The sequence below is a fragment of the Bacillus songklensis genome, from assembly GCF_042649685.1.
GTDB classification, from domain to species: Bacteria; Bacillota; Bacilli; order Bacillales; family Bacillaceae_H; genus Bacillus_BA; species Bacillus_BA songklensis.
On the sequence record NZ_JBHRZT010000059.1, the window covers coordinates 2,539 to 49,988 of the forward strand.

Here is a 47,450-nt window from a genome sequence, read left to right on the forward strand (position 1 = left end):
ACAAAGTAAGGCAAAGAAACTGTTCAATCTTCAGAGATGTTGGAACTTCTGGCGGAAGCGACGACAATCTAAACAGAAGAAGTGAAACAGCAGTACGGTTTGTTTTTTACAGATAGATAAATAACGGCTCGGTAGCTCAGTTGGTAGAGCAAAGGACTGAAAATCCTTGTGTCGGCGGTTCGATTCCGTCCCGAGCCACCATTTTAAACCTAATTTATCTTTTGGAAACAGGTCACATTCAATGGCGGCTGTGGCGAAGTGGTTAACGCACCAGATTGTGGCTCTGGCATTCGTGGGTTCGATTCCCATCAGTCGCCCCATTTAGATATTCTATTAACGCGGGTGTAGTTTAATGGTAAAACCTCAGCCTTCCAAGCTGATGTCGTGGGTTCGATTCCCATCACCCGCTCCATAAATAAAAAAGGGCCTATAGCTCAGCTGGTTAGAGCGCACGCCTGATAAGCGTGAGGTCGATGGTTCAAGTCCATTTAGGCCCACCATATTCCACAGTAGCTCAGTGGTAGAGCAATCGGCTGTTAACCGATTGGTCGCAGGTTCGAATCCTGCCTGTGGAGCCAATACAGAGAAGTACCCAAGTGGCTCAAGGGGCTCCCCTGCTAAGGGAGTAGGTCGCTAACGCGGCGCGAGGGTTCGAATCCCTTCTTCTCTGCCAGGTACTTTGGCCCGTTGGTCAAGTGGTTAAGACACCGCCCTTTCACGGCGGTAACACGGGTTCGAATCCCGTACGGGTCATTCATAAAAAGCAGTTTGCTAAAAAGCAAACTGCTTTTTATTTTTTCTGCTGCTATTTTTTCATTATTTAATCTCTGTTTGCTTTCTCGAAAGCACATTTCCCCTCTATTTATTCTTCGTACTTTGACTCTGTTTTCCGCTTTTATGTAAAAAACGACATTTTTCGATTTTCTGTTGCTTTTCGTTGTCAAAAAACCATGTTTTTTTTTAGAAGGTAAATTTTTGAGAAGAACGAATAATGTAAAGGATAAACCTATTTTTACATGGTTGAGAGGGAGGCAAAATGATATCAACAATTCAACCTACAGAATATGAACTTCATTTGTTTCATGAAGGAAATTTATTTAAAGCCTATAAGCTGTTTGGAGCTCACCTTATTAAAGATGAATATGGGGTGGAGGGAACTAGATTTTGTGTATGGGCTCCATACGCATTAGAAGTCAGAGTAGTCGGAGATTTTAACAATTGGAATGGTACAACACATCAAATGCATAAAATCAATGAACGAGGGGTATGGATGTTATTCGTTCCTTCAGTACGAGAAGGAATGCTATATAAATATGAAATCCACACAAAACAAGGAAATCAATTATTAAAAGCCGATCCTTATGCTTTTTATAGTGAAAAGCGGCCTAATAACGCTTCCATCGTGTATCCACTTGAAGAATATGATTGGAACGACAAAGGATGGAGACGCAAGAAAAAGCTTTCTACTCCTTATGAAAAGCCGTTATTCATTTATGAACTGCATGCTGGATCATGGAAGAAACATGAAAATGGCTCTTTTTATAGCTATAAGGAATTAGCAGATGAACTTATTCCATACGTAATAGAGCATGGGTTTACTCACATTGAGTTACTTCCATTGATCGAACATCCTTTTGACCAGTCGTGGGGATATCAAGGAACTGGATATTACGCGCCAACAAGCCGATACGGAAGCCCAGGAGAGTTAAAGGCGTTTATTGACAAATGTCATCAGCATCATATAGGAGTAATTTTGGATTGGGTGCCAGGTCACTTTTGTAAAGATGACCATGGTTTATATAAATTTGATGGAACATTTGTCTACGAATATGAAAATACATGCGATCGAGAAAATTATGTGTGGGGAACATCCAATTTTGATTTATCCAAACCAGAGGTCCAAAGTTTCCTCATTTCAAATGCCCTTTTTTGGATAGAGTATTTTCATATTGATGGTTTTCGAGTAGATGCGGTAGCTAATCTCCTTTATTGGCCAAACTCTCATGGCATGAGAGTAAACGATTACGCAGTTGAATTCTTGAAAAAATTAAATGAAGTAGTGTTTTCCTGTGATTCAACAATTTTAATGATCGCAGAGGATTCTACTGATTGGCCTTTAGTGACAGCTCCTACATTTGAAGGAGGTCTGGGATTCAACTATAAATGGAATATGGGCTGGATGAATGATGTTCTTACTTATATGAAAGCACCGGTACAGGAACGACGATATCTTCACGAAAAAATCACATTTTCCCTTCTTTATGCATTCAATGAAAATTTCATCTTACCTTTTTCACATGATGAGGTGGTTCACGGGAAAAAGTCATTGTTAAACAAAATGCCAGGGGATTATTCACAAAAATTTGATCAACTTCGATTGCTGTATGGTTTTTTTATTGCCCATCCAGGTAAAAAATTATTATTTATGGGCGGCGAATTTGGTCAATTTGATGAATGGAAAGACTCGGAGGAGCTTGATTGGATTTTATTCGATTTCGACATGCACCGTAAGCTAAATCTTTACGTGAAAGAGTTATTAACAGTTTACCGAAGAAGTAAGCCGCTATTTGAGTTAGACCATACACCTGAAGGATTCGAATGGATTGATGTACATAATTATGAGCAGCAAATCTTTTCATTCATTCGTAAGGGGAAACTTCAAGATGATGTCTATATCATTGTTTGCAATTTCTCAGACAAAACATATGACCATTATAAAGTAGGAGTCCCATTGGCGACGTCTTATATAGAAATGGTCAATAGCGATGATGCGGCCTTTGGCGGATCGGGTATTATAAATAAAAAACCATTAAAAGCAATTGATGGAGAATATCACGGGAAATCGTATCATATTGAAATGAGTATTCCGGCATTTGGAATAAGTATTTTGCGTGCTAGAAAATCAAGAGGGGAGAAGAAGCAAGATGGTCAAAAAAAAGTGCGTAGCAATGTTACTGGCAGGAGGAAAGGGAAGCAGACTTAGTTCACTGACGAAAAATTTGGCTAAGCCCGCTGTTCCATTTGGAGGAAAATATCGTATTATCGACTTTACGCTAAGCAATTGCGCAAACTCCGGCATTGAAACGGTAGGAGTGTTAACCCAATATCAGCCCCTTGTTTTACACTCTTATATCGGTATCGGAAGTGCCTGGGATCTCGATCGTCGAGATGGAGGGGTAACGGTCTTGCCTCCATACTCTGAATCTTCGGGAGTAAGATGGTATAAAGGGACGGCAAGTGCCATCTATGAAAATTTAAATTATTTAAGGCAGTATGAGCCGGAATACGTACTGATTTTATCAGGAGACCACATTTATAAAATGGATTACGGCAGCATGCTGGATTATCATGTTGAAAAAAATGCAGATGTAAGCATTTCAGTTATTGAGGTTCCATGGGAAGAGGCCAGCCGATTTGGTATTATGAATACTAATGAAAATTTAGAAGTTATAGAATTTGATGAGAAACCATCTCATCCTAAGAATAATTTGGCTTCTATGGGCATCTACATTTTTAAATGGTCTATATTGAAGGAGTACTTGGAAATGGATGCCCGCAATCCGGATTCCAGCCATGATTTTGGAAAAGATGTCATTCCTTTGTTATTAGAGGAAAAGAAGAAGTTGTTTGCTTATCCGTTTAAAGGATACTGGAAAGACGTAGGGACGGTTAAAAGCTTGTGGGAAGCCAATATGGATCTGCTTTTGGCAGACTCCCAGTTAAACCTTTTTGAACATTCGTGGCGTGTTTATTCCGTTAATCCGAATCAACCTCCGCAATACATTTCTCCTGATGCAAAAGTGGTTGAATCTCTCATCAATGAGGGCTGTGTGGTGGAAGGAAATATTGATCATTCTGTCTTATTTCAAGGTGTGCAGGTTGGAAAACACTCTACCATTAAACGCTCGGTTATAATGCCCGATGCAAAAATTGGTTCTAATGTATATATTGAAAATGCGATTATTCCTTCGGAGATGTCTATTCCCGATGGAACCATTATTCGTTCCGACAACAATGAAGAAGAAGTCATTTTAGTAACAGACGAATTACTTCCAACTTCAAATGGTCAGACTATTCAATAAAATGGAGGAGCTTTAATGAATAAACAAATGCTAGGAGTTATTGATGCATCACCATATACAATGGATTTAAGGCCTTTGACGAAGTATAGAACGGTTGCTGCCATTCCATTTGCCGGAAGATACCGCTTGATTGATTTTATGCTGTCTAATTTAGTGCATTCAGGGATCCATAGCGTTGCCCTTTTTCCTAGAATCAACGACCGTTCTTTAGTGGACCATCTTGGTTCAGGAAAAGAATGGGATTTGGATCGAAAACGGGATGGACTATTTGTGTTCCCGCCAATGTCAAATAACCAACAAGATCTTACTTCTATCGTTCCTCAATTACGTTATCATATCGATTATTTTTTAAGAAGCACACAAAAATATACAGTTATTACAAACAGTTATACGATCGGTCATATTAATTTCAAGGATGTCCTGCGCCATCATATACGTTCAAACGCTCATATTACTGAGGTCTATCACCATGGGCGGCCGCTGCAAATTTATGTATTAGAAACAGCACTGTTGATTGACTTAATTTATCAAGAGAATATACCGGTACCCACCTTAAGTGAGTTTATCAGGGCTTGTGCTTCCAAATATATTTTGTCACGTTATGAGCATGACGGTTATGCAGCCGTGATTTTTGATATTGAGTCTTATTTTAATAACAGCTTAGAAATGTTAAGTCCGCTGGCCTGGAAGCAAGTCTTCATCAAAGATCGTCCAATTTATACAAAGGTAAAAGACGAGCCGCCAACTCGCTATATGAAGACAGCAAATGTGAAAAACTCCATGGTTGCCAATGGTTGTGTCATTGAAGGGTATGTCGAAAACAGTATTGTTTTCCGCGGAGTTAAAATTGAAAAAGGTGCAATCGTGAAAAACAGCATTGTTATGCAAAAGAGTATGGTAAAAGAAAACAGTTTATTAAATTATGTAATTTTAGATAAAGATGTGAAGGTAGAAAGAAATACGGAATTAGTAGGGGAACCGGAGCATCCATATGTAATCGAAAAAGGTACTGTACAAGGAGCGTTGATGAATTCGTGAAAGTATTATTTGTCGTCTCTGAATGTGTACCGTTTGTTAAAACAGGGGGGTTAGCAGACGTGGCAGGAGCATTGCCAAAGGAATTAGCCAGCCTGGGGACTGATGTATGTGTGGTAATGCCCAAATATAGTCATATTCCCGAAACATATAGAGAAAAGATGACCTTAAGGAAAGTAATATATGTGCAAGTTGGATGGAGACGTCAATATTGCGGAATTGAACTATTAGAGCAAGACGGCATTCAGTATGTATTTCTTGATAACGAATATTACTTCAAAAGAGATACGTTATACGGTCACTATGATGATGGTGAAAGATTTTCTTTCTTTTGCCGCGCCGTGATTGAAAGTATTCCGCATTTGGACTTTCAACCTGATATTATCCATTGTCATGATTGGCATACAGGGATGATTCCTTTTTTATTAAGGGCAGAATACGATATTTATGCTTCCGTTCAAACCGTTTTTACCATTCACAATTTACAATTTCAGGGAATCTTTCCTCAGGATATTCTTTACGATTTGCTTAATTTAAATGACTATTATTTTACAACAAGCCAACTTGAATTTTTTGGGAATGTAAATTTTATGAAGGCCGCCCTCGTATCGACAGACAAAATCACCACAGTAAGCCCGACTTATCGAAACGAAATTCAGATGCCTTATTATGGTGAAAAGCTTGATGGATTACTCCGAAAGCGTCAGGAAGACTTAATAGGCATTGTTAACGGAATTGATGACCATCTTTATAATCCAGCTTCAGATTCTCTCATTCCTTATAATTATTCTTCTGAAAACATGGGTCCAAAGAAAAGAAACAAATTGGCGCTTCAGAAAAAATTAGGTCTTCCGCAAGAGGAGACCATTCCTATGATTGCGATGGTTACCCGCCTGACAAAACAAAAGGGACTTGAACTTGTGGAGCATGTGTTTCATGAGATTCTTCAAGAAAACATACAATTTATTGTGCTGGGCAGCGGTGACAGAGAGTTTGAAGATTTCTTTGAGACCATGAATGGTACGTATAGTAATAAAGTGAGAGGAATTATTGAATTCGATGAAGAGCTCGCTCACTTTATTTATGCAAGCGCAGATTTATTTCTAATGCCATCTAAGTTTGAGCCGTGCGGTCTCGGGCAGCTTATCGCTTTAAAATATGGAGCTGTGCCAATTGTTCGAGAGACGGGAGGTCTTAACGATACGGTCCAGCCGTACAATGAAAATACAGGCGAAGGAAACGGATTTACTTTCACAAACTTTAATGCTCACGACATGCTTCATACAATTCAACGGGCACTTCGATTTTATGAAGATCAAACAGTATGGGAGAAACTGGTGAAGGAAGGGATGAACCGTGATTACAGTTGGGCCCGGTCTGCGTTTAAGTATAATCAGCTTTATTCAAGCCTGATGGTCAAGTGAAGGAGTGAAAAAAGCATGTTCTCTAACAAACAATGCTTTCAACAATCATTTTTGAAAAAACTTGAGATGACCTATGGTAAGAGCTTTAAAGAATCAACCATTTATGATCAATATCATACGTTAGGGAATATGGTAAGAGAGTATATCAGCTCTGATTGGATTGCAACAAATGAAAAGCAGCGTTCTTCTCATACGAAACAAGTTTACTATTTATCAATCGAGTTTTTATTAGGGAAATTGCTCGTTCAGAACTTACTTAATTTAGGAATTCGTGAAGTAGTAGACGAAGGGTTACAAGAGTTAGGGATTGATTTAAGGGAAATAGAAGAAATTGAAGCAGATGCCGGATTAGGGAACGGAGGGCTCGGACGGCTGGCGGCATGTTTTCTCGATTCTCTTGCATCGTTGAATCTCCCGGGCCATGGATGTGGTATACGTTACAAACATGGATTATTTGATCAAAAAATTGTAGACGGCTTCCAAGTAGAGCTTCCTGAACAATGGCTTCGCCATGGAAATGCATGGGAGGTCAGGAAAGCGGACGAAGCGATAGAAATCAACTTTTGGGGCGAAGTGGAAACGTTGAACGAAAAAGGACGCTTATCGTTTCGACATGTCCACACCGAGACGATTATGGCCGTGCCTTATGATATTCCGATTATCGGTTATGAAACGAATATTGTGAATACATTACGTCTATGGAATGCAGAGCCTTCACGCTTTCCTATCCATAAAGATGTGATGGAATACAAACGAGAAACGGAATCTGTTTCCGAATTTTTATATCCTGATGATACACACGAAGATGGGAAAATTCTAAGGTTGAAACAACAGTATTTCCTTGTATCAGCCAGCTTGCAAAGTATTGTAGCTTCTCATCGAAAAACATATAGTACGCTTCAGAATTTCCATGAGAAGGTGGCTATACATATTAATGATACTCATCCTGTTTTGGCTATACCGGAGCTAATGAGAATTTTAGTAGATGAAGAGCAAATGGATTGGGAGGAAGCATGGTTCATTACCACGAACACCGTTTCTTATACGAACCATACCACGTTATCGGAGGCTTTGGAAAAATGGTCCATTCATCTCTTTAAACCTTTGCTGCCAAGGATCTACATGATCATAGAGGAAATTAATGAACGGTTTTGCAGGCAGCTATGGAATCGTTATCCGGGTGATTGGAGAAAGATTGAGCAAATGGCCATCATTGCTCATGGGATCGTGAAAATGGCTCATTTAGCGCTTGTAGGCAGTTATCGGGTGAATGGTGTAGCTAAAATTCATACAGAGATATTAAAAAATCGAGAGATGAAGGATTTCTATGAGGTATATCCTGAAAAATTCACCAATAAAACAAATGGCATTACTCATAGAAGATGGCTGTTAAAAGCCAATCCCCAGTTATCCCGTACCATTACAGATGTAATTGGTGCATCATGGGTTCATCATCCTTCTGAGCTTATGAAACTAAAGCCGTATGCATTTGATGCGGGTTTTAAAGAGGCCGTCCAAAAAGTCAAACAGGAGAGAAAGAAGAGTCTTGCCCAAATTATCCAGCGTCAAACAGGCATTCCCATTGATGATCATTCCATATTCGATGTTCAGGTCAAAAGGTTGCATGCCTACAAACGTCAATTGTTGAATGTGCTGCACATCATGTATCTTTATAATCGAATAAAAGAAGAAAAGTCTTTTGAAATCCATCCCCGCACGTTTATTTTTGGGGCAAAAGCTTCACCTGGCTATTATTATGCAAAGAAAATTATTAAGCTGATCAATTCACTTGCAGAGAAAGTAAACAATGATCCACAAGTTTCTCCGTTTCTAAAAGTTATTTTTCTTGAAAACTATCGTGTTTCTCTGGCGGAATATGTCTTTCCCGCAGCGGATGTGAGTGAACAAATATCCACTGCAAGTAAGGAAGCGTCTGGAACGGGAAATATGAAGTTTATGATGAATGGGGCACTGATCATTGGAACATTAGACGGGGCGAATATTGAAATTTTCGAAAAAGTTGGTGCCGATAATATATTCACATTCGGCTTAAGTGCAGAAGAAGTACTGAATTATGAGCAAAACGGGGGATATCGTTCATACGACTATTATTACTATGATAAGCGGATCAAAAAAGTGCTCGAGCAGCTGATAAATGGATTTTTCCCTAATTCTTTCGATCTCTTTGAACCAATTTATGATTCCTTATTAATGCAAAATGATCAGTATTATGTATTGAGAGATTTCGCTTCCTATGCAGGAGCCCAGGAAAAGGTAAATGAAGCTTATCTGAATCAGGCTGGATGGCTGGAGAGGAGTATTATCAACATTGCTCATTCAGGTTATTTCTCAAGTGACCGAACGATTCGAGAGTATGCCGATGATATATGGGGAATCCATCCCCTGGAAAGAGGAACGGTTGTTTAGAAAAAGGAAAAAGAACGCCTGGGTGATTTGAAATCACGCAGGCTTTGTTAATTTACGCGAACAATCGCTTATTAGCCAAGAAATTTATATATGTTTGAATGCTGTGATTTGCCTCGATGGACTGTTGATTAGAGTAAAACGTGATGTTGTTAGGAATATGACGATAAATTGAATAAGATTTTTTGATTGGAGAATAGATTTTTCGGGGAGGGAGGAATGGAATGAGGTCAACGAAGTTTACATATCTAAGGCTGTAAGGGATATATTGTTTATATTGATAGACAAAAGTTGGATCACCGACCCGCGGGCTGGCGAAATTAACCATTATTATTATGCGGTCATCCAAATTGATAGAGGCATCAAATGCATGTAAGGTAGCAAGCGCCGCTCCAAGACTGTGACCTGTCATGAATATGGGCTTTAAGGGAGAGAGTCCTTTTAATGTACCAATTAGCTCATCTCTACAGGACTCATAGACCCCCATAAACCCTGAGTGAACATTCCCTGCATTTTTGACATACTGATAAGGTACCTGACTGTAGCGTAAGTCGCTAATCCAATCAACGTCCGATTTTGTTCCGCGAAAAGCCACCACGATGGCAAGGGAGGATTCAAGAATAAAACCGAACCATTCTTCCATACCGAATGAATGTGCTTTAAACGGTTTTACAAGTTGAAATGGCCATGGAATGGAAAAGGAACGATTTTGTTCCTGCTGTTCATATGTCAACTGGCAGCACTGGGCCAAAAAAAGGGCAGTTTCTTCGGGAATAATAGATTGACGCACCATTTTTTGCACCTTCTTTTTTAAAGATAAGTAAGTATAAAGAAAATTTTGATTTATGACAGTGTCTAGCTTTAGTGCCTAGCCCCCCGAGTCGTTTCGGTCCAGCCGATGAAGTCAAACAACGACTTCACCGTCAGGCCTCCGACGTACAGGATGTACTAGTGCCGACGTTGCCGCAGGACGCGGCGCTTTTAGTCGGCCAGCGCTTGTCGGGGCTGACCAAGGCGCTTGCGCTTTTCTTCAATAGCAACATAGCTTATGAAAAGATGGGCAAAATGGTGCGTGCCCAGAAAATAATCCCAACATTGACTGTTGGGATTATAGTTAGGGCTATTAATCATCACCGTTTAATAAATCACCTAAAGCTCCAAGCATACTGCCTTCTCCCGTTGACTTCCCGCCCCCTGGAGCATTAGCGAAAATGCGGTCAGCAAGGCGGCTGAATGGCAAGGATTGGATCCATACCGTTCCGGGACCTCTTAAAGTAGCATAGAAAAGGCCTTCTCCGCCAAATAAAGCGGTTTTTACTTTTCCGATGTACTCAATGTTATAGTCAATGTCTTTCGTCATGGCAACAAGACAGCCTGTATCGATGCGTAATCTTTCTCCCGGCTGCAGTTCCCGCTTATAGATGGCTCCTCCTGCGTGCAAGAAGGCAAGACCATCCCCTTCAAGTTTTTGCATAATAAAGCCTTCTCCGCCAAAAAAGCCTGTTCCCAGGCGGCGTTGAAAGTCAATTCCGACTGAAACACCTTTAGCGGCACATAAAAAAGAATCTTTCTGACAGATTACCTTTCCGCCTAGCTCACTTAAATCCATAGGGATAATCTTACCTGGATAAGGAGCCGCAAAGGATACACGGCGCTTCCCGATTTCCTGGTTTGTGAATACGGTCATGAACAAGCTTTCACCCGTTAATACACGCTTTCCTGCACCGACCAGTTTACCAAAGAGACCTCTTGCACCTGAATGTGCCCCGTCACCAAAAATGGTTTCCATTTCAATTCCGTCTTCCATCATCATCATTCCGCCTGCTTCAGCGATAACACTTTCCCGGGGATCCAATTCAATTTCCACAAACTGCATGTCATCCCCATGCAGGATATAATCGATCTCATGTGCATTCATTATCTTCACCTCAAAAAAATAAGTTCCTTATAGGTATTCGTTACAATTTTTAAAATTCCTATTAAATATTCATAGAATATAAAATGCTTTTGTCGCATTAATGAAATCTTTTTTGCGTAGATGATGGTGACAGATAAGAAGATAAGTGCATAAAGGATACCCAAAAAAGTGCCGATAAATGATCAGGGGATGTCCAACCAGATTTTTACAGGGCGTCTTCCCATTTATTGTCTATAAGAAATAGAAAGTCACTGATGGTAATAAGGCATATGTCACAATAATGATGAGTATCATTTTTTGTTCATTGTTTTACTTCCTTCGAATAAAACACATGATAAAGAAGGAGAAACCCTTCTTTATCATGTGTGGTTATGTTATTAATGCAATACCCATTCCGTATTTGTTTAGACAGCTCACTCTTTTTCTTCTTCTTCTACATAAGGGTCTTGTTCGAATGGATGCAGATCTCCAAATACAGTCATGACGCCTTCTTCATCTAATGCTTGCTCATATACATCATGTCCTTTTGTAGGATAAACGGAAATGTGATTCCCATATAGGTCAACAGCGACAAAGTTTTCATAGTCTTCCACATAGCCAACCCGGTCTTCTGCTTCAATAAATGTTTCGCCGTAGTTTTCGATTTCCCTTTTTTCCAAAAAATCTGAAGGACTTTCGGAAGTGCCGTACCGTGCTACCTCCTGCCAGGAATCCTCAGCATCATAGAATGTACCGGAATGTTCGTCATATTCATGTTGTCCCCATGGATTGTCTAATGTTGCTTCTTCAACTGGACGATCGTTTGAAATATGCTGCTCTGGTGAATGTTCTTTGCAAAACATGGTTGTCGGAATGGCTTCAAGCCTTTCAAACGGAATATCCTTGCCGCATGTTTTGCACTTACCATATGAACCGTTTTCAATGGCTTGTAATGCATGCTGCACTTCGTGTAATTCCTGTTCCGCATGCTCATTAAGCGCTAAGTCCTTTTCTCTTTCATATTGTTCTGTGGCTATATCTGCTGGATGGTTATCATAGCTCGATAATTCTCCAAAGGAATCATACGGAAAATCACTTCGTCTCACTCCAAAATGGTCATTGATCTTAAATTGTTGCTCGATTTCTTTCTGGCGATCTTGGAGTTGGCTGCGCAGCGATTGCATTTGATTGGTTGATAACAAGTGAATCCCCCCTTCGCAAAATGAGTTTGTCTTTGAGTATTATTTACGAAAAAGGATAAAAAAACTCAAAAAAAAGAGGTTGACTTTAGGAAGCATAAAGCACATCCTCCTAAGTCAACCTCTTAAAAGCAGCAAAAAAATCACAGTAAAGGTCTAGGTTACATGAAATAACTAATAAACAATCCAACCGACAACAAAAAGCCGTAAATGGTATTGGTTTGTGCTGTCGCTTTCATTGCAGGCATCATTTGCATAGGCATGGTTTTTCCGATGAATCCTTTCACAGCTTTTGCAGCCTTTGGAATACTAATGAAAACGAGTAAAATCCATGGACTTGCCAGGTTTGTAAAGACAAGTCCCATGGCCCAAAGGTAAGCTGTAATGAACATGGAGGCCAACAGGAGAATGGCTCCTTTTTTGCCAAGTAAAATCGCGAGTGTTTTACGGCCGAATTCCTTATCGCCATCAAAATCACGGATATTATTGGATAGCAAAATAGCACCAACAAGAATGCCGATTGGGATAGAAACTAAGATGCTTTGTGTTGTAATATTTCCCACTTGAATAAAGAAGGAAATCAGGATGATGATGACACCCATAAACAGGCCGGCAACAACTTCTCCAAAAGGCGTATACGCAATTGGAAGAGGGCCTCCTGTGTAAAGATAACCGACTGTCATACATATGAGCCCGATCAATGCGAGCCACCAGCTGCTGTTCATGCAAATATAGACACCTAATAAAAGGGCTAGTCCATAAAAACCGAATGCGGACATTAAGACTGTGTTTGGGTGTACACCGTCCCGCACAATGGCTCCGCCGATGCCAACCGATTGCTCATTATCCAGGCCGCGTTTAAAATCATAATACTCGTTGAACATATTTGTAGCTGCTTGTATTAACAGACAAGCTAATAACATGGTTCCAAACAGCGGAATGTTAATTGTTGTGTGGGTCATCGCAAGAGCTGTTCCGATGAGCACAGGGACAAACGCGGCTGTCAATGTATGGGGGCGCATGAGCTGCCACCAAACTTTCCATTTAGAGTCATTGCGTGTCGGTGTCATCCCTTGTTGACTTGTTTGCAATTTAGCTTGCATTTATTACCTTCCTTTCAACATATATCTAAAACGTTTTTCCCCTTTTTAGTAACAAATACATGGGAAGAAACCAAAAAGAACAGGTTATAAACATAGAACAATACATGTTAAGTGTAGAAAAAGGTGTATAGAGTGTCAACGATTTTTAATAAGAAATTTGTCTTATAAATTCCATTCCAAAAAGAATAAGGAAGAGAATGAGGGAGGGTATCGCTAGATTTTTTCAATATTAAGTTTTATAATAAATTAGTTAAAGATCAGTTTTCAAGTACAGTGGGGGGACTTATTGTGATTGCGATAAAACAACATCCGTTACAGGCTCTGCAAGAAGCTTGTGAACAGGCCAAAAAAGAAGGTAAACCGCGATTAGTCAGCTTTGTTAAACGAATAAATCCCTATGATCCCCTGGCGCTTTTTTGTAATGGAAGAAAAATGTTTTATGGAGAGCGCTTCATTTGGATGGATGCAGCGCGTCAATATACGTTTATCGGATTGAATCATTTACATGTCATGACAACAAAAAGAAATCAAGATCGGTATCGGTCCATTGAAAAACAATGGAAGCGCTTTATTGATCAATCTGTTCATAAAAAAGATATGTTTCCGACCGGGACGGGTCCGCTCCTGTTTGGAGGGTTCTCCTTTGATCCTCAAAAAGAACAAACAAACTTATGGAGAGAATTTCCCAGCGGTAAATTTATTGTACCGCAGTTTTTATATACTGCAATAGAACATGAGGCGTATTTTACGATAAATGTACTAGTTACAGAAAAGAACCGTGCAGCAGAGATTGTGCATTGGCTGAAAAGAGTAGAAGAAACTTTATTTGGCGAGAACAACAGAGAACTAAATCCTTTTCCAAGTAAGATGCTTCATCAAGAAGAAGTAGAGCCGATTAAGTGGAAAGAGGCTGTGGATGAAGCTACTAAACGAATTCAGCGTGGGGAGATTGAAAAGGTGGTATTGGCTCGAGAACTAAGAGCCTCATTTTCTCAGCCCCTTCCAAATGAGTATGTGTTACAACGACTGATGGCAGAGCAACCGACAAGTTACATTTTTGCGTTTGAAAGCGGTGATGACTGTTTTATTGGGGCTTCACCCGAGCGATTGGTCAAACGAGAGCAAGAGGATGTATTTTCGACTTGTTTGGCTGGTTCTATCCGACGCGGAAAATCGGAAGAGGAAGATGAACGATTAGGCCAAGAGCTATTGAGTGATGAAAAGAACTTGGTAGAGCATGAGGTTGTTGTCCATATGATTAAAGAGGCGATGATGGAAAGCTGTAAAAACATCGAAGCTCCGTCGTCTCCAGGTTTATATAAAACAAAACATATCCAGCATTTATATACACCCGTAAAAGGAAAGATCAAAAGCGGGATGAGCTTGTTCTCTCTTGTTGAAAGGCTGCATCCGACTCCAGCTTTAGGCGGATATCCACAGAAAAAAGCTAAGCAGGTTATTCGGGAGCTTGAGTTGTTGGACCGCGGGTGGTATGGTTCTCCTTTAGGATGGCTTGATAGTAGAGGAAATGGTGAGTTCATTGTCGGTATCCGTTCAGGTCTTCTTCAAAAGAATGAAGCATCTTTGTTTGCTGGATGCGGGATTGTGGCAGAATCAGATCCGGAAAGTGAGTACAAAGAGACCAAGATTAAATTTAACCCAATGCTATCCGCTTTAGGAGGTGCAATTCATGACATCCACTGAAGCCCTTACATCTTATGTGGCAGCTTTTGTTGATGAATTAGCGAATGTTAAGGTAAAAGACGTGGTAATAAGTCCAGGGTCACGTTCTACCCCATTAGCGATCTTAATGGCTGAACACCCTGATATTCATGTGCATTTAAATATCGATGAGCGCTCGGCCGGTTTTTTTGCGTTAGGGATTGCCAAAGCAAAAAAACGGCCGGTGGCGCTTGTTTGTACATCAGGAACCGCAGCGGCAAACTATTACCCGGCAATTGTAGAGGCTTACCAATCACGTGTTCCGCTAGTAGTGATTACAGCAGACCGTCCGCATGAGCTGCGAGACGTTGGTGCCCCGCAGGCCATTAATCAGATTCACTTATACGGACAATATGCGAAATGGTTTGTAGAGCTGGCTGTTCCTGAAAACACAGCAGACATGATTCGTTATATTCGTACAGCCGCTGCCAGAGCGGTAGGTACATCGATGACTGCGCCAGCAGGGCCCGTTCATCTTAATTTTCCTTTGCGAGAGCCGTTAGTACCCAACTTGTCACAAGAGGGCTTATGGTCAACAGGAAGAAGAAGCAAATCAAAGCATACAGAAGTCCGCAGTGGAGAGTTCGTGTGCTCATCTGCCGTTTTGGAAGAAGTGGCAATGAGAGTGCAGCGGTATGAGCGTGGAATTATTGTATGCGGTGATCATGATGATGAAGAGTTTGCCAGTACGGTAGTCAAACTGGCAGAGAAATTAAATTATCCGATTCTAGCTGACCCGCTATCGCAGCTGAGAAGCGGAAAGCATAGCAAAGAACGTGTGGTAACGGCTTATGATACATTCTTGAAAAATGAACAACTAGTACCTGGGTTGAAGCCTGACATCGTGATTCGGTTTGGGGCGATGCCTGTATCAAAACCGTTGCTTCTCTTTTTAAAACAACATGAACCAAAAGAGATGATCGTAGTTGACGGTGGAGGAGGCTGGAGAGAGCCGACATTGTCAGCGACAGATATGATTCATTGTGAGGAAAAACATTTTTGCCGGGAGCTTTGCCGTTTAACAGGCGAATCCATTCGTTCTTCAACAGATTGGCTGAATAAATGGATGCTCGTGAATGAGAAAACAACAGAATGGCTGCAAAAGCTGATGGACGAAGAGGTCATTTCAGAAGGAAAGGTTGTAACAGAGCTCGCATCCTTGCTTCCAGATCCTTCGACCTTGTTTGTCGGAAATTCAATGCCAATTCGCGATGTCGACACTTTCTTTTATGCTAATGACAAGTCCATCCGAATTTTAGCCAATCGCGGGGCAAACGGAATCGATGGGGTTGTTTCAAGTGCTCTGGGAGTGAGTACAAATGATGCGCCCACTGTATTACTCATCGGTGATTTGTCCTTTTATCATGATTTAAATGGCTTGCTTGCTGCGAAGATGAATAAGTTGAATTTAACTGTTATTCTTGTGAATAACGATGGTGGGGGGATTTTTTCCTTCTTGCCGCAGTCAAAAGAAGAGAAACATTTTGAATCTTTATTTGGAACCCCTATCGGTATTGAATTCGAAAAAGTAGTGGAGATGTACAGTGGGCGTTTCCAGCGTGTTGAAACATGGAAAGAGTTTAGACAGGCCGTGAGAGATTCCTTCGCGCAGAAGGGACTAAAAGTGATTGAAGTGAAGACATCCCGCGGGGAAAATGTCATACTTCATCGAGAATTGTGGAAATCTGTTTCCCAGGAAATGAATAAAGTGATGGAAATGGTGCAAGATGTATGAAATTCGTGATTCATGATGTTTCGTATCATGTGTATATATCAGGAGAAGGTTCTCCCCTTTTATTGCTGCACGGCTTCACAGGTTCCAAGGAAACGTGGGAACCATTTTACGGGGAGTGGGAGAAAACGGGCCAATTGATTTCCTTAGATATTATAGGCCATGGTGAAACCTCTTCTCCACAAGATGTGACGAGATATGGGATGGAATCAGTTGTACAGGATTTACGCTTATTACTCGATGAACTCCATATAGAGCAAATCAATGTTTTAGGATATTCAATGGGGGGACGCTTGGCACTTTCATTTGCAGCTATGTTTCCGGAGAGAGTGGGAAAGCTAATATTGGAAAGCGCCTCTCCCGGATTGAAAACGGTGCAAGAGCGGGAGAGGCGAAAGCAGCAAGACGATGCATTAGCACAGCAAATCCTGGACAACGGTATTTCCTGGTTTGTGGACAAGTGGGGGAATATCCCTTTGTTTGAAAGCCAAAAGCAACTACCGTCTGGTGTTCAGCAATCCATGCGTGAGCAAAGGTTAAAGAACGATCCAATCGGTTTGGCCAATAGTTTGCGGGGCATGGGGACAGGCATGCAGCCATCCTGGTGGGGGAAGTTACCCTTCTTACAAATGCCGACACTCCTCGTCACGGGCGAGTGGGATGAGAAGTTTTGCCGGATTGCTCGTGAGATGGAAAATCTTATGCCGCACGCAAAGCATGAAACAATTTTGAATGCCGGGCATGCAATCCATGTGGAACAACGGGAGATTTTTGGTAAAATAGTAAGTGGGTTTTTAGCCAATGAGAAAGGATAGATAAGTCCTTTCTTAACCCCATAGAAAAACCAAGCATTCCATTCCCTTAAAGGATTTGGCTAATGTCGGGTTTTTCTAATGGATACATAAAAGGAGGAACAGTTATGGCAGTAGAATGGATGTCAGAACGTCAGTATGAAGATATTTTATATGAAACGTACAATGGAATTGCCAAGATTACAATCAATCGTCCTGAGGTACGCAATGCATTTCGTCCTAAAACAGTAATGGAATTAATCGATGCATTTGCTTATGCTCGTGACGACTCTAACATTGGAGTCATCGTTTTAACAGGAGCGGGCGAGAAAGCATTCTGTTCCGGCGGTGACCAAAAAGTGCGCGGCCATGGCGGCTATGTGGGAGAAGACGAGATTCCACGTCTAAATGTTTTAGATTTACAACGTTTAATTCGTGTCATTCCAAAGCCGGTCATCGCGATGGTAGCGGGTTACGCCATCGGCGGTGGACATGTTCTTCATCTTGTATGTGATTTAACGATTGCTGCTGACAATGCGATTTTCGGCCAAACAGGCCCGAAAGTGGGAAGCTTTGACGCTGGGTACGGTTCAGGCTATTTAGCGCGTATTGTCGGCCATAAAAAAGCACGTGAAATCTGGTACTTATGCCGTCAATACAATGCACAGGAAGCATTGGATATGGGTTTAGTAAACACAGTAGTACCGCTTGAACAATTAGAGGCGGAAACGATTAAATGGTGTGAAGAAATCCTAGAGAAAAGCCCGACAGCTCTTCGTTTCTTAAAAGCAGCGTTTAATGCAGACTCTGACGGTTTAGCAGGCTTGCAGCAGCTGGCTGGAGATGCAACGCTTCTTTACTATACAACCGATGAAGCGAAAGAAGGCCGCGATGCATTCAAAGAAAAACGCAAACCGGACTTCGGCCAATTCCCTCGTTTTCCGTGATTACAAAAACAGCTTGATGAATGGTTCATCGAGCTGTTTTTTTTGAACATTCATGCAAGGAGTGAATACAGTGACTTATCAAACAATTCCAAATTGGCTTATGAAGCGGGCGGACTTAACTCCAGATCGTATAGCGATATCGGCACCAAGTGGTGTATTAACATTTCGGCAGCTTCATGAACAAGCTCTTGGCTTAGCCGAGAAATGTGTGTCGTTAGGTATAAGAAAAAGCGATATGACAGCCATTTTAGCTTCCAACAGTCTTGAAATGGTGATATTTATTCATGCGATGAAGTATATTGGCGCAAAGACATTGCTGTTAAACACACGTTTAACATCCCATGAAATGCGATTTCAATTGGAAGATGCGGGTGTTAAAACATTGTTGGTAAATGAGGACTTTTTACATACTGCAAAAGAGGCTCAAGTTTATCTGGACATTAAGATTCATACTTTTAAAGAGGTCATGCAGACATCTAAACAAACGTTTGATTGGATTAAAGAGTTCCAGCTGGATAACATTGATACCATTATGTATACATCCGGTACGACCGGAAACCCAAAAGGGGTCATGCAGACTTATGGCAATCACTGGTGGAGTGCTGTTGGTTCAGCTTTGAATCTTGGGCTTCAGGATAAGGATGCTTGGCTTTGTACTGTACCTCTTTTTCATATTAGCGGTCTATCCATATTAATGAGAGGTATCATTTATGGTATGAAAGTGGTCTTGCACGAGAAGTTTGATCCTTCCCTTGCTAATCGGGCGATTAAGGAAGAGGGGATTACGATTGCGTCGGTCGTCACGGCGATGCTTTCAAGAATGCTGGATGACTTAGGGGATGAGGCATATCCATCCCATTTTCGCTGTATGCTACTAGGGGGTGGACCGGCTCCATTGCCTGTTCTTGAAAGATGTTCGGATTTAAATATTCCGGTCTATCAAACATATGGAATGACCGAGACCGCTTCTCAAATCGTGACACTTCCCCCCGAGTACAGTCTCACTAAGCTAGGATCAGCAGGGAAACCCTTATTTCCTTGTGAGGTACAAATTCAAACAAGACAAGGTGAAAAAGCGGAAGCCAAGCAGCCGGGGGAAATTGTGGTAAAAGGTCCGAATGTCACCGAAGGCTATTTAAATCGGCCGGAAGCCACGAATGAAGCGCTTCAAAACGGATGGTTTCATACAGGAGATATCGGTTACCTCGATGAAGAGGGGTTTTTATATGTTTTGGACAGGCGCTCTGACTTAATTATATCAGGGGGCGAAAACGTGTATCCTGCCGAGATAGAATCTGTGCTGTTATCGCATCCGCTCATCATTGATGCAGGTGTAACAGGAATGGAAGATGAGAAATGGGGACAAATTCCATGTGCGTTTCTTGTGAAACAAAAAGGCGCATTTTTGACTGAAGAAGAGGTCAAACATTATTGCCTGGAGCGTCTGGCGAAATACAAAGTACCCCATCATATTTATTTTGTAGATGGACTGCCCCGCAATGCGTCCAATAAACTTGTACGCCGTCAGTTGCCTTTATTATTAGAGAAGTATGTAGGAAAGCAAGATGAACATTAAGTACGTTATACTGCGCTTTATCAAGATGGATTTATTGGCCCCGTTTGTGACGAGCTACGGAAAGGTACAAAAGCGTGAAATGATTTTAGTCGAAGTGGAAGACACAGACGGGGTAACGGGATGGGGAGAGGTTGTTGCATTTTCCATCCCGTGGTACACAGAAGAGACCATTCAGACTTGTTTCCATGTGCTCGATGAATTCCTTATTCCCTCTTTGTTAAAAGGTGAATGTAAGCATCCTGAAGATTTGACCGCTGTTTTTTCTCCTGTGAAACGAAACCGCATGGCAAAAGCGGGATTGGATACAGCTTTATGGGATCTATATGCCACAAAGAGAGAAAAGCCCCTTGCCTCAGTACTTGGAGGTACCAGAAATAAAATTGAAGCGGGTGTGGTGATCGGAATAGATGATATTCCGAAAATGCTGGCCAAAATCGAACAGTATTTAAAAGAAGGGTACAAACGTTTTAAAGTGAAAATTAAACCGGGATATGATTATGAACTCATTAGGCAAATTCGAAAGGAATATCCTTCTCTTCCTTTAATGGCAGATGCCAATTCAGCTTACACCTTACATGATATAGAAAGGCTAAAACTTCTTGATGAATTTGAGCTCATGATGATTGAACAACCCTTAGATTCGGATGACATTGTGGATCATGCTAAGCTGCAGCGGGAGATCATGACCCCCATCTGTCTTGATGAAAGCATCGTTTCATATGATGATGTTCGTAAAGCGATTGAACTGGGGAGCTGTCAGATTGTGAACGTAAAGGTAGGACGAGTAGGAGGGTTAACAGAAGCGAAGCGAATTCATGATTTATGCTTGGACCAACGGATTGATTTATGGGTTGGAGGAATGTTGGAATCTGGTGTATCCCGCGCCCATAATATTGCTCTTGCCTCTCTACCGGGATTTACGATTCCAGGAGACATTTCAGCATCATCCCGCTACTGGGAAAAAGACGTCATCGTGCCTGAAGTAATAGTGACGGATGGTTATATTCAGGTCCCATCAAAAATTGGAATGGGTTTTGAAATCGATAGAGAATTTTTGAAAAAAGTTACATATGAAACAAAAACATATAAGGCTATGTAGCTTTGTATGACTCAGGCTGACTAATGAGTTAAACAGCAAGAGATCTTTATTTTTGCATGGAATGAAGAGTCGACAAAAATTTTGATTTTATGAAAATAAATGTGATGATCCATTGGAGGGGTGTCCTCAAACGACATGGTTTTCGTCGTTTGGAGCCATCCCTCTTGTCGAATGAGGGATTTTAATTTAAAGTGGAAAAAACAGTTGTCAGATGAAAATTTTAGCTTTATAATGAATGAGACAACAAGATATAGTTATTTTCTGTTTGTTAAAATACAACATATTGTGTTGCTCAGTGAAATAGGTGTTGCGAAAGCAACTGAAAAGGGAATCCGGTGGAAATCCGGAGCTGTACCCGCAACTGTAATTGCTGATGAAATAAGGAAACCCACTGTGAAGCTGCTTCATGGGAAGGCCTTAAAGTAGGATGATGCATAAGTCAGGAGACCTGCCTATTTTACATCGTGCTATCTTCTTCGGGAGGTGAGAGGATAGAACGTGAGTGGAGAAGGTGTCGTGTACCCTTTTCCCATTCCGTTCTATTCGCTCATCGAACTCCGATGGGCGTTTTTTTATTGAAAATTGAAAAAGGAGGAAACGGTATGGAAAATACTTATGCGGCAGCCATGACAAACAATGTGACAACATGCTTAGAGGAGCTTGTAGATTCATTTCCGCAATTAGATTTTGTATCTTATCGTGAAAAGATTGGACATGCTCTTTCATACAAAAATGATATGACAGAAGAACAAATCGGTAATTTGCTGGTTTTATCCGCTTTGGAGAGAATATCAGTAGAAGAGCCGAACTGGACGTATGCAGCTGCCAGAGTATATTTGGGCCAGCTGTATAGAAAGGCTGCGATTTCGAGAGGATACGAGGCTAAAGAAAAATACGGGTCATTGTATGAGCTGATTCGATCTTTAACGGATATCGGAATTTACAGCGAAAATCTTTTGAACGAATATACCCAAAATGAAATTGATAGTCTGCAGCAAATCATCGTTCAGGAGCGGGACCACTTGTTTACATACATCGGTTTGGTGACATTGGCGGACCGTTACCTGGCCAAGTCGCACAGCGGTGATGTGTACGAACTGCCGCAAGAGCGCTTTTTGATTATCGCGATGACACTGATGATGAAAGAATCAAAAGAGAAGCGTTTGGAACTCATTAAGGAAGCGTACTGGGCATTGTCGAACTTATATATGACCGTTGCGACACCGACACTGGCGAATGCGGGGAAAAGCTACGGACAGTTATCGAGCTGCTTTATTGATACGATCGATGACAGCTTGAGAGGAATTTATGACAGCAATACGGATATTGCGACAGTTAGTAAAAACGGTGGAGGTATCGGTGCATACCTGGGGAAGGTAAGAAGCCGCGGAAGTGATATTAAAGGGTTTAAAGGTGTTTCAAGTGGCGTTAAGGAATAGCGCCTGCAGGCAGTAATGTTTGTATAAAAAGGCGGTCAATTGCTGGAAAGACCGAGTATATCAAGGTAGGATGATACGCAGTAATGACGTATTGACCCCTGAAAATCCAAGATTGCGGTTAATCAGCAGCCAAGCTTCCTGAGATAAGTTAGGAAGAAGGTCCAACGACTAAGTGGTTATAAAAGTAATTTTACAACCCGAGCCGCCTATCCAATTTTTTCTTGAGTAGAAAGGTTAATTTTATAGAGTTACTTAAAAGAGCCAAAAAGGAGGTGGCAATAGTGGCATATGATAAAAACTATGTAAGAAAAAACATCCATTCAACTGTAATTTTTGTGGCGAAGAATTTTATGCTTACAAAAAAGGAAAAGCGACTCAAAAATTCTGTAGCCAAAATGTAGTAATGAAGCTCAGAAAAATGGTAAAGAGTATGAGTGTGAAACAATCAAAAATAAAAATATCTTTCGGATCAAAACTCAAGAAAATTAAAAAATTGGATAATGATATAGTCTGAACTCTATGGCGACATAGAGAGGTAGGCAGAAATGACCTATCCCTTCATCTTTATAACGAAGAGTAACAATTTTGAATTCCGTGGATGAAACAGCTTAACAACACTGCGGTTAGCGTGGATCAATTAGGTCAGCGTCAGGGTGCAATTGCAGTTTTTTTAGATGTGACCCATAAAGATATCTTCTCATTTTTGGATACACGGTTAAATAACGGAGACGAGCGTCAGCGCACTCATGATCTATTTACAGGAGTCTGCATACCGGATTTATTTATGGAAAAGGTAGAAGCGCGTGAAGAATGGTACATTTTTGATCCCCACACGATTCGGAAAGTAATGAATTACAGTTTAGAGGATTACTATGATGAGGAAGAAGGCAGCGGAAGCTTCCGTACTAAATATTTTGAGTGTGTTCAGGCAGCAGACCAAGGTTTGTTTGGTGAAAGAGGTTTGTTATGGGATGTCGTGCCCGCCATTGAAATTTTCAAAGGCATCATGAAAAGCCAGCTTGAAACCGGTACACCTTATATGCTTTATCGCGATACAGTAAATCGGATGAATCCGAACAAGCATGCAGGCATGATTTACGGTTCTAATTTATGTACAGAGATTGCTCAAAATATGAGTATCACAAAAGTGACAGAAGAGAGATTGGAAGACGGGAGAATTGTAGTGACGAAGGAACCGGGAGATTTCGTTACTTGTAATTTATCCTCTATTAATTTAGCGAAAGCTGTCACAGAAAACGTGTTAGAAAGATTAATCAAGATTCAAAGTCGTATGCTTGATAATGTGATTGACCTAAACGATCTGCCTGTTCTGCAAGCGAAGCTCACAAACGAAAAATATAGGGCAGTGGGCGGGGGTACATTTGGATGGCATCATTTACTGGCCTTAAAAAAAATTGCCTGGGAGTCTGAGGAGGCTGTCCAATACTGTGATGAACTGTATGAGAACATCGCTTACTTGACGATAAAAGCAAGCATGGAGTTGGCCGAAGAGAAGGGAGCCTATCCTTTATTCCAAGGATCCGATTGGGAGACAGGTGCATATTTCGAGCTGCGCGGCTATGTATCAGACGAATGGAAAGAGCTTCGGGAGCTTGTGAAGCAAAAGGGTATCCGCAACGGCTACTTATTGGCAGTGGCACCTAACTCATCTACATCCATTATCGCCGGATCCACCGCAAGCATTGACCCAATTTTCCGCAAATCCTATTCAGAGGAAAAAAAGAACTATAAGATTCCAGTTACCGCTCCAGATTTGAATGCTGAAACAACATGGTACTATAAATCAACCTATCATATTGATCAAAGATGGAGCATTTTACAAAATGCTAAACGTCAGCGTCACATTGATCAGTCTATCTCTTTTAATCTGTATGTGCGTAACGATATTAAGGCAAAAGAGCTGTTGGACTTGCACATGATGGCCTGGAAGAACAAGCTGAAAACGACGTATTATGTTCGATCTACGTCCAGCGAAGTCATTGATGAATGTGAAAGCTGTCACAGCTAAAGGGGGAGAAACAATGACAACATTAATACAACGGGCATTAATGGATGAACAAGCTCCTAATCGTGCCACAAGCATCATCAACGGAAGCAGCTCCAACATTTTAAACTGGGATGATGTCCGCTACCCATGGGCATATCCGAAATATAAGCGCATGCTGGCTAATTTCTGGACCCCGTTTGAAATCAATATGAGCCAGGATATTAAACAATTTCAGCTTTTGACCAAACAGGAGCAGGAAAGTTTTTTAAAGATTATCGGGTTGTTGGCCTTATTAGACAGCATCCAATCTGATTATGCTAAAAAGGCGGCAGACTATATTACGGACTCATCTGTCAATGCTTTGATGATCATGCTGGCACAGCAAGAGGTCATTCATACTCACTCCTACTCATACGTTTTATCCAGTCTTGTATCTAAAACAAAACAGGATGAGGTGTTTGAATATTGGCGTACAGAAGAAAAGCTTCGTGAACGAAATGATTTTGTGACAAATGGATATAAACAATTTTCACAGGAACCGACCGTAGAGAACTTCTTAAAATCCATTGTATTTGATATTATTTTAGAGGGACTGTTTTTCTACAGCGGGTTTGCTTTCTTTTACAATCTGGCACGCAATCAAAAAATGCTGGCAAGTTCTACAATGATTAATTACATTAACCGTGATGAACAAATTCATGTTGGATTGTTTGAGCAGATTTTTAAAGAAGTATTGAGCGAATATCCTCAATACCGAACAGGGGAATTAAAGGAATTCGTAATTGAAACATTCAGGGAAGCAGCCCGCCTCGAAATCGAATGGGCCAATGACGTCATTGGTGAAAAGTTTAATGGAATAACGATGTCTGAACTGACGCAGTATATTCAATATATGGCAAATAAGCGCTGCAATCAGCTGGGGTTTGGACGTCTGGCTTTTCCGGACGCGCCTATTCATAATCCGCTTCGCTGGATCATCGCTTACCAGGAAGTGGATTTAGGGAAAACGGATTTCTTTGAACAAAGATCAAGACAGTATACGAAGACATCTGATGTGAATGGTTTTGATGAATTATAAGGAGGAAAATTTGTGCAGCAAGAAAAGGCGATGAATGAATCAAGGGTTGTTCAAACAAGATTAGTGCTGCCCCCTGATACGAACCACTTAGGCTCTATTTTTGGCGGAAAAGTATTGGCTTATATTGATGAAATTGCGGCAATATCTGCGATGAAGCATTCAAGATCAACCGTGGTTACCGCTTCAATTGACTCTGTTAATTTTTTATCCTCTGTCAAAGCAGGAGATATTTTAACGCTTGAATCGTTCGTTACGGGAACGGGAAATACATCGATGGAAGTGTATGTCCGTGTTCATCGGGAAAACTTGAAAACAGGTGAACAAACACTGACGACGACTTCGTTTGTAACGATGGTCGCCGTAGACGACGAGGGAAACTCTAAACCGGTACCAAAGGTCGTTCCTCAAACAGAGGAAGAAAAGTGGCTTTATACTTCCTCAAAAGAACGGCGGGAAAAAAGAATGAAATAGTCAAAAAGGGAGGCTCGTAAAGTCTCCCTTTTTGTGTTAATCCATCTCCATTAAGCCTAGTTCCACTGCACGATGTGCAATGATATCATCAATCTCCGCCGGTAAACCATCTAATGACCCAAACTCATACTGCCATAAGTTTGTAAAGGAGTCGACGCAAATTGGGAATGTCATTTGATTTGATGTTTTAACTTCATTTTTAAAAGAATTGATTAAACTATCGCGGTTCATGGCTTAACCCCCTGAAATATGTAGTAAAAAAGGCATCCCCAATGCGCTAAGCGTCGAGGATACCTCCTAAACAAATAACTTTTCTTTCTTCAACGTTTCCTGAAGAAGTACCCTTGAATCTATAGAAATTTATTCATTACTTGGTTTGAAGGTCTTGCAATCAGTTTCACGGCTGTTAGAAGCCCGTTCTCCCGTATGGCTGACAACATAGATGGCATCAGCACCGCAACGGTTGCCTTGATTCCAGTAGTGACAGTTGTTTACTTCGCATAATACGTCTTGTGCCATCGTAACTCTCCTCCTTTTGATAACGTACACGTTTAGCTTCACCATTTTGAATAAGTTTATCCCGCTCTAGCGGACGATAAAATTCCCAATTCCTCAAGGAGGAGAAAACTGCCTGCATGATGGAGTCAATGACACATGATGAAAATCAATTGAGAATTTTTATCAATCTCATATTGACAAAGAGAATCATTCTCAATTATTCTGTAAATAGATTGAATAGTGGCAAAGCGAAAAGATTCTACATAAAGAGGGAGAGAATCAAAAGGAGGAACAATATGTCTTCAATTATGGTAGTAGGCGGGGATCGCTTAAAGCATATTACGAACCGCTTAGAAAATGAAGGGTATACAGATATCATTCATTTGGATGGAAGAAAATCAAGTATGGTGAAAAGAGAAATCCCAGAGCATACTGAATTTATATTGGTCATTACTGATTTTATTAATCATAATATGGCGAAAGTGATAAAGGAAAAAGCAAAGAAGCAAGAAAAACCGATTTATTTTGTAAAACATTCATGGAGTGCCATTCAAAAAATTATTCGACGAGAAGCATAATCAAGAATGTTTTATTTTTTAATCAACATTGAGAATGATTATCATTTTATGTGTGTTGAGGATGTTTGAATCAATAGTAGGAATTTATCGGCTTTTTCCTTAGAAACTTAGTTTGTCAGCAGTCCCAAGTGGTTCCTTCTTTTTTAGCTAATAAAATAAGAAACCATAAAAGTGCTTTCTTATTAGCATAAGTGCAACGAGGCGATCGCCGTCGCCTAAAGGCTCGGCAATCGCCTCGTTTCCTTTATCAAATTTTTTTCCTTAAATAGCTGCGATCTTTCATAAATAGCTTCCAGAAGTACACAAAGCCCGGAAAAAGGATAGCGAATCCCACAATATAAGAGATAAACAATGCACGGAACATAGCGGGGTGTGTAAACCCGGATTCGATCGTTACGTTGGGGAAGACAACGTATGGCAGATGTGCCCTTCCATAAGCATAGCTAGCCAGGAAGTATTGCAGTACGGTTGATACAACAGCGATTCGAGGCATCCCAATCGTTTTACGTGAAGGGATGAATAAAGCACCGCCCGTTACTATAAACATGAGGGCAGAGCTGATCAGCCAGCCTCGAAATTCCATCATATTATCGTAAAGCCATGTTGCTTCCTGACGCATCGTCAACATAATAAAGAGGGCCATCAACAGTGCAATCGGTCCAAGAATGATGGCATCCCGGCGATATATTTTATATGCTTCAAATTCTTCCGATACTTTAGAGAAATCGGCTAAAAGCAGGGATGACAGGAACAAAGTGGAACTAACGGCAAAGCCGATGAAGGCATATACATTCAGGCTCGTAAATAAAGTGACTAAATTCAGCTTATCCGTTCCTTCGATATTGTCGATATAGTTTCCGTGTGTGATTGGCAGCACACAAATTAAAAAAGCAGGAATAAGAAGGCCTGAAATCCCTGAAATATAGGTTAGTACTTTTTCGTAATCCTTTGCCATATGCGAGAAGACAAGAAAGGCGCTTCGGATGGACAACAGTAATAAAATGATGCTTCCCGGAATCAAAAGAACAGTACCCAGCGTAAACGTAGCCCCCGGGAAAAATGAGAAGAGCGCTACAACGATGGCTACAATGAACACATTCGTTACTTCCCATGTGGGGGATAAATAACGGTTTGCAATGTTTGTCGCATTCGTCTTCTCTTGATTAATATATACCATGGACCAGAACCCCGCTCCAAAATCCATCGTGGCCATGACCGCATAAATAAAGATGAATCCCCATAGTATCGATATTGCCAATAATGCTTCGGTCATCATATCAATATGACACCTCCTTATGATTCAGATTGAACTCCTAAATCTTTTGCTACAGGGTGGCGCTTAAAGTAATATTTTAAGACGAGTACAACTGCTATTCCTAAAATGATGTAGACGATCAAGAACGAAGTAAACAGCCCTCCTAACCTAGAAGAGGTTGTAACTGCTTCCGATGTTTTCATAATTCGGTAAATGACCCATGGCTGACGGCCGGTGCAGGAAAAAATCCATCCGCATTCAATAGCAAGAATAGAAAGAGGGCCCCCTGCTATATATAGCCACATCAACCATTTCGGAAAGACTTTGCGTTTTAAAATTTTGTACCAAAACAGTCCGAACAGAGCTGCGGTCAGAAGGAATCCCCCAATAAGGACCATCCCATTGAACAAAGTGTGAATATACAATGGAGGCCAATATTCTCTGGGAAAATCGTCAAGGCCGACAACGACCGTATCAAAGCTGTTTCCAGCTAAAAAGCTAAGGGCCCATGGAATTTCTATTGCGAACTTCATTTCTTTCTCTTTGACGTCGGTATATCCGCCAATGGCTAAAGGAGCGTGATCTTGTGTTTCGAATAACCCTTCAGCGGCTGCCAGTTTTTCCGGCTGGTACTCATGCAGGAATTGTGCGGACTCATGTCCGTTGAGAGCTGTCAAAAGTGAAAAAATAAATCCTGCAGTTAAACTTAGCAGCAATGCTTTCTTATAGAAGTTATAGACCGCGGTCTCTGCTTTAGCACGGAGCATTTTGTAAGCCGAAATGGAACCAAGCACAAAAGCCCCTGTCATAAAAGCCGATACAACGACATGGAATGCGAATACGGTGAAGCTGGGATTGAAAAAAGCCGCCCATGGATCAACATCGACAATCTCCCCATTTTCGATTCGAAAACCTGCTGGTGTTTCTTCAAATGAATGGACGTTTGTAATTAAAATAGCAGAAGCTGCACCGCCGATTGCCACCATGGTAACACTGAGTATTCTCATAGCCGAAGGGAGGCGGTCAGCGGCATAAACATAAATCGACATAAATAATGCTTCAATGAAAAATGCATAGATCTCGATTTGAAATGCAAGTGCCATTACCTTCCCGATTACTTCCATAAAACCTGGCCAAAGAAGGTTGAGCTGGACACCGGCAATTGTTCCAGTAGGAATGGCAACTCCGAGCAATACAGCAAACCCTTTAGTCCAGCGTTTAGCCATAATGGCATACTCTTTATCCTTTGTTTTTTGATACAGAAGTTCAGCGAGTAGTATCATGAGAGGAATACCTACTCCGAGAGTGGCAAAAATAATATGGAATGCCATCGTCATACCGAACAGTGAACGTGCGAGTACTAAATGATCCATCGAAACTCAACCTTTCCAATAAAGTACTGATGTCCCTTATTGTCCACTTTTTACCACATATTATGCACATAAAATGAAATGGAGCATAAAATTTGAAAACAGTAATCATTACGGTTTATGATGGAGATATCATATAAAAGGAGAGATGATAATGAAACCGAATATGCATCCTGATTATCGTAAAGTAGTTTTTATGGACGTCAACAGCGGCTATAAATTTTTAACCGGGTCTACTAAGTATTCCAATGAAACCATTGAGTGGGAAGATGGAAACACTTATCCGTTAATTAAAGTAGAGATTAGCTCCGATACGCATCCATTTTATACTGGAAGACAAAAATTCGCCGATCGTGATGGCCGTGCGGAACGATTCATGAAAAAATATAATTTGAATAAATAAAAAAGCTTGCATCGCAAGCTTTTTTATCGTTAAGAAGTATAAATTATGTTTTGAAATTGTTTAGCTGCATGAGCCGGCTCCTGCGGTCATTTGACCCCTTCCTAAGGATTATTGCCATTTAACCTTTTTCATACAAAAAATTTGTATATAGCTCAAGTAATTTATATAATTTTTATAAGTACAAATAAATTGATTAGGGAAGGAACATGTATCATGACAGTATTACAGGAAATTTTATCGTTCAATGAGCAGTTTGTAAGTAAGAAAGAGTATGAAAAATATCAAACAACGAAATTCCCCGATAAAAGGCTGGTCATTTTATCTTGTATGGATACACGGCTGGTAGAGTTATTACCGCATGCGATGAATTTACGTAATGGCGATGTTAAAATCATTAAAACGGCCGGGGCGATTGTCGCCCATCCATTTGGAAGTATTATGCGGAGCATAATGGTCGCTGTATATGAGCTCAATGCAGATGAAGTTTGTGTTATCGGTCACTATGACTGCGGCATGGGAAAAATCGAGGCAGATAAAGTTATTCATAAAATGATGTCAGAAGGTGTCAGCAAAGATACGCTTTCTACAATTAGGTATTCCGGAATCGATTTAAAGAAGTGGCTAAGAGGATTTGACAGTGTGGAAGAAAGTGTGGAGCATAGTGTTGGTGTTATTCGAAATCACCCCCTTTTCCCTAAGCATGTTCCAGTCCACGGGTTGGTTATGGACCCTCACACCGGAAAGCTGGATTTAGTTAAAGATGGCTACATAAAATAAAAAGCTGGCCTCAGTAATATGATTGCTCTAGCTTTGCTGTTTTCTTTCGGGAACGGGATCGATTCCTCCAGGATGAAATGGATGACATTTTAAAATTCGCTTGACGGTCAGCCAGCTGCCTTTAAAGGGGCCGAAACGCTTGATTGCCTCAGCCCCGTAATGAGAACATGTGGGATAAAAACGGCAAGTAGGCGGCTTGAGAGGGGAAATGAATGTTTGATAAAAACGGATGAATCCTATGAACAGCTTGGATAAAAACATTTGCATTCTTCCTTTACTTATTTTGTAAGTTAACTATAAAAGATTAGGTACAATTATTCAAATAAAGTGAAACGTTCGACACACAGGACGTTGTGTCTTTAACCTTTGTTCTTTAATACCCTGAGTGTCAGTTGAATCAATTGGGCTCTTACGGGCAGTGACCGATTGATCGTAGCTTGAATTTATTACCTGTAAAAAGGTAATATTTAATTCTTATAAAGTTGATGAAAAAAATCGGAATGAAGTGTATGATAGAGAAAGAATGTAAAAGGAGTGAAGATTATGCCATCAGTTGAAAGTTTTGAACTTGATCATACGGCGGTGAAAGCCCCTTATGTAAGACATTGTGGAGTACACAAAGTCGGAAGCGACGGTGTAGTCAATAAATTCGATATTCGATTCTGTCAGCCAAATAAACAGGCGATGAAGCCTGATGCCATTCATACACTTGAACACTTATTGGCTTTTAACATTCGCAAGCATGCAGAGAAATATAATCATTTTGATATTATTGATATTTCTCCAATGGGCTGCCAAACAGGATATTATTTAGTTGTAAGCGGTGAGCCGACTGTACGCGAAATCATTGATCTATTAGAAGATACAATGAAAGATGCTGTGGAGATTACCGATGTTCCAGCTGCAAACGAAACTCAATGCGGTCAAGCGAAACTCCATGATTTAGAAGGCGCAAAACGTTTGATGCGCTTTTGGTTAGAGCAGAACAAAGAAGATTTAGAAAAAGTATTCGGATAAAAAATAAGGCGGCTCCCCTGGAGCCGCCTTATTTTTTATCTGTCGAGTCTTGATCATTTTGTTGGGAGTCAAGATATGGATTATTGTCCAGAGAATCAACTGTATGTTTATAGTCATAAGCCTTCGATGTTGTTAAAACGCTTAGTAACAGAATAACGATAACGATGACGATACAAATAATCAGAACAGTATACATAACGCTCCCCCTTTATTGATTTCATTGTATCATGTCAATAAAAAAGAGTGTGTTTTAAAAGTGAAAAAAAGGGTATTAATAAGGTAGAAGGAGTGAGGAAATATGTCTAATCAATTAACGAATATTGTCAATACGCAAATTGCAAACTGGAGTGTTCTGTACATTAAATTACATAATTATCATTGGTACGTAAAAGGAGAACAATTTTTTACGCTTCACGCAAAATTTGAAGAGCTTTATAATGAAGCTGCTTTATACATCGATGAGTTAGCTGAACGTTTACTAGCCCTTGAAGGTAAGCCGGTAGCGACGATGAGAGAGATTTTAGAAATGTCCTCAGTAAAAGAAGCAGCAGGAAGCGAAACAGCAACTGATATGGTTTCCAATTTAGTAAGTGATTTCAACACATTAGCAAATGAATTGAAGGAAGGTATGGAAGCGGCAGACCAAGCCGGTGATGAAACAACAGGGGATATGCTATTAGCTATTCACAAAAGCTTGGAAAAACATTTATGGATGTTAAACTCTTTCTTAGGCAAATAAAAAAAACTTGCTCTAGCAGCAAGTTTTTTTATTTGCTCTATGTTAGATTCAAGTGCTGCATTTTGTTGCATATGCTTTCATCTTCTACTGAAAGTATATGAGATGACCCTCCTACACGAATGAATCAAACATAATTAGATTCAACATGATTTTTCAACAAAGCCTTTTTATTTTGTTTTTCTCTATCAGCGGGAAAAAAGGGAGATATATAAGCTCTTAAAAAGAGAAAATAAGAAGAGCCGTCATCAACCCTCGATATAGAATGTTAGTCTATTTCTAGAGGGGATTCCCATTCCTTAAAAACATGCTTGGAATCCCCTTTTAGCTAATAATATTCTTTATCAGTAAACTTTTGGTTTAACTGATTTCGAAAGTATAATTGAACCATTTTCATCATTTCCTCCTCATTCATACTCTGAATAAGTCGATGTAAATCAGATCCACTCATTTTTAATAAATAAGATGAGATAAAAGCATCAACATCTTCATCATCACGTACAAGGTGATCTTGAAACCGGTTGTATAAAGCGCCAATCCAATCCATGCTATTCTCCTTTGAAAATTAGTTTGAAATTAAGAAATAAGTCTATCAAACTGTCCAGACATCTTAAAAAGAATCTTCATATTATGTAAGTAGGTCATCATATAGGTGAACTTATAATTGGAAGAGGGGACTTCTGTGGATAAGTACCTCATGTTTAGTTTAGCCAGTATGGGGTCTTTTACTCTGTTTCTTTTTGGCGGCTGGGACTATCTTTTAATGGTGTTGGTCGCTTCTGTAGTTATTGATTATGTAACAGGCGTTTTAGCGGCCTTTGTAGAAAAGCGATTGGCAAGTGAAATCGGTTTTAGGGGGATCGCTCAAAAGGTCATTATTTTTACACTCGTAGCCGTTGCTCATTTTACCGATACATTGCTTTGGGATAACCATTTAATCAGAGATGCAACCATCTTGTTTTACATTATGAATGAACTCCTTTCAATTACTGAAAATGCCGGAGCTGCTGGTTTGCCGATTCCGCAATTTTTGATAAAAGCCATTTCTCAATTGAAAAATCGCCTGAAGTAAGAAACCACGGATCCTTATGCATAAATTCCCGGTTGAGAGGGATAAGAAAAGTAAAATACCTTGAGTATAAGGGGCTGGTTTTCTTGGATAATCAAAAAAAGACATACTATATTACGGTAGGGACAGGTGAAATTTCTCAACTAAAGTCTGTGTCTGAATGGAACTATAAAATTGAGGCAACAGATGAGGAAATCACTAAGTTAAGAGAGTACTTCGATCAAAATTATTCCAGCGATTGGCAAGGATTCTTTAGAGCGCATGTTCCTTATTTACAATACCACTATGACCGACAAAATGATGGATATGATGAAACGATGATAAGAATATATGATATGCTGTATAAGCTTGGAGACGATGAAACAAAAGACCATATTGCACAAATGGGAATCTTGTCTCGAAATCAACCGAACGAGTAATTCTGTTTCGAACGGAGGGTGGCCCAAAAGCACTAAAAAGCGTGCTCTCAGGTCACCCTCCTATAATGAATAGGGGTTTGGGATCAAAAGATTTGGTCTTTATTAGGATTTGATTTTAGCAGCAGGGTATTTAAAATAAGGATAAAGATTAAAAATAAATGGAGTTTGAAGACGATATGTACACATTTAAAGATGCATATAACAATCAGGTATTTCTTTCTTTTGACAGTCAGGCGTTTTCCAAAACTCCTCGTCATGTTTGGGTCGTTTGTCGATATCAAGACGAATGGCTATTAACAAATCATTCAACGAGAGGGTGGGAGTTTCCGGGAGGAAAAGTAGAAGAAGGAGAAACACCAGAAGAGGCAGCCGCAAGAGAAGTACTTGAAGAAACAGGAGGGATCATAGAAAATCTCACCTATATTGGTCAATACAAAGTGGCCAGTAAAGAAAAGACCATCATCAAAGATATTTATTTCGCTCATGTGAAGGCTCTTATCCAAAGGCAATCTTATTTAGAGACGAAAGGCCCCGTTTTGCTAGAAAGCTTTCCAGACAATATCAAGAAGAACGAGACGTTTAGTTTTATTATGAAAGATAATGTTTTACAGTATGTATTAAAGTATATAAATTTTCATAAGTTGATTAACTAGCATAGAGAAAGGGAAGGGCCCACAAGATGAAAATAAATTATTTTCAGGTGGGCAATGTTTAGCCGGCTTCGATTTTGAAGACATTCCATAAGAACGAGTATCAACATGATTTTTTACTAAATTCTTTGATTTTAGCTATGTTAAAGTCTAGTGTGCGAGGGAGACACAAAGGGCGAATTTTTCCCTTTGTGCCTTCCTCTTTTTTATTCTTTGATTAATCTTTTTTCAATATAGGCAACCACTTGATACATAATGGTGGCAAATACGGCAATGAGAATCAGGCTTAAAAGGACAAGAGTAAAGTTGAATACTTGGAATCCATAAATGATCATATAGCCTAACCCTTTACCTGATACGAGAAACTCTCCGACAATGACCCCTACCCATGATAGCCCCACATTTACTTTAAAGGTAGAGATAATAACGGGAAAAGAGGCAGGCAGCACAGCTTCCCTAAAGCATTGATTTCTTGTAGCCCCGAATGTTTGAAGCAATTTTAAATAGTTTGGATCGACTTCTTTAAATGATGTATATACAACGATAGCAGTAATGATGACGGAGATAATGGCTCCCATTGTTAAAATGGAAAAGAAACCAGGACCGATTGCCACAATGAGAATAGGCCCTAATGCAACCTTAGGCATGGCGTTTAAAATGACAAGGTATGGATCAAGAATTTTAGCGAGACGGGGTGACCACCACAAAATTGCTGCTAGTGCTATGCCTGCTAATGTTCCAAGTAAAAAACCTAGAAGTGTTTCAAATAATGTAATACTTATATGTTCAAGTAAAGAGCCATCAGATATTTTCTTTAAAAAGAGACCCCAAATCTTCGAGGGAGAACTAAAGATAAGGGGATCAATCCAACGGCTGGTAGAGGCAAGTTCCCAGCTGACAAAAAAACAGAGAAAGATAAGAAACTGGAAGAACAGGATAAAGCTTTTTTCTTTTTTCAGTCGGTATAAATACTGTTGGTGAAGGAGGTTAATCGGCTGTTTTGGTTTCAAGTTCATCAAGCTCCTTCCAAATTCGCTGAAACAAAGAGTTATAGGCGGGATGCTGTCTGGCTTCTAATGGAGAGAGCTGTCTCAACTCCCTAGGAACAATGAAGGTTTTGACAATTTTTCCGGGTCTTGCAGAGAAGAGAAAAATGCGATCACTCATGGCGATGGCTTCCCCAATATCGTGGGTAACCAATAAAGAAGTTTTACCGAATGAATGTAGTGTCTGAGAAACAAGCTCCTCCAGTTTGAGCTTTGTTTGAAAATCGAGGGCTGAGAACGGCTCATCCAGCAATAGAATGTGAGGATTGATTGCTAGTGTCCGCACAAGGGCGGCACGTTGGCGCATACCGCCTGACAGCTGGCGGGGATAGTAAGAATCGACTCCTTTCAGTCCGATCTGCTCCAACAACTTTAATGCGCTCTCTTCATTCTCTTTTGACCACTCATTCATCATTTTTAAGCCGATCATGATGTTTTCTTTTATGGTCTTCCATGGGAACAGATAGTCTTGTTGCAGCATGTATCCGATTCGTGATTTCATTTGTTGGATATTTTTTTCATCTAATGTAACTTTCCCTTCGGTTGGGGAAATGAGACCGGCAATGATCGATAATAATGTTGTTTTTCCGCAGCCGCTGGGACCGAGAAATGAAATAAACTCTCCTTCTTCAATCGTCAAACTGATGTTTTCTAAAGCGGTAGTAGCTGATTGTTTCGTGAAGTACGTGTGGTTGAGCTGGTGAATCCGTAATGTTGCCATGTACGAATCCTCCTTACTCTTTCATGATTTTTTCTGCAATGGATGTGTTGACTAACGTGTCATGTGATACCTCTTTCGGAAGTTCTCCGGCTTCATCCATAATATTTTGTAAATTATTCCACTCTTTTTCGTCTAAGATAGGATTTTGTGCATAGGATCCTTGAGATTTATAACGTTCAACCACTGTTTCGATGATATCAATTGGTGTATCTTCGAATTGGCTCTCAATGGACTTGGCGATTTCTTGGGCGCTATGAGAATCCACCCATTTTTGGGCTTTATAAATAGCACGTGTAAACTTTTCAGCTACTTCCGGATTTTCGTTTAAGAAACTCTGTTTTGCCATAAATGTAGTGTACGGCACATGGCCAGATTCTTCTCCAAAGGAAGCAACAATGTATCCTTTTCCTTCTTTTTCAAAAATACTGGCAGTCGGCTCAAACAATTGAACGTAATCGCCTGTACCGGATGCAAAAGCATTAGCAATATTAGCGAAATCTACATTTTGAATTAAATTTAAATCTTGATGAGGATCAATTCCATGTCTTTTTAAAACAAATTCTCCAACCATCTGCGGCATTCCGCCTTTACGCTGACCGAGGAAGGTTGCTCCTTTCAACTGATCCCATGTGAAATTTTCGACTTTGTTTCTAGATACTAAAAAAGTTCCGTCCGTTTGAGTTAATTGGGCAAAGTTTGTTACCGGATCGCTTGAACCCTGGGCATATACGTAGATGGATGTTTCTGAGCCGACTAAGGCGATGTCAATCCCATCTGATAACAAGGCCGTCATCGTTTTGTCGCCGCCCCATGTCGTTTTTAAATCGACCTTGAGTCCTTGTTCTTCAAAAAAGCCTTCAGATACAGCGATATATTGAGGAGCATAAAAAAGCGAGTGAGTGACTTCTCCTATACGAACGGTATGGACTTCCTCTTTCTTGCCGCAACCGACAAGCGGAAAAAGAAGACCGAAAATCAATAAAGCTGTAAGTAGCCATTTTCCTTTTCTTTGCATTGTTTATACCTCCTTTGTGATAGTTGCCTATGAGTAAAGTATGAAAATGGGGAAACTTGTGTGAATGCCCAGAAAAAATATTTGAGGTTGAATAAGAGAACTAGTTGTTTGAAAAGGTGGGGACAGAGGATAATAAAGTAAGAAAACAGTGATTTGCAAGAAATGAACAAAGGACAACATGCAGGAGAGATTGACAATGTATAGTGACCTATTAATAACAAAGCAGCGCTTTCCTTCCCCTAATCCGAATATTGAATTACATATTGTAACCTATACGTGTAATGGGTTGAAAATTAAAGGGTTATTGGCTGAACCAAAGCAAGAAGGACGTTATGATGGCTTTTTGTATCTGCGTGGAGGAATTAAAAATGTCGGCATGGTTCGTCCGGGCAGAATCGTACAATTTGCGTCTGAAGGATTTGTGGTTATGGCTCCTTTTTATAGAGGAAATCAGGGCGGGGAAGGCAATGAAGATTTTGCCGGTGAAGACCGGTACGATGCACTTGCTGCTTTACAGTTGTTGTACACGCATCCAAAAGTGGACAAGGAAAGGGTACATGTATTCGGCTTTTCACGCGGCGGGGTGATGGCATTATTCACATCCATCCTAGAACCTCGCATCCGCTCGCTTGCTTTATGGGGAGGTGTAACCGACATGGTTTTGACATACGAAGAACGAAAGGATCTGCGCCGTATGATGAAACGGGTAATCGGCGGCACACCGCAAAAGTATCCGGAGCGATATAAATGGCGGACACCTTTATATGAGGCAGAACAGATAGAAGCGCCTGTTCTCCTGATTCATGGAAGAAGAGATGAAAACGTATCGGTAGAGCATGCGTATCGATTGGAAAAGAGACTGAAAGAATTGGGGAAAAGCGTCACAACCTGGTACTTTGATCAGTTTACTCATTATTTTCCCCCTGCTCACAATCGCCAGACAGTTAAACGGTTGACAGAGTGGATGAAAAACCAATAGAAGTTATGCTACTATATAAGTCCATTCAAGATGTAGATGTAAGAACAGAAAGGCCATAAATAGGATAAACAAACAGCAAAAGCTGATGTTGAAAAATTAATGAGGAAGAAATGGAGAATCAGAAATGGGAATGCCGCTTGAATTAAACACTATGATTGTGACAAAAGGAAAAGAAACACGTTTACAGGATAATTTATTTTCACTTGAAAAAGAAGGGTACCGCCTTTATCCATTAGATATCCCGATTGAAATTCGCAAAACGAAAACCGGAGAAAACAATGGAACAGCATTGATTCGGAAAGTAGAGCTTTCCAATGACAAAACGGTCATCACGTATGAGCTTGTCTCATTGAACTCAACGAATTAAAAAGAGGCTGACCTATAAGTTCAAAAAAATGATGGGTTTTATGTTTTATGCAAAATGGACCGTCAATCAAAACCCTTGGTATTAATGGATTTATATAACGGTCCATTTTGCGTGGGGTGACTCAAAAGGAGCGATTTTCCTCCTTTTGAGTCACCCCCTTTTATCTTTAGCTGATAAAAAGTATGGCTGCGTTTTTAACGCATATGTGCAACTAATTAACAGCTGGTGTGGAGGTATTTACCTCTTTATACTAAAGGACCGCCTAGTTCTGCAATCTCTTCTGGAACGTTAGAGAACTTTTTAAAGTTTTCTTGGAATTTTTGTGCTAACTCTTTCGCTTTTTGTTCGTAATCTTCTTGGCTATCCCATGTTTTTGAGGGCTGTAACACTTCATCCGGCACTCCAGGAACATGTGCAGGAATGTTCAGGCCGAAAATCGGATCTTTTATTGTTTCAACATTTGTCAGCTCACCTTCAAGGGCTGATTGGACCATCGCTCTTGTATAAGCTAATTTCATGCGTTGTCCCACACCGTATTCTCCACCTGTCCATCCGGTATTGACAAGATATACATTCACATTGTGCTCATCAATTTTCTCTCCAAGCATTTCCGCATAGGTTGTAGCTGGAAGAGGGAGAAACGGTGAACCAAAGCAAGTTGAGAAGGTTGCTTGCGGGGATGTCACACCGCGCTCTGTTCCGGCAAGCTTGCTTGTATATCCACTTAAGAAGTGGTACATGGCTTGTTCTTTTGCTAATTTGCTGATTGGAGGCAATACACCAAAAGCGTCAGCTGTTAAAAACACGATCGTTGTCGGGTGTCCTGCCACACTTGGATCGACGATATTGTCAATCGCTTGTAGAGGATAAGCCGCACGTGTATTTTCTGTTAGCATATTATCATCATAGTCAGGAAGACGACTGTCGTGGTCAATGATCACGTTTTCTAATACAGCTCCAAAACGGATGGCATCATAAATCTGCGGCTCTTTCTCTTTAGATAAATTGATGCATTTCGCATAGCAGCCGCCTTCTATATTGAATACTCCAGAGTTTGACCAACCGTGCTCATCGTCACCGATTAAACGGCGATTTGGATCGGCGGATAGAGTGGTTTTTCCTGTACCGGAAAGACCAAAAAATAAAGCTACGTCGCCTTCTTGGCCAACATTGGCTGAACAGTGCATCGATAAAATATTGTTTTCCGGAAGAAGATAGTTCATAACAGAGAAAATGGATTTCTTGATTTCTCCCGCGTATTCCGTACCGCCGATTAAAACGACTTTACGCTCAAATGAGATAATGATGAATGTCTCTGAATTTGTACCGTCCACTACCGGATCCGCTTTAAAGTTGGGGGCGGAAATTACCGTAAACTCCGCTTCATGAGAAATAAGTTCTTCTTTTGATGGACGAATGAATAGCTGATGAGCGAATAGATTATGCCATGCATATTCATTAACGACGCGAATTGGCAAACGGTACTTTAAATCTGCTCCCGCATAGCCGTTAAATACGAATAATTCTTTTTGTTCTTTTAAGTATGTTAAAACTTTTTTATAAAGAGCATCGAATTTTTCAGAAGAAAACGGTTTGTTCACTTTTCCCCAGTCGATTTTTTCTTTAGTAGATGCTTCTTCTACAATAAATTTATCTTCTGGGGAACGGCCTGTATATTTGCCTGTCTCAGCGCGAACAGCACCAGAAGAAGTAAGCAGGCCTTCACGGCGGGATAAGACTTTCTCAACTAGCTGAGGAACTGATAAATTATGATGAACTGTCGGCGATTGAAGAAGTTCGGTTAATTCAATAGAAACATCCACTGTACTCATATTTAATACCATCCTTTTATTTAAAGTTTAATTAAATGTTTGATTAGTAAACTTATAAATTAGTATAACACATTTATAAAAATAGTCTATACTATTTGAAATTAAATGTTCATATATAATGCAAAAATGGACAGTTTTTAAAGAAAATTCATAATTTAACCCAACCTAGAAGATATATTACTTTCGTTTTATTAAGGAACAATGTTGAGTTATAAATGATTGGTTCATTCTTTTACATAGGCCAGACCTTAATAACAGACTTAATGCAATTTTTCTATTACTTATGTGGATTCATATAAATATTTTATTGACATGATTCAGCGTTTTAAGGTATGATATGTCCTTGAACGGATACTCTCTTATCCCGAGCTGGTGGAGGGACAGGCCCTATGAAACCCAGCAACCATCGCCATACATATTAAATATTTGGTGATAAGGTGCTAACCTGATGCAAGGCTCTTGCCCTTGATCGATAAGAGTGAAAGGCGCTAGTGAAGATACAAACCTTTCCTCAGTAAGGAAAGGTTTTTTATATTTTTGTTTCAATAAAATGCGTTATTTTTATGAATAATAAGGGAATGAGTACCGTATCTTTTAGGTTTACAGTTAAAAGGAGGAATACTGATGTCAACAAAACGTCGTTTATTTACATCAGAGTCAGTAACAGAAGGACATCCGGATAAAATTTGTGACCAAATTTCTGACTCGATTCTTGATGCGATTTTAGCAAAAGACCCTAATGCACGTGTTGCTTGTGAAACATCTGTGACTACAGGTTTAGTATTAGTAAGTGGTGAAATCACTACATCTACATATGTAGACATCCCAAAAATCGTTCGTGAAACAGTTCGTGAAATCGGCTATACCCGGGCAAAATATGGTTTCGATGCTGAAACTTGTGCGGTTTTAACATCTATCGATGAGCAATCACCTGATATTGCAATGGGTGTTGACCAGGCGTTAGAAGCTCGTGAAGGTCAGATGACAGACGAGCAAATCGAAGCCATCGGTGCGGGTGACCAAGGTTTAATGTTCGGCTATGCCAATAACGAAACAAAAGAGCTTATGCCTCTTCCAATTTCATTGGCTCACAAGCTTGCGCGTCGTTTAACAGAAGTGCGTAAAGAAGAAATTTTACCTTATCTTCGTCCAGATGGTAAAACCCAAGTAACAGTTGAGTATGATGAGAACGACAAGCCGGTTCGTATCGATACAATCGTTATCTCAACACAACATCATCCTGAAATTACATTAGAGCAAATTCAACGCAACTTGAAAGAATATGTTATTAATCCGGTTGTTCCAAAAGAACTCATTGATGAAGAGACAAAATACTTCATCAATCCGACAGGACGTTTCGTCATCGGCGGTCCTCAAGGTGATGCTGGTTTAACAGGCCGTAAAATTATCGTAGATACTTACGGCGGTTATGCACGTCATGGCGGTGGTGCATTCTCTGGTAAGGATCCTACAAAAGTAGACCGTTCTGCTGCATATGCGGCTCGTTACGTTGCGAAAAACATCGTAGCAGCTGGATTAGCGGATAAATGTGAAGTGCAATTGGCATATGCAATTGGTGTGGCAAAACCAGTTTCCATTTCAGTTGACACTTTCGGTACAGGTACAGTATCTGAAGATGTATTAGTCGAATTAGTACGTGAAAACTTTGACTTACGTCCGGCGGGTATCATTAAGATGCTTGACTTGCGTCGTCCGCTTTATAAGCAAACAGCTGCTTATGGTCACTTTGGCCGCAATGATCTTGACCTTCCTTGGGAGCGTACAGATAAAGCAGAAGCTTTAAAAGCACAAGCTGCTGGTAAATAATAGATGTGAATCCACATAAATCATTTAATATAAGCAAAAAACGCTCATGTTAAATGATTTACGCATAAGCGGCTGACAAGCTCCCTTACGGGTTCTTGTTAGCCGCTTTTATACGAGGACCTGTATATTCGGGGATGCAAGGCAGAATGGCGTGAATAGAGGAAGAATTGATAGCGAATGTTAAAGCATGAACGTGGATTCATCTAAAAAACATCCGATCCATTTGGATCGGATGTTTTTATTTGGTGTACCAAAGAATGCGTTACATAAGAAATAAATTATGCTAATTGAATCGACTGTGTTTGGTCTGCAACAGCTAATTCATATTGCGCCAACAAACCATCAAAAATAGTTTCCCATGTTTGAGTTAAGGCGTATTGCCTGGCCTGATGACTAAGCTGCATGCGTTTATGCAGATTCTCCAGGCATAGGCTAATATAATGAACAAACTGTTCGACAGAATCGGGGTTGCATAAATAACCTGTTCGGTCATGTTGAAGGATATGCTTTACTCCACCGGCATTAGCAGCAATAGCAGGTGTTCCCGATGCTAAAGACTCTAATATGACATTTCCGAACGTTTCCGTCACAGATGGAAAAACAAACAAATCGGAAGCTGCATATACCCTGGCTAATTGCTCACCTTGAAGAAAGCCTGTAAACGTCATATGCTCGAGTGCTTCTTTGTGCAATTTCTCCTTTAAAGGGCCATCTCCTACAATGAGCCAGTGGACTTGATGCTTGATGTGCGGGGGCAAAGACCTGGCGATATTCATTAGTAGCTGCAAGTTTTTTTCAGGAGCAAGGCGCCCGACATACGTTAAAATGTAAGGCCGTTTAATATTATATCTAATCCGTACATCAAAACGATCATAATGAGGGTGAAATAATGTGTGATCCACACCTCTGGACCAAATGGAAATATTGGTAAATCCATGACGGTGAAGCTGCTCCTTTGTTGATTGAGAGGGAACGAAGAGAGTTCTTAAAGGACGATGGAACCAATTCATATATTTCCAAAGCAAGGGGGAGAGAAACTCCAAATCGTAATATTTCAAATACTGATCGAAGTCGGTATGATAAGAGCCGACAATAGGAATATTCATTTTTTTGGCATAATGCAGACCGCAAAGCCCTATATTAAAAGGTGTTGCTACATGAATGATATCTGGCTGAAAGGCCTGCAAGCTTGCTTTCATTTTGAGCATGTTAGGCAACGCCAGGCGGCATTCAGGGTACAAGAAAAAGGGCAGACTTGCAAAGCGATAGATTTGTGCAGAAAATAAGTTATGATTGGTGCTCTCTGGGGCAAACACCAGAAAGGGACTATTCTTCGTTTTTAAATAATCCGTAAATCGTTTTAAAGTATTGGCAACACCATTTACATCAGGTGCAAAAGTGTCTGTAAATAAAGCGATTTTCATTGTATCCCTCCCTATAAATTGCTTGCAGTTTCTATTTTTGACCTTGTTGAAACATGATGGCTGAGCCCGCTTATTAAAAAAGGGCGAACGATAGGAATCCAACAGACGTTCCCAGTACCATTCCCGCCAATACATCGGTAGGATAATGAAGGCCAAGGTAAATTCTTGATAAACCAACACTGCAACCTATGGGCAGCAATACAAGTGCAGAGGCAGGATAGGAAAGGATAATGGGTGTGATAACGGAAAAGACAGCTGTTGAATGCCCGGAAGGAAAAGAATGGTCTTGCAGCGGATTTTCTAAAACTTTTGTGCCGGCAAGTTCCAAGTAAGGCCGCTTTCGCGGATATATTTTTTTGGCTATAGCAACAGGAATATGGCTCAAAGCGAGAGCGAATGCACTCGCATATGATGTGGCTTTAAGATTTCCAGTTATCAGAAACATCAGCAGGAGAACGGAAGAAATCGTGATAGCTGCGCCTCCAAAGTGGGTAATAGTTCGAAAATAGAAGTTTAACCATTTACGATCAAAATGTTGGTTGAGTGTTTTGAATAAGTGACATTCAACATCATGAAGGTGACGAACGATTTTTGCCATAAGTCGTGTAAACCCCTTTTTATCTGTTTTTACAAATAATTGTAAAGGGGAATTATGTAGGCAGTAATAAGATAATGTAAATTAAAGAGACGGAATATTTACAAAAAAATAAAACAACTTTAAAATCCTTAGAAAGAGATTTTAAAGTTGTTTACAATACTAAAGGTCATTCATGATTTCTTCTGGAGAGTTTTATAATATTGGCCTTTTTCTACATAACTTCGGCGGATTCGGGCCATTTCTTTTAAGTCTTCCTCTGTTAACTCCCTCACTACTTTCGCGGGGCGTCCTATAGCCAGGGTATGGGGAGGAATTTTTTTGCCGGGTGGTACAAGGCTGCCGGCTCCAATGAATGCTCCTTCACCAATTTCGGCTCCATCTAATATAATGGACCCCATTCCTACCAAGGCATTTTTACGTACAATAGCACTATGTAAAATAACCTGATGCCCAACTGTCACATCATCTTCGATAATAAGAGGGCGGTCTGGACTTTGATGAAGCGTTGATTGATCTTGGATATTCACACGACTGCCAATAATGGTTGGTGCCACATCCCCTCGAATGACAGTATTGAACCAAATGCTACTTTCCTCTCCAATCACCACATCTCCTGTAATGGTTACATAATCGGCTACAAAAGCGGTATCCGCAATTTGGGGGCTTTTTCCTTCATATTCATACATCATTTTTTCTCCCATCCTTTCATGTAAGTTGAAAAAAAAGCGTAAATATTCTAATGTAAGTGTACAAACTTTTTTATAATAGGTAAATATTGAAACGGAAAGGAAGTACAGTATATGTGGAAATGGGAAGCTGAATATCCTAGAGGAGTCATGGTAATGGTTCATGGAGCTGCAGAGCATCATGGACGTTACCGCTGGCTCATCGAGATGTGGCGCTCCATTGGTTTGCACGTCGTAATGGGGGACCTTCCCGGCCAAGGATTAACCACGAGAAGACGAGGGCACATTGTATCGTTTGATGAGTATATTGAAGCGGTCGAAGCATGGGTGAAGGAAGCGCAAAAGTACGATCTTCCTATCTTTTTGCTTGGCCATAGTATGGGAGGCCTTGCTGTTATTCGCACTTTACAAGAAAAGCGGCTGCCAATTTGGGGAGCTATTCTTTCTTCACCTGCACTCGGCTTAATCCAATATCCTCCTGCTTATATGGAATTTTTATCAAAAGGTTTGAATAAGCTTCTTCCAGAAATGCTATTTGATTCTCACTTATCGGCAGAAAAAGTGACGCGAAATCCAGAGATGCGTGAACAGGACGAAAATGATTCTTTGTATGTCACCAAGGTGTCTGTTCGCTGGTATCGGGAATTTACGAATGCGATGAATTTAGCCTTTAAAAATATTGAGAAACTGCCTGACCTTCCTGTTTTACTCATGCAGGCAGGTGAAGATAAAGTGGTTGATAAACAAATTGTCAAACAGTGGTTTGATGAACTGGATATTAGTGAAAAGATTTATAAAGAATGGCAAGAACTTTATCATGAAATTTTTAACGAACCTGAAAAAGATGATGTTTTTCTATATGCAAAAAGTTTTGTTGAATTGCATTTATAAATGAAACTCTTATTTTGAAGATTGGTGGTGAAAGAATGAAAATCCCTTCGCATCCATTTTCATTAATGAAAATGGTCTATCGTGATGTACTGCCGGTTGTACATGAAGAATTGGCCAACTGGCGGATATATGCAGAGTCCATCCCAAATGAGGAATTACGTAACCAGGCATTAGCGAGTATCCAATCTAAGACCTTCCATTGCGAAGGGGGCGCAATTTTATCCCTTCTCGCAAAAGAAAAGAGAAGAGAATGTATTCGGTTTATTGTTGCGTATCAAACAATCAGCGATTATTTGGATAACTTGTGTGACCGAAGTACTTCCCTCGATGCAGAAGACTTTGCTGCGCTTCATGAATCGATGCCCCATGCTTTGCAGCCTCATGCCAATTTGAATAACTATTATCGTTTTCGGGAAGATCAAGAGGATGGAGGATATTTGCACGCACTTGTCAAAACATGTCAGGATGTGTTGAACGAACTTTCCAATTACCCTGTCATTGCTGATTATTTGTTGGAATTGGCCGGTTACTACTGTGATTTACAAGTACATAAACATGTAACAATAGAAGAAAGGGTTCCACGGCTTGAAAAGTGGTTTTCTTCTTATAAGCCGGATTTGCCAGAGATGGAATGGTATGAGTTTTCAGCATGTTCCGGCTCGACACTTGGTGTTTTTTGCCTCGTAGCGTACGCGTTTCAGGACAGCTTCACAAAAGCGGAGGCGGACAAAATTAGACAAGGCTACTTTCCGTATATTCAAGGATTACATATCTTATTAGATTATTTTATTGATCAGCAAGAAGATAAAGAAGGCGGGGACTTAAACTTTTGTTTTTATTACCCGCATGATGAAGTAATGGTACAGCGGTTTTATCACTTTGTGACAGAAGCGGACCGTCATATTCACGGATTGCCGCATGAGCGGTTCCATCGACTGATCAACCGGGGACTTTTAGGAATTTATTTATCCGATGATAAAGTAAATAAGCAAGAAAATATAAGACAGGCAGCCAAGAGAATAATAAGGGCAGGCGGATCGTTAAGTTATTTCTTTTACATGAATGCAAAGTTATATCGAAAATTAAGTAAAGCAAAATAAAAACAAGGAGAACGCTCCTTGTTTTTATTTTGCTTTATAAGAAAGTATAAATTGCACATTGACGCTGTCCAGCTGCGAAAGCTACATCCTACGGTCATTTCACTCCTTCCTTCAGAAGCAAAAAGCGCTTCTTTGTCAGGAGCTCCAATGCCCTATGGATGTAAG

The 47,450-nt window shown here is 40.3% G+C and carries 44 protein-coding genes, 7 tRNA genes, 2 pseudogenes and 2 riboswitches; of the genes and pseudogenes, 35 read left to right on the forward strand and 18 right to left on the reverse strand.

The window, feature by feature from the left end:
* The first annotated feature begins 125 nt into the window (after positions 1-125).
* From ACFOU2_RS14835 to ACFOU2_RS14890, 12 genes are all read left to right on the forward strand, one after another.
* A tRNA-Phe gene (locus tag ACFOU2_RS14835) sits at positions 126-201 on the forward strand.
* Between the two features lie 43 nt (positions 202-244).
* Positions 245-320: transfer RNA gene (locus ACFOU2_RS14840), tRNA-His, on the forward strand.
* Between the two features lie 18 nt (positions 321-338).
* Positions 339-412 (forward strand) — tRNA-Gly (locus ACFOU2_RS14845).
* 11 nt (positions 413-423) lie between these two features.
* A tRNA-Ile gene (locus ACFOU2_RS14850) sits at positions 424-500 on the forward strand.
* Between the two features lie 3 nt (positions 501-503).
* Positions 504-578, forward strand: a tRNA-Asn gene (locus ACFOU2_RS14855).
* A gap of 4 nt (positions 579-582) precedes the next feature.
* A tRNA-Ser gene (locus ACFOU2_RS14860) sits at positions 583-673 on the forward strand.
* An 8-nt stretch (positions 674-681) separates the two neighbouring features.
* Positions 682-753: transfer RNA gene (locus ACFOU2_RS14865), tRNA-Glu, on the forward strand.
* 283 nt (positions 754-1,036) lie between these two features.
* Complete coding sequence (gene glgB, locus ACFOU2_RS14870) at positions 1,037-2,983, forward strand: 1,4-alpha-glucan branching enzyme (protein ID WP_377916436.1); 1,947 nt, start codon at positions 1,037-1,039, stop codon at positions 2,981-2,983.
* The gene (locus ACFOU2_RS14875) at positions 2,925-4,082 is read left to right on the forward strand and encodes a glucose-1-phosphate adenylyltransferase (RefSeq protein WP_377916438.1); all 1,158 of its coding nucleotides are present in this window, start codon (positions 2,925-2,927) and stop codon (positions 4,080-4,082) included. Before glgB ends, ACFOU2_RS14875 begins: the two co-directional genes overlap by 59 nt.
* Positions 4,083-4,097: 15 nt before the next feature.
* Positions 4,098-5,120, forward strand: coding sequence for a sugar phosphate nucleotidyltransferase (locus tag ACFOU2_RS14880; RefSeq protein ID WP_377916440.1), 1,023 nt, complete (start codon positions 4,098-4,100; stop codon positions 5,118-5,120).
* The gene (gene glgA, locus ACFOU2_RS14885; protein ID WP_377916442.1) at positions 5,117-6,541 is read left to right on the forward strand and encodes a glycogen synthase GlgA; all 1,425 of its coding nucleotides are present in this window, start codon (positions 5,117-5,119) and stop codon (positions 6,539-6,541) included. Before ACFOU2_RS14880 ends, glgA begins: the two co-directional genes overlap by 4 nt.
* Before the next feature lie 15 nt (positions 6,542-6,556).
* Complete coding sequence (locus tag ACFOU2_RS14890; protein WP_377916444.1) at positions 6,557-8,968, forward strand: glycogen/starch/alpha-glucan phosphorylase; 2,412 nt, start codon at positions 6,557-6,559, stop codon at positions 8,966-8,968.
* A gap of 52 nt (positions 8,969-9,020) precedes the next feature.
* On the opposite strand, the gene ACFOU2_RS14895 is transcribed toward ACFOU2_RS14890, so the two are convergent.
* The 4 genes from ACFOU2_RS14895 to ACFOU2_RS14910 all read right to left on the reverse strand — a co-directional run bounded on the left by ACFOU2_RS14895 (position 9,021) and on the right by ACFOU2_RS14910 (position 13,164).
* A complete protein-coding gene (locus ACFOU2_RS14895) occupies positions 9,021-9,758 on the reverse strand; it encodes a lipase family protein (RefSeq protein WP_377916446.1) in 738 nt (245 codons plus the stop codon).
* A gap of 330 nt (positions 9,759-10,088) precedes the next feature.
* Positions 10,089-10,883 carry a TIGR00266 family protein gene (locus tag ACFOU2_RS14900; RefSeq protein WP_377916448.1) on the reverse strand — a complete coding sequence of 265 codons (795 nt, stop codon included), beginning with the start codon at positions 10,881-10,883 and terminating at the stop codon, positions 10,089-10,091.
* Positions 10,884-11,296: 413 nt separating this feature from the next.
* Positions 11,297-12,064, reverse strand: a complete 768-nt coding sequence (locus tag ACFOU2_RS14905; RefSeq protein WP_377916450.1) for a TraR/DksA C4-type zinc finger protein — start codon at positions 12,062-12,064, stop codon at positions 11,297-11,299.
* A gap of 158 nt (positions 12,065-12,222) precedes the next feature.
* On the reverse strand, positions 12,223-13,164 hold the full coding sequence (locus tag ACFOU2_RS14910; protein WP_377916452.1) for a 1,4-dihydroxy-2-naphthoate polyprenyltransferase: 942 nt from the start codon (positions 13,162-13,164) through the stop codon (positions 12,223-12,225).
* Positions 13,165-13,452: 288 nt separating this feature from the next.
* Here ACFOU2_RS14910 and ACFOU2_RS14915 point away from each other — a divergent pair, with 288 nt between their 5' ends.
* The 10 genes and pseudogenes from ACFOU2_RS14915 to ACFOU2_RS14960 all read left to right on the forward strand — a co-directional run bounded on the left by ACFOU2_RS14915 (position 13,453) and on the right by ACFOU2_RS14960 (position 26,027).
* On the forward strand, positions 13,453-14,868 hold the full coding sequence (locus ACFOU2_RS14915; protein ID WP_377916454.1) for an isochorismate synthase: 1,416 nt from the start codon (positions 13,453-13,455) through the stop codon (positions 14,866-14,868).
* The gene (menD, locus tag ACFOU2_RS14920; protein WP_377916456.1) at positions 14,855-16,621 is read left to right on the forward strand and encodes a 2-succinyl-5-enolpyruvyl-6-hydroxy-3-cyclohexene-1-carboxylic-acid synthase; all 1,767 of its coding nucleotides are present in this window, start codon (positions 14,855-14,857) and stop codon (positions 16,619-16,621) included. Before ACFOU2_RS14915 ends, menD begins: the two co-directional genes overlap by 14 nt.
* Positions 16,618-17,433 carry a 2-succinyl-6-hydroxy-2,4-cyclohexadiene-1-carboxylate synthase gene (gene menH / locus ACFOU2_RS14925; protein WP_377916458.1) on the forward strand — a complete coding sequence of 272 codons (816 nt, stop codon included), beginning with the start codon at positions 16,618-16,620 and terminating at the stop codon, positions 17,431-17,433. Before menD ends, menH begins: the two co-directional genes overlap by 4 nt.
* Before the next feature lie 104 nt (positions 17,434-17,537).
* A complete protein-coding gene (gene menB, locus ACFOU2_RS14930) occupies positions 17,538-18,356 on the forward strand; it encodes a 1,4-dihydroxy-2-naphthoyl-CoA synthase (protein WP_377916460.1) in 819 nt (272 codons plus the stop codon).
* A 70-nt stretch (positions 18,357-18,426) separates the two neighbouring features.
* Entirely contained in the window at positions 18,427-19,932 is a 1,506-nt protein-coding gene (locus ACFOU2_RS14935; RefSeq protein ID WP_377916462.1) for an o-succinylbenzoate--CoA ligase, read from the forward strand.
* Positions 19,922-21,031 (forward strand): o-succinylbenzoate synthase, encoded by a 1,110-nt coding sequence (gene menC / locus ACFOU2_RS14940; RefSeq protein ID WP_377916464.1) that lies wholly within the window; start codon positions 19,922-19,924, stop codon positions 21,029-21,031. Before ACFOU2_RS14935 ends, menC begins: the two co-directional genes overlap by 11 nt.
* A gap of 285 nt (positions 21,032-21,316) precedes the next feature.
* Positions 21,317-21,501: riboswitch (cobalamin riboswitch) on the forward strand.
* Between the two features lie 132 nt (positions 21,502-21,633).
* Positions 21,634-22,461: pseudogene (locus ACFOU2_RS14945) on the forward strand (ribonucleotide reductase N-terminal alpha domain-containing protein); the annotation flags it as partial.
* Between the two features lie 598 nt (positions 22,462-23,059).
* Positions 23,060-24,499: pseudogene (locus ACFOU2_RS14950) on the forward strand (ribonucleoside-diphosphate reductase subunit alpha); the annotation flags it as partial.
* Positions 24,500-24,512: 13 nt separating this feature from the next.
* Complete coding sequence (locus ACFOU2_RS14955; protein ID WP_377916468.1) at positions 24,513-25,556, forward strand: ribonucleotide-diphosphate reductase subunit beta; 1,044 nt, start codon at positions 24,513-24,515, stop codon at positions 25,554-25,556.
* A 12-nt stretch (positions 25,557-25,568) separates the two neighbouring features.
* Positions 25,569-26,027, forward strand: coding sequence for an acyl-CoA thioesterase (locus tag ACFOU2_RS14960; protein WP_377916470.1), 459 nt, complete (start codon positions 25,569-25,571; stop codon positions 26,025-26,027).
* Between the two features lie 36 nt (positions 26,028-26,063).
* Here the strand turns inward: ACFOU2_RS14960 and ACFOU2_RS14965 are convergent, their stop codons facing one another.
* Together ACFOU2_RS14965 and ACFOU2_RS14970 are read right to left on the reverse strand one after the other, a co-directional pair.
* The gene (locus ACFOU2_RS14965; RefSeq protein WP_377916472.1) at positions 26,064-26,258 is read right to left on the reverse strand and encodes a hypothetical protein; all 195 of its coding nucleotides are present in this window, start codon (positions 26,256-26,258) and stop codon (positions 26,064-26,066) included.
* 129 nt (positions 26,259-26,387) lie between these two features.
* Entirely contained in the window at positions 26,388-26,546 is a 159-nt protein-coding gene (locus ACFOU2_RS14970) for a DUF1540 domain-containing protein (protein ID WP_377916474.1), read from the reverse strand.
* Between the two features lie 275 nt (positions 26,547-26,821).
* Between ACFOU2_RS14970 and ACFOU2_RS14975 the strand changes: the two genes are divergently transcribed.
* Positions 26,822-27,103, forward strand: coding sequence for a DUF2325 domain-containing protein (locus ACFOU2_RS14975; protein ID WP_377916476.1), 282 nt, complete (start codon positions 26,822-26,824; stop codon positions 27,101-27,103).
* A 247-nt stretch (positions 27,104-27,350) separates the two neighbouring features.
* Here the strand turns inward: ACFOU2_RS14975 and ACFOU2_RS14980 are convergent, their stop codons facing one another.
* Both ACFOU2_RS14980 and ACFOU2_RS14985 read right to left on the reverse strand, forming a co-directional pair.
* Entirely contained in the window at positions 27,351-28,376 is a 1,026-nt protein-coding gene (locus ACFOU2_RS14980) for a cytochrome d ubiquinol oxidase subunit II (RefSeq protein ID WP_377916525.1), read from the reverse strand.
* 20 nt (positions 28,377-28,396) lie between these two features.
* Positions 28,397-29,731, reverse strand: a complete 1,335-nt coding sequence (locus ACFOU2_RS14985; RefSeq protein WP_377916478.1) for a cytochrome ubiquinol oxidase subunit I — start codon at positions 29,729-29,731, stop codon at positions 28,397-28,399.
* 151 nt (positions 29,732-29,882) lie between these two features.
* Here ACFOU2_RS14985 and ACFOU2_RS14990 point away from each other — a divergent pair, with 151 nt between their 5' ends.
* Positions 29,883-30,131: a type B 50S ribosomal protein L31 gene (locus ACFOU2_RS14990; RefSeq protein ID WP_377916480.1), complete on the forward strand. Its 249-nt coding sequence runs from the start codon at positions 29,883-29,885 to the stop codon at positions 30,129-30,131.
* 213 nt (positions 30,132-30,344) lie between these two features.
* Positions 30,345-30,908 (forward strand): beta-class carbonic anhydrase, encoded by a 564-nt coding sequence (locus ACFOU2_RS14995; protein ID WP_377916482.1) that lies wholly within the window; start codon positions 30,345-30,347, stop codon positions 30,906-30,908.
* Positions 30,909-30,935: 27 nt separating this feature from the next.
* Here ACFOU2_RS14995 and yidD read toward each other — a convergent pair whose 3' ends face one another.
* The gene (yidD, locus tag ACFOU2_RS15000; protein WP_377916484.1) at positions 30,936-31,169 is read right to left on the reverse strand and encodes a membrane protein insertion efficiency factor YidD; all 234 of its coding nucleotides are present in this window, start codon (positions 31,167-31,169) and stop codon (positions 30,936-30,938) included.
* Between the two features lie 282 nt (positions 31,170-31,451).
* On the opposite strand from yidD, the gene ACFOU2_RS15005 reads away from it, so the two are divergent.
* Complete coding sequence (locus ACFOU2_RS15005; protein WP_377916486.1) at positions 31,452-31,925, forward strand: S-ribosylhomocysteine lyase; 474 nt, start codon at positions 31,452-31,454, stop codon at positions 31,923-31,925.
* 28 nt (positions 31,926-31,953) lie between these two features.
* Here ACFOU2_RS15005 and ytzI read toward each other — a convergent pair whose 3' ends face one another.
* The gene (ytzI, locus tag ACFOU2_RS15010) at positions 31,954-32,121 is read right to left on the reverse strand and encodes a YtzI protein (protein ID WP_377916488.1); all 168 of its coding nucleotides are present in this window, start codon (positions 32,119-32,121) and stop codon (positions 31,954-31,956) included.
* 102 nt (positions 32,122-32,223) lie between these two features.
* Here ytzI and ACFOU2_RS15015 point away from each other — a divergent pair, with 102 nt between their 5' ends.
* Positions 32,224-32,664 carry a Dps family protein gene (locus ACFOU2_RS15015; RefSeq protein ID WP_377916490.1) on the forward strand — a complete coding sequence of 147 codons (441 nt, stop codon included), beginning with the start codon at positions 32,224-32,226 and terminating at the stop codon, positions 32,662-32,664.
* 325 nt (positions 32,665-32,989) lie between these two features.
* Here the strand turns inward: ACFOU2_RS15015 and ACFOU2_RS15020 are convergent, their stop codons facing one another.
* Entirely contained in the window at positions 32,990-33,208 is a 219-nt protein-coding gene (locus ACFOU2_RS15020) for a DUF6154 family protein (protein ID WP_377916492.1), read from the reverse strand.
* A gap of 135 nt (positions 33,209-33,343) precedes the next feature.
* Here ACFOU2_RS15020 and ACFOU2_RS15025 point away from each other — a divergent pair, with 135 nt between their 5' ends.
* From ACFOU2_RS15025 to ytkD, 3 genes are all read left to right on the forward strand, one after another.
* Entirely contained in the window at positions 33,344-33,733 is a 390-nt protein-coding gene (locus ACFOU2_RS15025; RefSeq protein ID WP_377916494.1) for a phage holin family protein, read from the forward strand.
* A gap of 83 nt (positions 33,734-33,816) precedes the next feature.
* Positions 33,817-34,149: a hydrolase gene (locus ACFOU2_RS15030; RefSeq protein ID WP_377916496.1), complete on the forward strand. Its 333-nt coding sequence runs from the start codon at positions 33,817-33,819 to the stop codon at positions 34,147-34,149.
* Between the two features lie 176 nt (positions 34,150-34,325).
* On the forward strand, positions 34,326-34,802 hold the full coding sequence (ytkD, locus tag ACFOU2_RS15035) for an RNA deprotection pyrophosphohydrolase (RefSeq protein WP_377916498.1): 477 nt from the start codon (positions 34,326-34,328) through the stop codon (positions 34,800-34,802).
* Positions 34,803-35,005: 203 nt separating this feature from the next.
* Here the strand turns inward: ytkD and ACFOU2_RS15040 are convergent, their stop codons facing one another.
* From ACFOU2_RS15040 to ACFOU2_RS15050, 3 genes are read right to left on the reverse strand one after another with little or no spacing between them, the layout of a single operon-like run.
* The gene (locus ACFOU2_RS15040) at positions 35,006-35,815 is read right to left on the reverse strand and encodes an ABC transporter permease (protein ID WP_377916501.1); all 810 of its coding nucleotides are present in this window, start codon (positions 35,813-35,815) and stop codon (positions 35,006-35,008) included.
* Entirely contained in the window at positions 35,787-36,566 is a 780-nt protein-coding gene (locus tag ACFOU2_RS15045) for an ABC transporter ATP-binding protein (RefSeq protein WP_377916503.1), read from the reverse strand. The genes ACFOU2_RS15040 and ACFOU2_RS15045 overlap by 29 nt, the downstream gene beginning before the upstream one ends.
* 13 nt (positions 36,567-36,579) lie before the next feature.
* Positions 36,580-37,581, reverse strand: a complete 1,002-nt coding sequence (locus ACFOU2_RS15050; RefSeq protein WP_377916505.1) for an ABC transporter substrate-binding protein — start codon at positions 37,579-37,581, stop codon at positions 36,580-36,582.
* 196 nt (positions 37,582-37,777) lie between these two features.
* On the opposite strand from ACFOU2_RS15050, the gene ACFOU2_RS15055 reads away from it, so the two are divergent.
* Both ACFOU2_RS15055 and ACFOU2_RS15060 read left to right on the forward strand, forming a co-directional pair.
* Positions 37,778-38,560, forward strand: coding sequence for an alpha/beta hydrolase family protein (locus ACFOU2_RS15055; RefSeq protein ID WP_377916507.1), 783 nt, complete (start codon positions 37,778-37,780; stop codon positions 38,558-38,560).
* Positions 38,561-38,684: 124 nt separating this feature from the next.
* Positions 38,685-38,927, forward strand: a complete 243-nt coding sequence (locus tag ACFOU2_RS15060) for a DUF2584 domain-containing protein (RefSeq protein WP_377916509.1) — start codon at positions 38,685-38,687, stop codon at positions 38,925-38,927.
* Between the two features lie 245 nt (positions 38,928-39,172).
* On the opposite strand, the gene pckA is transcribed toward ACFOU2_RS15060, so the two are convergent.
* On the reverse strand, positions 39,173-40,759 hold the full coding sequence (gene pckA, locus ACFOU2_RS15065; protein WP_377916511.1) for a phosphoenolpyruvate carboxykinase (ATP): 1,587 nt from the start codon (positions 40,757-40,759) through the stop codon (positions 39,173-39,175).
* Between the two features lie 356 nt (positions 40,760-41,115).
* A riboswitch (SAM riboswitch) is annotated at positions 41,116-41,238 on the forward strand.
* A gap of 145 nt (positions 41,239-41,383) precedes the next feature.
* Here pckA and metK point away from each other — a divergent pair.
* On the forward strand, positions 41,384-42,586 hold the full coding sequence (gene metK / locus ACFOU2_RS15070) for a methionine adenosyltransferase (RefSeq protein ID WP_377916513.1): 1,203 nt from the start codon (positions 41,384-41,386) through the stop codon (positions 42,584-42,586).
* Between the two features lie 278 nt (positions 42,587-42,864).
* Here metK and ACFOU2_RS15075 read toward each other — a convergent pair whose 3' ends face one another.
* From ACFOU2_RS15075 to ACFOU2_RS15085, 3 genes are all read right to left on the reverse strand, one after another.
* Positions 42,865-44,010 (reverse strand): glycosyltransferase family 4 protein, encoded by a 1,146-nt coding sequence (locus ACFOU2_RS15075; RefSeq protein WP_377916515.1) that lies wholly within the window; start codon positions 44,008-44,010, stop codon positions 42,865-42,867.
* 73 nt (positions 44,011-44,083) lie between these two features.
* Positions 44,084-44,608 (reverse strand): phosphatase PAP2 family protein, encoded by a 525-nt coding sequence (locus ACFOU2_RS15080; RefSeq protein ID WP_377916517.1) that lies wholly within the window; start codon positions 44,606-44,608, stop codon positions 44,084-44,086.
* 170 nt (positions 44,609-44,778) lie between these two features.
* Positions 44,779-45,297: a gamma carbonic anhydrase gene (locus ACFOU2_RS15085; RefSeq protein WP_377916519.1), complete on the reverse strand. Its 519-nt coding sequence runs from the start codon at positions 45,295-45,297 to the stop codon at positions 44,779-44,781.
* Between the two features lie 111 nt (positions 45,298-45,408).
* Between ACFOU2_RS15085 and ACFOU2_RS15090 the strand changes: the two genes are divergently transcribed.
* Positions 45,409-46,185, forward strand: a complete 777-nt coding sequence (locus ACFOU2_RS15090) for an alpha/beta hydrolase (RefSeq protein WP_377916521.1) — start codon at positions 45,409-45,411, stop codon at positions 46,183-46,185.
* A 35-nt stretch (positions 46,186-46,220) separates the two neighbouring features.
* Positions 46,221-47,285: a tetraprenyl-beta-curcumene synthase family protein gene (locus tag ACFOU2_RS15095; RefSeq protein ID WP_377916523.1), complete on the forward strand. Its 1,065-nt coding sequence runs from the start codon at positions 46,221-46,223 to the stop codon at positions 47,283-47,285.
* Positions 47,286-47,450 lie beyond the last annotated feature (165 nt).

Excerpts from the sequence above, each read along its gene's own strand:
- ACFOU2_RS15075 (WP_377916515.1), bottom strand. The coding sequence starts at position 44,010 with ATGAAAATCGCTTTATTTACAGACACTTTTGCACCTGATGTAAATGGT.
- ACFOU2_RS15005 (WP_377916486.1), top strand. The coding sequence starts at position 31,452 with ATGCCATCAGTTGAAAGTTTTGAACTTGATCATACGGCGGTGAAAGCC.
- menH (WP_377916458.1), top strand. The coding sequence starts at position 16,618 with ATGAAATTCGTGATTCATGATGTTTCGTATCATGTGTATATATCAGGA.
- ACFOU2_RS14875 (WP_377916438.1), top strand. The coding sequence starts at position 2,925 with ATGGTCAAAAAAAAGTGCGTAGCAATGTTACTGGCAGGAGGAAAGGGA.
- ACFOU2_RS14975 (WP_377916476.1), top strand. The coding sequence starts at position 26,822 with ATGTCTTCAATTATGGTAGTAGGCGGGGATCGCTTAAAGCATATTACG.
- menD (WP_377916456.1), top strand. The coding sequence starts at position 14,855 with ATGACATCCACTGAAGCCCTTACATCTTATGTGGCAGCTTTTGTTGAT.
- ACFOU2_RS14965 (WP_377916472.1), bottom strand. The coding sequence starts at position 26,258 with ATGAACCGCGATAGTTTAATCAATTCTTTTAAAAATGAAGTTAAAACA.
- menB (WP_377916460.1), top strand. The coding sequence starts at position 17,538 with ATGGCAGTAGAATGGATGTCAGAACGTCAGTATGAAGATATTTTATAT.
- ACFOU2_RS15055 (WP_377916507.1), top strand. The coding sequence starts at position 37,778 with ATGTATAGTGACCTATTAATAACAAAGCAGCGCTTTCCTTCCCCTAAT.
- ACFOU2_RS14910 (WP_377916452.1), bottom strand. The coding sequence starts at position 13,164 with ATGCAAGCTAAATTGCAAACAAGTCAACAAGGGATGACACCGACACGC.
- ytkD (WP_377916498.1), top strand. The coding sequence starts at position 34,326 with ATGTACACATTTAAAGATGCATATAACAATCAGGTATTTCTTTCTTTT.
- pckA (WP_377916511.1), bottom strand. The coding sequence starts at position 40,759 with ATGAGTACAGTGGATGTTTCTATTGAATTAACCGAACTTCTTCAATCG.
- ACFOU2_RS15045 (WP_377916503.1), bottom strand. The coding sequence starts at position 36,566 with ATGGCAACATTACGGATTCACCAGCTCAACCACACGTACTTCACGAAA.
- ytzI (WP_377916488.1), bottom strand. The coding sequence starts at position 32,121 with ATGTATACTGTTCTGATTATTTGTATCGTCATCGTTATCGTTATTCTG.
- ACFOU2_RS15060 (WP_377916509.1), top strand. The coding sequence starts at position 38,685 with ATGGGAATGCCGCTTGAATTAAACACTATGATTGTGACAAAAGGAAAA.
- ACFOU2_RS14995 (WP_377916482.1), top strand. The coding sequence starts at position 30,345 with ATGACAGTATTACAGGAAATTTTATCGTTCAATGAGCAGTTTGTAAGT.
- ACFOU2_RS14890 (WP_377916444.1), top strand. The coding sequence starts at position 6,557 with ATGTTCTCTAACAAACAATGCTTTCAACAATCATTTTTGAAAAAACTT.
- ACFOU2_RS15095 (WP_377916523.1), top strand. The coding sequence starts at position 46,221 with ATGAAAATCCCTTCGCATCCATTTTCATTAATGAAAATGGTCTATCGT.
- glgB (WP_377916436.1), top strand. The coding sequence starts at position 1,037 with ATGATATCAACAATTCAACCTACAGAATATGAACTTCATTTGTTTCAT.
- yidD (WP_377916484.1), bottom strand. The coding sequence starts at position 31,169 with ATGTTTTTATCCAAGCTGTTCATAGGATTCATCCGTTTTTATCAAACA.
- ACFOU2_RS14955 (WP_377916468.1), top strand. The coding sequence starts at position 24,513 with ATGACAACATTAATACAACGGGCATTAATGGATGAACAAGCTCCTAAT.
- ACFOU2_RS15085 (WP_377916519.1), bottom strand. The coding sequence starts at position 45,297 with ATGATGTATGAATATGAAGGAAAAAGCCCCCAAATTGCGGATACCGCT.
- ACFOU2_RS14970 (WP_377916474.1), bottom strand. The coding sequence starts at position 26,546 with ATGGCACAAGACGTATTATGCGAAGTAAACAACTGTCACTACTGGAAT.
- ACFOU2_RS14985 (WP_377916478.1), bottom strand. The coding sequence starts at position 29,731 with ATGGATCATTTAGTACTCGCACGTTCACTGTTCGGTATGACGATGGCA.
- ACFOU2_RS14880 (WP_377916440.1), top strand. The coding sequence starts at position 4,098 with ATGAATAAACAAATGCTAGGAGTTATTGATGCATCACCATATACAATG.
- ACFOU2_RS15050 (WP_377916505.1), bottom strand. The coding sequence starts at position 37,581 with ATGCAAAGAAAAGGAAAATGGCTACTTACAGCTTTATTGATTTTCGGT.
- ACFOU2_RS15020 (WP_377916492.1), bottom strand. The coding sequence starts at position 33,208 with ATGGATTGGATTGGCGCTTTATACAACCGGTTTCAAGATCACCTTGTA.
- ACFOU2_RS15015 (WP_377916490.1), top strand. The coding sequence starts at position 32,224 with ATGTCTAATCAATTAACGAATATTGTCAATACGCAAATTGCAAACTGG.
- ACFOU2_RS15090 (WP_377916521.1), top strand. The coding sequence starts at position 45,409 with ATGTGGAAATGGGAAGCTGAATATCCTAGAGGAGTCATGGTAATGGTT.
- metK (WP_377916513.1), top strand. The coding sequence starts at position 41,384 with ATGTCAACAAAACGTCGTTTATTTACATCAGAGTCAGTAACAGAAGGA.
- ACFOU2_RS15040 (WP_377916501.1), bottom strand. The coding sequence starts at position 35,815 with ATGAACTTGAAACCAAAACAGCCGATTAACCTCCTTCACCAACAGTAT.
- ACFOU2_RS14980 (WP_377916525.1), bottom strand. The coding sequence starts at position 28,376 with ATGACCGAAGCATTATTGGCAATATCGATACTATGGGGATTCATCTTT.
- ACFOU2_RS14900 (WP_377916448.1), bottom strand. The coding sequence starts at position 10,883 with ATGAATGCACATGAGATCGATTATATCCTGCATGGGGATGACATGCAG.
- ACFOU2_RS14990 (WP_377916480.1), top strand. The coding sequence starts at position 29,883 with ATGAAACCGAATATGCATCCTGATTATCGTAAAGTAGTTTTTATGGAC.
- ACFOU2_RS15080 (WP_377916517.1), bottom strand. The coding sequence starts at position 44,608 with ATGGCAAAAATCGTTCGTCACCTTCATGATGTTGAATGTCACTTATTC.
- menC (WP_377916464.1), top strand. The coding sequence starts at position 19,922 with ATGAACATTAAGTACGTTATACTGCGCTTTATCAAGATGGATTTATTG.
- ACFOU2_RS14895 (WP_377916446.1), bottom strand. The coding sequence starts at position 9,758 with ATGGTGCGTCAATCTATTATTCCCGAAGAAACTGCCCTTTTTTTGGCC.